Origin of the sequence: Romboutsia sp. 1001216sp1 (assembly GCF_039841805.1) — a bacterium.
Classification (GTDB): domain Bacteria; phylum Bacillota; class Clostridia; order Peptostreptococcales; family Peptostreptococcaceae; genus Romboutsia_C; species Romboutsia_C hominis.
In genome coordinates this window covers 1-57671 of sequence record NZ_JBDPHA010000017.1, presented here as the reverse complement: position 1 = coordinate 57671, position 57671 = coordinate 1, and the positions used below count along the sequence as shown (strand labels likewise).

Here is a 57671-nt window from a genome sequence, read left to right as displayed (position 1 = left end):
TATTAGATGCAGGACAATGTAATGACTCTTACTCATTAGCACTTATTGCATTAAAACTTAAAGAAGTATTTGAATTAGAAGATATAAATGATTTACCAATATCATTTAATATAGCTTGGTATGAACAAAAAGCTGTAATAGTATTATTATCATTATTATACTTAGGAGTTAAAAATATACACTTAGGACCAACATTACCAGCATTCTTATCACCAAATGTAGCTAAAGTTTTAGTTGAAAACTTTGGTATAGGTGGAATAACTAATGTTGAAGATGATTTAAAAATGTTCTTAGGAGAAAAATAGGTTATAAAAGTAATATTAATTATATAAGTTACTACTTATATAATTAATATTACTTAATATAAAAAGTTTCCTATAAAAAAAGGAGATGGATAAAATGAAACTAATTGCTACAAACTTAAATAATATAGAAACAAATAGAGAAATATTAGTTCAAAACGAAACATTCAAAAATATACTTTTTAAATTTGAAAAAGGTAAAGGTTTACCAAATCATACTCATAATGGATATGCTACTGTTCAAGTTATAAGTGGAAGTGTTGATATTGAATTTAAGACAGGAGAAAAATTCGTTTTAAATCCAGGAGACTTTTTACCATTTGATGCAAGGATAGAACATAATGTAATAGCAAGAGAGCTTAGTTCAATTCTTGTTACAATAATATTTTAAAAGCTAGAAGATATAATAGGAGATATAAAATGAAAGCATTTGTAGATAGAGACATATGTATAGGATGTGAAGGTTGTGTAGGTATATGTCCAGATGTATTTAGCATGGATGATGAAGGAAAATCTGTACCAGTAATAACTGATATCCCTGAAAATGAGATAGAATCAGCTAATGATGCAATGGAAAATTGCCCTGTAGGTGCAATAACTATTGAATAAACATTATATTTAATTTATTATACATATATAGTAATACAAAATAAAAAATCCAATAGATAAACTATTGGATTTTTTATTTTGTATTATATTAATATTATTCTGTAATATTTTTTATTGTAAGTATTGCCTTCTTATCTATACCTGAATATTGAAAACCTATAATTTTAATTCCAGCAAATACAATTAATACTATCAAAACTATTCCTATGATTATTTTTCTATCTTTCGATTTCATTTGTTTATCCCCCACTGATTTACAATAATTTCATTTGTATTATATAATAATTGTATATCAATATAATTATATTATATAAAAAAGATATAGGACAAGTATATAATACACTTAATATCCTATATCTATGATACTATATTTAATTTTAATCTCTTTTTTAGTTATGTAAATTTTACTATTTACAAATAAAATTATAATTGTAAATAAAAAAATATACATACTACCTAAAGTTTAACTAATTGTTCTTGAAATTTTGAAGAAACTCCATTTTCATTTTTGCAATTAAAATCACTTAATGTTGAAATCCATAAATCAATTACTGACTCAATTTTACTATTTACAATAGATGAAGGATCTATATCATTGAAACTTAAAATATTAGTTAATAGATATTTTTTTAGTTCATCTCTTTTTAAATAATCATCTACATTTTTGCACTTATCGCAATAATTAGAATATGTATTATAAATTTGACCTAAGTAACATTCTTTATCAGTAAGGTTATTTAATTCTTTTATTGTTTTTAGAGCATTTAAAAGATTTTCTACCTTATTATGAAGAGGAAAATCTAATTCAAGCTCTTCAACCTCATTGAAAAAATTATAAGAGAATTTTATTTCTGTTAGATCTTTTAATAGATTGTCGTTAAAATCCACTTCATTTTCTTTAGCTTTTTGTACAAGCTCTTTTAATCTAATAGAAGTATACTCTATAGTAAAATTACATAATTGTTTTTCTAATGTTTTATTTTTATCTTGCATTTTTATTACTCCTTTTGATATTTAGTATATTTAATATGATACTCTTAAAAAATAGAAAAAACAGTAACTTATGTTACGGATTGGGTGGTATATAATGCAATATAATAAATACATAAATTGATAGTATTAATTTTAAAATTAATGAACAGATTACTAAATAAAGTTAAATAAAACTTAAAAACAATATCTTAATTAATAAAGGAGACAAAATATGAGTAGATTTTTAGCACCAATACACACTTGGTTATTTAATAAAGTAAAATTAAGTCAAGATTTAGAAGAACATATAGTAAGATTACACGCAGATAGATATCAAAAAGATGCATTAAAAATACAAGAAGAAGCAGTTACTTTATATGGAAAATATTTAGTAAATAAGCCATTAGAAGAATTAATAGATGTAGATAATATACATGGGTGGTTACAAGAAAGAATAAAAGAAGTTGAAAGTAGAACTGCATATATAGTGACTAAATATAAAGAGATATATGGAGAAGATAGTGTAGAACTTACAAAAAATGCATATACTCAACAAGCTATAGAATGTGCAAAAAATGAATCTAATAAAATAGATACACCAGAAAATGTATATGTTTCTTTAAATAATTATATATTAGCTGGTATGCCTTGTGATAAAGCAAGCTCTGTAATAGAAAAAAATGAAGAATATATAAAATATCAAGAAAATAAAGATATACACAAATCTAATTATGAACTAGGTAAAGGAGATTTAGAATATCTATATAATCTTAGAGAATTATGGATAAAGTCATTTGTTGAAAATCTAGGTATTAGATATGCTTATGAAAGTAAAGTTAGTGGAAGTATTAGTGATAATAAAATTATAAAGCTATAAATTAAAAAGTAGTTGAAGAATTTTTTGATTTTTCAGCTACTTTTTACATGTAAGGAAATGTTATTATATAAAAAATTACAAATAGCATAAAATATTAACAAAATAATATTATATAAAAAATAGGTGATAAACTATGATAAAAAGAATATTTTGTGCAACTTTAATTTTATTTTTTATTATTAGCACTGTAGTTTACAGCAATGGGCAATTAAAAACAAACAAAAATAATAAAGAAATGCTAGAAAATTTATTAGATGAAGACAATATTTTATGGAGAATTGACAGTGATAATGATGGAATAACAGATGCACTTGAAGAAATAATAGGGAGTAATAAATATAAAAAAGATAGTGATGAAGATGGATTAAATGATAAGATTGAAATTGAATTAAATCTTAATCCAAATAAAAAAGATAGTGATAATAATGGGATAGAAGATAAAGATGAAGATTTTGATGATGATGGTAAAAGCAATGGATATGAATTAAAATATAAAACTAATCCAAAATTAAATGATAAATTTATAACTCCGCGATTTAGAAATAAAAATGTAAAAGTAAATGGTGAGATGTTACTTGAAAGTTGTAAGTTAAGTTATGAAGGTATAGAGAAAATGAAAGTAGGAAAAACAGTAAAAGAAGTATTTGGGAAAAATTATAATCTTTTAAGTGATTTTACTATAATAAGAACTACAGGACATACTAAAGGATTTTCTGCGATAGCTTTAAAAAATGGAGATGCTTTGATAATAGCTTATCAAGCTAGTAAAGATTATAAGGATTGGCTAGGTAATTTTTTAACGCAATTTATGCCTCATCCTCAAAGAAATGCTTGTATAGAATTTCTTACTCCACTTATAAATAAAGAAGATAAAATATATATAACAGGTCATTCACTAGGAGGCCTTTTAACTCAATACGCTATATATGAACTTTACAACAATGGTTATAAAAATATAAAAGGAATAACTTTTAATGCTGCTAATAATATGAACCCTAACCATATAAAAGGTGAATATGGACCCTTAATACTCAAAAAAAGCTTAGTAGGATATTATATATCAGCTTATGTAGATATACTCTCAGAAACAGATGAAAAAATTAAAGATAAAAAAGAATTAATTGAGTTTTTTGATAAATCAATAGAATCAGATGGATTTATAGATATTAATGATAAAAAATGGAGAAGTAGTGATTTTTTTATAAATTATGATAAATTTATAGAAAACTATATAGTCAAAGGAGACCCTTTATATACAATAATAAATGGAGGATATTTAGGTAAATATAATAAAAAAGATTATGGATATAAAAATAAAGAAATTATAAAAAATGAAAAAGATTTCTCCAATGCTCATAGAATTGAAAATTTTGAAAATGATATTGACTTAAAAAAATCAATAGAAATAAATTAAAATATAAAAGCACCTATGTAGCTAAAAACTTACTTAGGTGCTTTTATATTTTAATACAATCATACTACTTTATAATATGAAAAAGCCTGCTGCTATTATAAAGTACACAGAAAGTAATTGGACCCCTTCTAGCCAATTGCTTTCTCCATCGCTAGCAACTCTATTAACAATAAGAACTGCAAAAATAAGAGACACTAATTCAAAAGGGTTAAATACTATGCTCATAGGAGTAAATAGTAAGCTTAAAAATATTAAAACTGGAGCAACAAATAATATTATTTGTAAACTTGAGCCAATTGCAATTTCAACTGATACATCCATTTTATCTTTCATAGCCATAACAATAGCTGTAGAATGTTCTGCTGCATTTCCTATAATAGGTATAAGAATTATACCAACAAAGAATTCACTAAGTCCAAGAGTTTTAGTTAAAGAATCTATACCACTAACTAAAAATTCACTTTCAATAGCTATAAATATAGTAGCTAGAGCAAGCACTATAATAGATTTTTTTAATGTCCATTTAGCGCTACCTTCATCATCACTATGGTTTATAGAATATATATCTTTATGAGTAAAGAATGAGAAAACTAAACTTAATATATATATAGTAAACATAATTATTGCAACTACCACGCTAAGACCTTCATATTTAGTATTTAAAAGGGAAGGATCAATAGTATGTGTAAAAACAGCAGGAATACAAAGTCCTATAACTGCAAATAAAAGCATACTAGATGATACTTCTACAACCTTTTTATTAAAGGTTTGATTTTTATGCTTTATACCACCAAATAGCATGCTAGCTCCTAAAACTAATAATATATTTCCTATAACTGAGCCAGCAATAGAAGATTTTACAACATCAAATAAGCCAGCTTTTAAAGCAAAGAATGAAATTATAAGTTCTGTTGCATTTCCAAAGGTCGCATTTAAAAAACCTCCTATTTTAGGACCTGTATAAAAAGAAATTTCTTCAGTTGCTTCACCCATAAGACCAGCAAGTGGTATTATCGATAAAGCAGCCAAAATAAACATAAGAGTAGGTGGGAAATGCATAAATTCACCTACAAAGCTTATAGGTATGAAAATTAATAAGTATTTTAAAATATTCATATATACCTCCATATATATTTGAAAATGATTAGAATTATAACTATTATACCATTTATTACCTAAATATACATAAATAAAAAGTTATAAAGTTAGGATATACATTTATCACTTAAAATACTCAAATAATTTTTAAATTAAGATAAATAAAAGGCATCTTTATATAGCCAAGTGTTATAACTAGGTTGCATAAAGATGCCTTCAAGATAAGTACATAAAATAGTACTATGCAGTAAATTCTTCTTCAGAAAGTTCTACTAATCTTTTTGTAAGTATATTTCTTTTTATACCGTATTCATTTTCTCTCTCAAATTGTATTTCAAATCCAAGTTTTAAAACTGTATTTAAGCTAAAAATATTTTCTGTAGCTATAGCAGTTATTATAAAGTCTTTACCTCTAAGTAAAGATTCTTCTATTCTAGTTTCCATAAGTGTTCTGTGAAGAGCATTTCCTCGATAAACAGGGTCTACCATCACATATCCAGATACATAGCTAGAATTAATATCTAAATCATCTAGCCCTAGCTCGTAAAGATAATCTAAATAATCTCCACTAGGAGCTTCACAAAGAGCTGAAGCAACTAAAGTTTCTTCAACATAACAACCAATTATAAATCCACCTTTATCTAAAACATCCATCAAATAAAGCTCATCACGAGACTTTAACCAATTTTTATTATCTAGAGCATCACTCACCCTATTGTATAAATTAGTAACATCATTAAAGTTAGTTGCTGTTATATAACATACATCAGCATATAAGTTTTCACATAGTTCTCCATTAAATTTAGATAACTTTACTCTTTTTATCATAATAGACACCATTTGTTCACACAAGTTCGCTAGGCTTATGCAGTTTCTTAAAAAACTTCTCATACTTTCATATGAGAGCAGACTATTTCTTCACCCTCGACATTACTCGTTAGGGGCAACCTACTTCCACTATCAATCGCTTATAGTGTACGAGATAAATCTCTAGTCGTTGAAGGTTTCCCTATTCGGGACTTCCCTGCAAGAACATCCATTGTTTTGGTACTTAGGGTTTAACCATATACCATCCTAAGACTTCTTTCTACTTTCGTTCCTTCACGCTTAAAGCTATTCGCTTTTACGTTGTGGCACTTAGGCTTTAGGAATTACCTGCAATTCAGGTTGTACCATATGCAGATTTCTCTACATACGAGGCTAAGCTTACCTCTTTTCTTATTTTAAAAATACAAATATTATTAGATGGATTTCAATTTAATATTCATTGATAATTTATTATAACATAATACTTAAAAAAGTATATTAAAAATTATATTTTTTTATAAAAAAATTTAAATATTAAATAAAATTTCAAAAATACCATAATAATTCAAATTTCAAAATTGAAATTAAAGTTGAATCAATTTGAAATCATTGCTATATATAGGAATATAAAATATTTAAGAGGAGAAAATAATAAAGACAACAAATTAAGGAGAAAAATATGACTACTAAAATAAACAAAATAACTATTGTACTTATACTAGTTATAATATCACTTTTTAATTTAGGTATGAAAAAAAATGAAATTATAAAAGATCCTAAAATATTTAAAAATATATATATAGAAGATATTAATGTAGAAGACTTAACTACAAGGCAAGCAGAAGATAAAATAAATAAATATTATCATCCTAAAAATATAAATATAAGATACAATCAAAAAACATGGGTAATAAATAAAGATATAATAAAATTAAATTATAATGTAGATAAAGCAGTAAAATTAGCAAAAGATTATACAAGAACTGAGGATAATTTATTAAATCTAAGAAGAATATTTGATTTAGCTATAAAAAAACAACATAAAATAAAGCTAAAAGCATCATATGATGAAGCTAAGCTTAGTGAAATAATAGAATCTATAAAAGAAGAAATAGATAAAAGTGAGATAGATGCTACTGTAAGTATAAGTGAAAGTTCACAAATAAAAACAACTGAGTCAAAAGATGGGTTAGAAGTAGATGTTTCTAAGTTAAAAGAAAAAATATATGAAATGATAAAAGAAAAAGAAATAAAAGATATATATCTTCCTGTTAAAGTAATAAAGCCCAAAATTAATACATCAGATGTAAAAAGTATTAATGCTATATTAGGCCAATATAGTACTAGCTTTAATGATAAAAGTTCAAGAGGAAACAATATATATATAGCAGGAAAGAGTACAAGTGATATAGTTATAATGCCAAATGAAACTTTTTCATATAATTCAGCTACAGGACCTAGAACTTGGTCTAATGGATATAAAAGTGCAAAAGTTATAGTAGGAGGTAAATATGTAAACGGAGAAGGTGGAGGAGTTTGTCAAGTTTCAACTACAATATATAATGCAGCTCTTATATCTAATATGGAAATAGTAGAAGTACACAATCATACTTATCCATCTAGATATGCACCTAGAGGAAAAGATGCAGCAGTATCCTACGGTTATATAGATTTTAAGTTTAAAAATCCATATAGTCATCCAGTTTATATAAAAAATATAATAAAAAATGGAGCTATAACAACTAAAATATATGGATGTGATAAAGATAGAGAGAAGTTATATATAAGGACTGATGAAAAACATGAAGAAGAAAAAATATATGTAAATACTTATAGAGTATATTTAGATAATAACAATCAAAAAGAACGAGAAGAATTAGTAGCTAAAAGCATATATAAAATAAAAAACCAGTAATTATTTTTTACTGGTTTTTTGCATGAAATTAAAATTTTTTTTCATCTTAAAATTTAATTAAGTATACAAAAAAATATACGGTTAATTTATTTAAAATTAAAAAATAAAAAATATTTCTAAATATTGTAATTTTAGTTATAAAATGCAAAAAAAAATGTATAATATAGTAAGAAAACTAATTATAGTGATAATGTTGCGTTTCTTTTATAATATTTAGAAATATAACTATATTTCTAAATATTATAAAAGATAAAATTTTAATGATATATTCTGTTTATATAATAAAAAGCAAGGGTATATAAAAAATACAAATATATAAAAAATGCAATAATTAAAATTAACTAAAAATTAAGATAAATTAAAAATTTTGGAGGTATTGTTGTTATGAGAAAATTTGTATGCACAGTTTGTGGTTATGTTTATGAAGGTGAAAACTTGCCTATATCTTGTCCAGTATGCAATGTAGGAAGTGAAAAGTTTGAAGAAATGAATAGTAAATTAATATGGGCTGATGAACATAGAATAGGTATAGCTAAGGGGATAGATGAAGAAATACTAGAGGGGCTTAGAGCTAATTTTGTTGGAGAATGTACTGAAGTTGGAATGTATATAGCAATGAGCCGTCAAGCAGATAGAGAGGGATATCCGGAAATTGCAGAAGCTTATTTAAGAATAGCTTATGAAGAAGCTGAACATGCAGCAAAATTTGCTGAACTTTTAGGAGAAGTTGTTGTTGCAGATACTAAGTCTAACCTAGAAGCAAGGGTTGAGGCTGAATATGGTGCAACAGATGGAAAATTAAAACTCGCAAAAAAAGCAAAGCAATTAGGCTTAGATGCAATACATGATACAGTTCATGAAATGTGTAAGGATGAAGCAAGACATGGTAAAGCATTTTTAGGATTATTAAAAAGACATTTTAGCAATAAATAGTAAGTAAGGCTATCTTTAAAAGATAGCCTTTTTTACGCTCAAGGAAATTATGATACTTAAAAAACTGTGGATAACTATTGAGGTTTAAGTGTTTGCAGAGCGTAAAAAAGACATTTTGAGCAACGGAGAAAGTCGTTGGAGACATAAAATGTAGCGCCCACGCAGTGGCTTAAGCGAAGCGAATTTTTTATATATAAAAAATTGTATAATTTATAAAAGTGATATAAATAGGCATAATTAAAATGAAATAAAATTTTAATGAAAAATTTAAACAAAAGTTATTTAAAAAAATTTTAAGTCATATTATAAATAATGGAATATAGATTAAAAACTTTTAAGTATCACAAAACTTGTCACAAATAGTTTATAAGAAATAGTAGAACAATAACTATAAATATATATTAAAATTTAGAATCTATATTAATATAAAGAAAATTATAAAAGGAGAGTCTAAATGCATTCACAAACTGAACTAGGAGTAAAACATGTCAATTCTTTATTATTTAAGTATTCAGTACCAGCAATTATAGGAATGCTTGTTAATGCTTTATATAATGTAATAGATAGAATGTTTATAGGAAAAATTCCTGGAGTTGGACCACTTGCTATAACAGGCCTTGGAATAACTATGCCAATAGCTACCATAATACTTGCATTTGGAATGTTAATAGGTATTGGTACAACTACTAACATATCTATAAAACTTGGTCAAAAGAAAAAATATGAAGCAGAAGTACTGCTAGGAAATGCAGTAACATTATCCTTAATAATAGGTATTATATTAACTATAATAGGTATTATATTTAGTGAAGATATTCTTATACTATTTGGTGCTAGTGAAAATACTTTAATATATGCAAAAACTTATATAGATATAATACTTGTAGGAAGTGTAGTTAACTTACTTTCTTTTTCACTATATCATTCTATAAGAGCAGACGGAAATCCTAGGATATCATCAGGAATAATGATTCTAGGGTGCATATTAAATGCAAGTTTAGATTATTTATTTATATTTATTTTTAATTTAGGAATACAAGGAGCGGCTCTAGCTACTATAATAGCGCAATGTGTAACGGCGATACTTACTATTTTGTATTATTTATCTAAAAAATCTAATTTAAAAATAAGGAAAAATAATTTAATATTAAGAAAAGATTTAGTAATTAGCACATTTGCTATAGGTATGTCGCCATTTTTTATGCAGTTAGCTGCAAGCTTAGTTCAAGTTATATCTAATAATGCACTAAGAACTTATGGCGGAGACTTAGCTATTGGTGCAATGACAACAATTTCTTCTATAGCTATGATATTTTTAATGCCTATATTTGGACTTAACCAAGGTGCACAACCTATAATTGGATACAACTATGGAGCTAAAAAATACAATCGAGTCAAAAAAGCATATTTAATGTCTTTAAGCGTAGCAACAATTATATTGTTTATAGGTACATTTTTTATACAAATGTATCCAAAATTTTTTATTGGATTATTCAATAAAGATGAAGAGCTTATGAAAATATCCATACAAGGAATTAGAATATATCTATTTATGATGCCAATCGTTGGTATATCAATAACTGGAAGTAACTTTATACAGTCTATAGGTAAGGCTAAAATTGCTATGCTCTTAAGTTTACTTAGACAAGTAATACTTTTAATACCATTTATATTAATACTCCCACAATTTTTAGGACTTAATGGAGTATGGTTATCTCAAGCTATAGCAGATTTAATATCTACTATACTTACTATAATAGTCCTATATAAAGAATTAAGAAGTTATAAGATATTAAATGATGAAGGAAAAGATATATTAAAAGCTGAGTTAGAAGAATATGCATTAGAAAAAGAAAGTGATAAGGATGAAAAGTAGCTTATATTAGCTACTTTTTTTAATAGAAAGAAAATTATAATTTTTTCATTTTATATATAATTTGAAATATTTAATCTTTTATTGAAATATATGACAAATAGATTAATCTACACAAAAAATCGACTAAAAGTGCTAAAATATTATGATGAAAGTAATATTTATAAAAAGGTGGTGTAAGATGAAAATACTTATTGTGGGGAGGGTTGATTCTCTAATAAAATCAATAGCTCATAGATTCTATAAAGAGGGAAACAAAGTGTTTATTTTAAGTGATGATGAATTAAGAGAACCATATTATAAAAATTATAAACTAGATTCATTAAATTATAAATATGATTATATATTTAAAAATACACACTTTGATAAAGTTATATATATAAATCATAATATTGAAAGTAGTATATTGTTAAATATTTTAGAGTTATCTAAAACTTATGAAACCTCTCAAATTATAATGGTAAATTTAAAGAATAAAAGTAAAGAACATATACTTTGTGAGAATATTTTTAGAGAATTTAAAAGATTATATGATATAAATATGTCTATTTTATACATAGATAGAGTATATGGTGAAGTAAATTTAAAAGAAAAAGAAGATATAGTATTAAACATAATTAAAGATGTAGTAGATAATAAAAATAAGAATTATGATAATAGCTTAAAAAATGGATATATTCACTATTTAGATGTGGCAGAGGCTGTATATTTATTATCTAAATATAATAAAAATAAAGAGTATTATATTTGTGGATATGAATTAGCTAGTGATAAAGACATATATAATTTAGTATTAAGTACTATAAAAAATAAAGATATCTATACATTAGAAAAAATAAATACTAAAGATTTTAAAGAATTTAAAGAAGATACTAACTTTTATATAAAATTTAGTTTAAGTAAAGAGATAATAACTATATACAATAAGTATATAAATGAATCTAATAGTACTGAAAAAATAAAAGAAATTAAAAAAGATAAAAAACAAAATGAATTTATAAAAGTAACTAAGCCCTATGTAGAAAACATAGGTATGTTTTTGATTGTATGCTTTATATCATCATTTTTATCTAGGAATAATTCAATATTTACTATAATAGACTTAAAAATTATATATATAATTGTAATAGGTATGATGCATGGAATGAAGCAATCTGTAATAGCATCTATATTATCTTGTTTATTATTAATATTAAACCAATTATCACAGGGAATATCTATTATATCAATATTTGTACTTAGTCAATCTTTAGTTCAAATGTTAATGTATGTATTGCTAGGAATATATACAGGATATGCTAGTGACTTTAAGAACAATCAAATAAAAGAATTAAAAAGAATAAATGAAGAAAAAAATAGTAAATATGAATTTTTAGAAGATATATACAACTCAACATACGAAGAAAAAAGAGAGTTAGAAGAAAAAGTTATAAGCTCTAAGGATAGTTTTGGTAAGATATATTCTTATGTAAAAGAGCTAGATAGTTTAAAGCCTCAATATATATTAAGATCATCTATAGATATTATGGAAGAGTTTTTAGAAAATAATAATATATCTATATATACTTTAAATAATGATTACTTAAGGCTTAATGTAAAATCTAATAATAAGGATTTTAACCCACTAAAAAGTATCAAAATAAATGATTTATACGAAGCTAAAGATAAACTACTAAATAAAGAAATATATATAAATAAAAACTTAAATCCAAAGTTACCTTCTATGGTAGCACCAATAGTAAAAGACAATAAAATAATAAGTATTATAATGGTAGATAAAATTAAGTTTTCAAAGATGAATTTATACTATCAAAATCTATTTAAAGTTATAGTAAGTTTAATTGAGACATCTATAATAAAAGCTTATAATTACGAAGAAGCAACTATAAAAGAAAGATATATAGACGAAACTATCTTTTTAAGAAAAGAGTATCTAAAAAGTGCCTTAAAAGTATGTGAAATATCTAAGAAAGAGAAGAAATCAGACTATACACTTTTAAAAGTTAATATGTTAAATGATATTAACTATTTATCTAAAGAAATATCTAAGTGCATAAGAAGTACTGATTTAGCTGGAGTATGTAATAATCATGTATACATAATACTTAATAATACTAATAAAGAAGAAAGTAGTATAGTAAAGAATAGATTACTAGGTAAAAATCTAACAGTAAAAATAGTAGATGGAGTAGATGAAGATGATTAAAATATATGTCATTAATTTTTTAATAGGTCTATTTATACTACTACTTATGAAAATTTTTAGAGTGAAAAATGCTTACACCAATTTCTTACTAATTATAGCTATTCCTTTTTTAGGTATTATATATATATTGTTTATTTATTTATTTAAATTTTTTATTAAAAGTGACAATGGACAGTATTTGATAGATAAAGAAAATGAGTATGATAGAAATATAAGTTTGCTTATTAGAGAAGCAGAGCTTAAAAATAAAAAAGATTTAATACCAATAGAAGATGCACTAAATTTAAATGACCATAATATAAAAAGAAATCTAGTTATAGAAATGCTAAAAGAAGATTCATATAAATATTTAGAATTTTTATTAAAAGCACTTAAAGATGAAGATAGTGAGACGTCACACTATGCAGCAACGGCTATAACGCAGCTTAAAAGTAAGCTTACTGTTGCTATACAAGATATGGAAGTTGAGTATTATAAAAACTCTAAGAATAAAGAGGTGAGCAAAGAGTATATAAAAGCGCTCAAAGAATGTATAGATAGTAATTTAATAGACAAAAAAGAAAGAACAAGGTTAACTTATAGCTATAAATTAGCATTAGAAAACTATATAAGAGACATAGAAGATGATGAAAATTACTTAAATGAGCTTATAAAAATATATATAGATATTAAAAACTATGATAAAGCTATAATATATTCTTATAAGTATATGAAAAAATTTGTACAAAGTTATAAACCATATATGTTTTTATTAGAGGTTTACTATACACTTAACGATAAAAAAAATTTTGAAAAAGTTATAAAGTCATTAAGAGAATCTGATATTAAATTAGACAAAGAAGGATTAGACATACTAAGATTTTGGATAGAAGGTGATAATAGTGTTTAGAAAAAGATTTATAATAACTTTTACATCTATAATTTTAGTTTTAGGTTTTTTAATATCTCTTATGAAAAATAACTATATATTTGATAAAATTCAAAATACAAAAACCACAAACTTAGATAAAAAAGTATACACATCAAAAGAATATGAAAGTGTTAGTAAGAAATACACTGAAAAGTTTTTACTACTAAGTGATGAGAGTGAAGAATCTAAAAAGGTTGAAGGAAATTTTAATGAGATTATAAAATCTATGGATAAGTCTATAGTAAATGAAAATATTAAAAATTTTAATGGTGATATAAAGGGATATAAAGCAGTTATAATAAATTCTGAAAGATTACAAGAGTTTAGTTACTTAGATGAACTTATAAATTATGCTAAATCAGGAGGAAACTTAATATTTGCACAAAGGCCATTGATTAGTGATAATATAAAAAGATATTCAAGTGAATTAGGAATAGAAAGTATTAATGAGCTAATAGAAGCAGAGAATATGTATGTTAAATCTAATATACTTATAAAAGGTAAGGGCCTTAAAAGAACTGAAGATACAGAAAATAGCTCTTTAGATGTTAAGTTAAAAAAAGGTGTTAAGGTTCATATAAGTGCTGATAATAATATACCTCTACTTTGGGAGGAAGAGTTAGGTAGTGGTAAAGTAATATTTTCAAATGGACAGTTTTTAGGTGAAAAGTCTAATCGAGGTATATTAACTGGTATACTTTATAGAACTGGAGATGAGTTTATATATCCTATTATAAACTCTAAGGTTTTAGATATAGATGATTTCCCAGCTCCAATGCCTAATGGAAATTCAGATATAATTTATAAATATTATCATGTTAATGATGAAAAATTCTTTGTTAATATATGGTGGCCAGATATTGTTAGAATGTGTGAAAATTATAATGCAGTTCCAACAGGTTTTTTAATATACAATTACGAAGATGTAACAAATAATATAGAAAAGTTTAATGGAGATGTATATTCTAAAAATTTAGTAACTTTAGGTAGAAACTTACTAAAGGTTGGCGGAGAAATAGGTATACATGGATTTAATCATCAGCCACTTACTACTAATAAATACTTAGTAGGTAAAGAACTTGGATATAAGCCATGGAAAAGCTACGATGAAATGTTAAAAGCGCAGAGAGCGTTAAATAAATTTATACATGAGATATACCCAAACTATATAATAAGGGGATATGTACCACCATCTAATATTATAACAGAAGAAGGTATAAAAGCCTTAAAAAAAGGTATACCAAGTATTAATGTTATAGCATCTTTATATGTAGTAAGTAACGATGAACTAGCTTATGAACAAGAGTTTTCAAAAGGAAAAGATGGAATATACAATTTTCCTAGATATAGTTCAGGTTATGATTTTGAAGAATTTGAAAAGTGGATGATATACAATGGCATAACTATAAATGGAGTATTTTCTCACTTTATACATCCAGATGACATATTAGATCCAGAAAGAAATCATGGTATGAGCTGGGAAGAACTTAAAAAGGACTTTGAAAAAATTATGGAGATAGTTTATAAAGACTTTAGATGGTTAGAGGCTGATACTATATCTCAAGGTGTAGAATCCTTAGACACTTATCTAAAAACTAAAAGTGTATTTTCTTATGAAAAAAATAATATAAAAGGATATTCAAAAGATACTTCAAAGAATGATTATTATATACTTAGAAGTGATAAAGAGATAATAAAAACTAAAGGATGTAGTTATAAAAAAATAGATGAAGATATTTACCTTATACATTCAACTAATACTGATTTTAGTATAACAACAGGAGGTAAATAATATGAGGATATGTTTAATCGCAGAAGGAAGCTATCCATATGTAACAGGTGGAGTTTCAAGCTGGATTCAAATGCTAGTTAGTAGTATGAAAGAAATTGAATTTGTAATATATGCAATAAGTGCTAAAAATGATGAAGGTCTTACCTATAAGTATGAAATACCAGATAATGTTGTAGAAATTAAAGATATATACTTAGATATAGACGATAATAAAAAGGTTAAAAGTAAAGTAAAATTTAATCTTACAGATATAGAAAAAGAAGTTATAGGTAAGTTTATAGTAGGTGAATACTTTAACTGGAAAGATTTATTTGACTGCATAAATAGACTTAAAAATGTAAATACAGTGGATATATTAATGAGTGAAGATTTTTTTGATGTAGTAAGCGATATAGCAAGTAAATATTATCCACATATAATATTTAACCATTTCTTTTGGACTATAAGGTCTATGATGATGACTGTATTTGAAGTTCTAAAAAGTGATATACCAAAATGTGATATATATCATAGTGTATCTACTGGATATGCAGGATTAGTGGGAGCTTTAGGGAAATACTACAACAAAGATTCTAAGTTTATATTAACAGAACATGGAATATATACAAGAGAAAGAGAAGAAGAGATAATAAAGGCAGATTGGGTTAAAGGTTACTTTAAAGATAACTGGATAAGGTATTTTTACAATTTATCAAGAGCTGCGTATACTTACAGTGATGAGGTTTATAGTTTATTTGAAAAAAATAAAAAGCTTCAAATAGAACTAGGGTGCGATAGTAATAAGATAAAAGTTGTTCCAAATGGTGTAAAGCTTGATAGATTTAAAAATATAGATACTAAAAAAGATGATGAAAGTATTATATATATAGGTGCTATAGTAAGGGTAGTACCTATAAAGGATGTAAAAACTATAATACAAGCTTTTGTAAACGCAAATGAAGAAATGAAAAATATGAAGCTATATATTATAGGTCCTATGGATGAGGATGAAGACTATACCAAAGAATGTATAGACCTAGTCCAGTCGTTAGGAAATAAAAATATAGTATTTACAGGGAGAGTAGATATATCAAAGTATATAGGTAAAATGGACATGTTACTTCTTGGAAGTATAAGTGAAGGCCAGCCACTATCAGTACTTGAAGGTATGGCAGCTAAAAAGCCTTATATAACTACAGATGTAGGAGCATGTAGGGAACTCTTATATGGAAATAATGATAATATAGGACACTGTGGAGTAGTAGTACCTGTTATGGGTTATTCTCAAATGGCAAATGAAATAGTAAATCTAGCAAAAGATGATAATTTAAGAAAAGAAATGGGCGAAAATGGATATAAAAGAGTATCAACTTTTTATACACAAGATCAATTTATACAAAATTATAGAAAAATTTATGGAGAAATATAAATATGGCAGGAATTGGATTTGAACTTAAAAAGATAATAGATAAAGACGGATACTTTTCTAAAACTAGAACCTATTTTATGTCTTCATTAATAACCATAGGTCCAATGATCATCTCAATATTGTCATTTTTAATTATGCAAGATATATTAAAAAAAGTTGGAGAAACCTACTTAAATATACAATTGTTTAGCTCTATAATAATATATGCCTTTTTCATATCATATATATTATCTAATGGTATAAGTATGTTTATATCAAGATTTGTTTCAGATTGCATATATGAAAAAAAGATAGGATATATATTTGAATCTTTAATAGGAAGTATAATTATATATAGTATAAGTGCATTAATAATAACATCATTATTATTTATAAATTCGACTTTAGATATATATATAAAGTTGGCGACAGTTATGATAACCATAATAATAGGAATAATATGGATAGAAGTGGTATATCTATCAGCTGTAAAAGATTATTTAAAAATAGTTTTAGGGTTTGTAATAGGTATGTTAATTATAACTTTAGGAACAATATTTGGAATAAAGTTTATAAATATGCCTAAGTTATACATAGCACTTTTAGCTACTTTAATAGGGTATATATTTATATCTATAATGTTTATAGGGATAATTTATAGAGCATTTGGATTTGATAGTTTAAAATTATCAAGGTGCATGAAATTTATGGAGAGTTTAGACAAGTATTTTGAACTATTTTTAATAGGAATATTTTTAGCACTAGGTGCATATTCTCATAATCTTATAATTTGGATGACAGATAGCGCCACAGTAGTTGACAATACTTTTAGAGTAGCCTCATTTTATGATGTTCCTAGTTTTTATGCTTTTTTAAGTGTTATACCAGCAGTTGTAATATTTACTGTAAAAGTTGAAACTTTAATATATCCAAAGTATAAAGAATTTTATAACTTTGTAAGAGATACTGGAAGTATCAATGAAATAAAAAGAGCTAAAAAAGAATTGATAGATTGTGTAGTAATGCATATGACTCATATGATAGAGGTACAGTTTATAGGAAGCTTCGCATGCATAGTATTAGGGTTTAAGTTACTTCCATATATGGGCTTTTTAAGTGACTCTATTGAGATATTTGGTATATTAACACTAGGAGCACTAGCATATATATGTATGAACTTTTTAATTATAATGTTACTTTATTTTGATGCAAGAAGTGAAAGTTTAAAAATAGCAACAGTATTTTTAATAACTACAATAGTACTATCAATAATTACTGTATTTATTGGGAAAGACTTTTATGGATATGGATTTTTCTTTTCAAGTATAATATCTATGGTATTTGCTTTTAATGAAATAAATAAATTCTTTAATAGGATAGAATACCATATATTCGCAGACCAACCAATGTTTAATATAAAGAAAAAGGGCATATTTAGTAGTATATATGGTCTATTTAATAAAAACAAAGTAGTATAAATAAAATAACCTATAAAGTGGGTAACATAAAGAATCCACTTTATAGGTTATTTTTATAAATATATATTATCTAAGTTTTAATATATTACTTAACAGTTATTTCTCCTAATTTAAAGTAATTAGGTATTATTTCATTATTATTAGCAAATTTTATGCTAGGTTTATTATTAGATGGATCTAATATAGATAAAGCTATATTATAATTTCCACTAGATATATGTGAAGGTAATTTTATAGACGTAGTAAAGTTTATATTTCCAGGTAACCAAGTTGTGATATCTTCATCAATATTTAAACTAAAAATAATATTATTATTTTTGTCTATTAATGAAATATTTACAGGCCATTTATAATAAAAAGGAGCCACACCTTCATTTTTTATATTAATATTAAGTTTAAGATTATCATTAGGATTTAAGTTATTATTAAATTTTACAGTATCTATAACATATCTATACCCTAAGGTTTTTAGTACTTTATCAAAATTATACTGAAATTTCCCTTTTTTATCAGCAGGACAATTAGGTCCTATATAGGTTATATGAGTATCTTGTATTTGCTTTATAGTATTATCTATAGAAAAATCTTTTAAAAAATTCATTCCAGAGTTACCACTTGCAAATTCACCACCAGAAGGTGCATTTTTCCAAAAATCTTTCATAGAAGGTTGATCAACCTTTGTTAGCCAATCTGTATATCCATCATTTAGCCAAGATATAAATTCTTTTGTAGAATGTTTATTACCAAGCATATCATTAAATAATCCCATATTATTATCTCTAGCTACTTTGAATGGCCTTCTCATTAATAATTTTTTATTATCAAAGTATTTTACATAATGAGAAGCATAAATATTTGCTATTTCTTGTCTAGGAAATGGTATGAAAAAATCATTTGATTGATAAGTATGCCATTCTCCCCAATGACCTATACTACCTAGAGCTACAAATGCTATGTCAGAAGATTTATTGTATCTATTTGATAAAGCTTTTATGGCTTCTTCGTGATACTTGATTAATTTTTTATTTTCATAGTTTGGGCTAAATCCACTACCATAAGATATATTATACCAAGTACCGTCCTTATCAATTTCTTTATACAACCAGTTAGGGATATACATTTTGTTTTCACTGTTAGGTAAGTCCATAACTAGTCTTATTATTATTTTTACACCTTTATTTTTCCAATAATCAAAGTTATATTTTTTTTCTATATAATCAAAATCGTATACTCCTTTTTTAGGTTCTAGTTCGCTAAAATATATATTTGCATAAACTAGTTTGTGTGGTTGAGCGTAATCTGTATATTGTGCATCAGGTGCCCATCCCATAAAAGGATTATTTAAAACTGCATCTGATTTAGGTGGAGTATATGTATTTTTAGTATTAGTTTTACAAGATACAGCAGTAGTTGATATAAGTATAAGTGACAATGATGTTAAAAGTGCTTTTATGCGTAGATTCATAATTTCCTCCAAATATTAGGTTCTATAGTTTATTATACCTAATATTTAATAAATTTAGGAATATAAAAATAAGAGTTAAATAGCTATAAATATAAAATATGTTGAAGTTTGTTAAAAAAAATACTATCATTAAATTAGCAGGATTTATAATACAAAGCCATAAGGGTTTTAATCTATAATAGATTTGTCTTTATGGCTTTTTGTATTAAAATTAATTTTTTATTTATCAGAGGTGGAGTATGGAGAATTTAGAGTATTGGAAAAAGGAATGGATTAAAGTAGGTAAAGAATATATTTTAGACAAAAACACAGAAGATAAGAACATAAAGGTTTGGGATGAGTCCTCAAAAAATTATGATGAAACAATTTGTAATAATAGAGTTAAGGATGTTATAGAAAATTTAAAATTAAAGGGATATATTAATGAAAATAGCGAGGTATTAGATATTGGTTGTGGTACAGGCTCATATTCTATAGAATTAAGTAAAATATGCAAAAAAGTATATGCACTTGATTATTCAGATTGTATGCTTAATGTTCTAAAAGAAAAGATAAAAAGCAATAATATAAATAATATAGAAATTATTAAAGCTAATTGGAATGATATAAACTTAAACAAAGAGAATATGTATAAAAAATTTGACTTAGTAATAAGTAGCTTAAACCCAGGATGTTATAACCCAAATAGTTTATTAAAAATAAATGAAGCTTCAAATAAAAGTTGTTGTTACATAGCAACAGATGGAAAGTCAAAAGATGATGTTTTAGAAAAGGCAGATGAATTCATATTAGGAAAAAGGCTAGAATTTTGTGGAGTAAGTGATATTATATATCCATTTAATATACTATATTTTAGTGGGTATAGACCGAGCATTTTTTATATAGGTACTACTTGGAAATATAAAACAAGTTATGAAGGTTCAGTAAATAAATTAAAAAATAGATATAAAGATTACTTAGATAAGTATGAAATCATAGATAAAATAGAAGAATTTGTTAATAGAGAAATTAAAGATGGTATATTTTATCATGAAAGCAAAGTAACTTTAGGGGTTATTACTTGGGAAGTTATGTAAAAATATAAAAGAAAAATTAAATATCTAAATAATAATTACAAAATTTAGTATAATAGCAAATTTTAATTAGAAATTATAATTTTAGAAAAAAATATATAAAAAAACTAATAATATGTTTATGTTGGTATTTTATGGGTATATATAAACTATCAACAAGAAAGTTGAGCTTACATAAAATATTAGTCAGGAGATGTTAAAAATGACATTTAAATCAGAAGTAAAACATATTGAAGAAGAATTAAAAAAAGATGCTGAATGTTTAAAGTATGAACATGAAAGCAGAAAAGAGTTTAAAGAAGAAAAGCACGAAGCACATAAATTTGCAAAAGAATTAAAGCATCAAATGAAAGAAGAAGATAAAGAAGCAAAAAAAGAAGCAAAAGAAATAATAAGAGAAGTTAAAAAAGAAGAAAAAGAACTAGTAAAAGAAGTAAATAAAGAATTAAAAGATGAGCTATTATAATTAAATGGATAATATATAATGAGCAACTTCATATTGATTGAAGTTGCTCATTTTTTAGTATTAAGAATTATTTACGATAGAAAAATTTTGGACTTTTATTTATATAGTAAATTTATGTTATTTTACTTTTATTAAGTAGATGCATTTTATTAAATATAGATAATTAATAAAAAAATTATAATTTCGTAAAAAAGATAATAAATATAAAGCTTTAAAGGAAATTTATAGAAATATAAAGAATATATATAAAAAGTTTTAGTTATTAATATTAGATAATATGTAAATAATTAAATCATATAAATTTAAGAGGTGATAATATGAGCCATATAAGTGCTAAAAATGCTTATAAAAGCTTAGAGGAAAGATTAAATAAATTTCCGCAAGGGGTACCACCATCTAAAACACTTTATGACATATTAAAGGTACTATTTACAGAAAGGGAAGCAACTTTAGTAGCTCAACTTCCAATAAGGCCCTTTAGAGTAAAAACAGCAGCTAAAATATGGAGTGTAAGTGATAGTGAAGCTTTAAAAATATTAGACTCACTTGCTGCAAAGGCAATACTTTTAGATCTAGAAGATGATAAAGGTAAAAAATATATTCTGCCACCTCCTATGGCAGGTTTTTTTGAGTTTGCACTAATGAGAACAAGAAATGATATAGACCAAAAACTTTTAGGTGAACTTTACTATCAATATATGAATGTAGAAGAAGATTTTATAAAAGATTTATTTTATTCGGCAGAAACTAAATTAGGAAGAGTTTATGTACAGGAAGAAGTTTTAACTAATGATGATGAAATAACTATACTTGATTATGAAAGAGCAACACATATAATAGAAACTGCAAGCCATATAGGGGTTAGTATGTGTTATTGTAGACATAAAATGGAACATGTAGGAAAGGCTTGTGATGCACCTATGGATATATGTATGACCTTTAATAATACTGCAAATTCTTTAATTAAAAATAACTTTGCAAGAAGAATAGATGTATCAGAGTGTAAGGAATTACTTCACCAAGCTTATGAAAGTAATTTAGTACAATGTGGAGAAAATGTACAAAAAGGAGTAAATTTTATATGCAATTGTTGTGGATGTTGCTGTGAAGCATTAGTTGCTGCAAGAGAGTATGGAAGTTTACAACCAGTAGCTACTAGTAGCTTTATACCGTATATAGATTATGATGAGTGTATAAACTGTAAAAAATGTCTAAATACTTGCCCTATATATTCAATAGTAGAAGTAAAAGAATTAGACAAAACTACTATAAAAATAGATGAGGATATATGCTTAGGATGTGGAGTGTGTGCAAGAAGCTGTCCTAAAAAATGTATACATCTAAAAAAGCGAAAAGAAAAAATAATAACTCCAGCATCATCAGCTCACAGAGTAGTACTTATGGCTATTGAAAAAGGACAATTACAAAATTTAATATTTGATAAAGGAGCACTTCATAGTCATAGAGCTATGGCTTCAATACTTTCTAGTATACTTAAGCTATCTCCTATACATAAAGCTATGGCAAGTGATCAGATGAAATCTATATATTTAGATAGATTACTTAGAGTAAAAAAATAAAAATTATACTTAGTAATCTTAAGATTATTACTTAAAATAAAAGAAAAAATAGATATAATTATTATATAAATAAAAGGGTAAGGGGATAAGGTAAATGCAAAAATCAAAAGTATATTTTACTAATTTAAGAACAGACCAAAATACAAGTTTACTTATGAAATTAGAAAATCTTATAAAAAAAGCAGGGATAGAAAATATTGACTTTAATGGAAAATTTAGTGCTATAAAAATTCATTTTGGAGAACCAGGAAATCTTGCATATCTAAGACCAAACTATTCTAAAGTAGTTGTAGATTTAATAAAGAAAAATGGAGGAAAGCCATTTTTAACAGACTGTAATACTTTATATGTAGGAAGAAGAAAAAATGCACTAGAACATTTAGATGCAGCATATGAAAATGGATACAATCCATTTACAACAGGATGTCATATAATAATAGGTGATGGGCTTAAAGGAACAGATGAAGTCAATGTTAAAATAGATAAAGAGTACATAAAAGAGGCAAAAATAGGTCAGGCAATAATGGATGCTGATATAATAATATCTATGAATCACTTTAAAGGTCATGAATCAACAGGATTTGGTGGTGCACTTAAAAATATAGGTATGGGGTGTGGTTCTAGAGCAGGTAAAATGGAAATGCACTGTAGTGGAAAGCCAAAAATAAAAGAAAGAAAATGTGTTACTTGTGGTGCATGCGCAAAAATATGTGCACATGATGCTATAAGTTTTAATGAAAGTAAAAAAGCAGTTATAAATCATGATAAGTGTGTAGGTTGTGGTAGATGTATAGGAAATTGTAATTTTGATGCAGTAGATACTACAACATTTGAAGCTAATGATATATTAAATAAAAAAATTGCAGAATATAGTTATGCAGTACTTAAAGATAGACCACATTTTCATATAAGTTTTGTAATAGATGTAAGTCCAAATTGTGATTGTCATTTTGAAAATGATTTAGCAATAATACCTGATGTTGGTATATTTGCATCATTTGATCCAGTAGCACTTGATATGGCTTGTGTAGATATGGCAAATAAGCAAAGTGTAATAAATGGAAGCTACTTAGATGAGAAAAAGCATCATACACATGATCATTTTATAAATACACACCCTGAAACTAACTGGGAAGTATGTATTGATCATAGTGTTAAGCTTGGAATAGGAAATAAAGAGTATGAATTAATAGAAGTATAAAACAATAAACTAGCTTAAAGTCTATACTAGATCTGAGCTAGTTTTTTTGTTTTATTAATTCTTATATATACAAATATATAAAACAAAGGATAAAATTAAATATTTTAAGATAATTATATAAAAAACTATTTACTCTAACATAATGTTATAGAATAGAATTTCATTAGGAGGTGTAAAAATGTATAAAATAAGTGAGGTATCAAAATTAACAGGCATAAGTGTAAGAATGTTACACCACTATGATAATATAGGAATATTAAGGCCAAGTAGAGAAGTTGAATCTAATTATAGATATTACAGTGAAGATGATATATTAAGACTTTATCAAATACTAGTATTTAAAGAATTAGACTTTAAATTAAGCGAAATAAAAAATATATTAGATGATAAAAATTTTGATATAGAAAATGCCTTAAGGGTACAAAGAAAACTTATAATGAAAAAGAAAGAAAGGCTAGAAAATATAATAGATTCTATTGATGAAACAATAAAAAATTTAGGAGAGAATAATATGAGTAAAAAGGATTTTAACGCTTTTAGTTATGATGATATTAAAAAGCATGAAGAAAAGTACAAAGAAGAGACAGAAAGAAGATATAAAGATAGTGATGCTTATAAAGAAAGTAGGGAAAAGACATCAAAGTATTCAAAAGAAGACTGGGAAAAAATAAGTGAAGAAGCTAATAATATATATATTGAGCTAGCAAATTTAATGGATAAAAATCCAGATGATGAAGAAGTTCAAGTATTAGTACAAAAATGGAGAGATCATATAAGCAATAATTACTATAACTGTACGGTAGAAATATTTAGAGGATTAGCTCTTATGTATGTAGCAGATGAAAGATTTACTAAAAATATAGATAAGTATAAAGAAGGGCTTGCTAAATTTTTAAGTGATGCTATGAATGTTTATTGTGATAATAAAAAGTAGTGATAATTTTAAAATACTAAAAATATTAATAAATAAAATGTTTGTTGACAAATAATGCATAAATATATACTATTTATATTGAAAAAAGAAATATTAAATTTAGAAATTAAGCCATGAAGGTTTACACGAATAATATAAGTGTATCTTCATGGTTTTTGTTTTTGGGGGAGAAAACTTATGAAAACTTGGGAAGAAGTAATCAAATTTCATGGACATGAATATCCAGGGCTAGCTATAGGGTATTTAGCTTCTAAAGGAGCTAAAGAATACTTAGAATTAGAATTTTCAGAGGATGAAGAGATTGTTTGTATAGCTGAAAATGATGCATGTGGATTAGATGCAATACAATTAATGCTTGGATGTACTATAGGTAAGGGGAATTTACTTATAAGACTTAGAGGAAAAAGTGTTTATCATTTTTATAATAGAAAAAATAATAAATCTGTTAGAATGTCATTAAAAAACAAAAGTAAGAACTTATCAAGAGAGGAATATAAAAATCTTTTGATAAATGCTAATCCAAAAGATTTATTTGAATTTAAACCAACTAATATAAAACTTCCAGAAAAGGCTAGATTATTTTTATCTGAGACTTGTGAGGTATGTAAGGAAAAATCATCTGAACAATTTATAAGACTTCAAGAGGGGAAGAAGGTTTGTTTAGATTGTTATAGTGATTATAAAAGATTTTTTTAGATATTACTAAGATGGAAATAATTTATCAAATGGAGGAGATATGCTATGAATCAAGTACAGTTTTTTGATAGTATAGCAAAAGATTGGGACAACATAATCGAAGTAAATGAATTAAAAATAAATACTCTTTTATCTAAGCTAAATATTAAAGATAATCAAAGTATATTAGATGTAGGAACAGGAACTGGCGTATTAATACCTTTTTTAAAAAAATTAAATAAAACTGGATTTATAAAAGGTGTTGATATATCTACTCAAATGCTAGATATAGCAAAAGAAAAGTTTAAGGATATTAAAAATTTATCCTTTGAGGAGTTAGATGTTGAAAACGATAATATAAATGAAAAGTTTGATAAAATAATTTTATATTCAATGTTTCCACATTTACAAAATAAAACGTTAACTATTAAGTCATTAGTAGAAAATAATTTAAAAGAAAATGGGCAACTTATGATAGCTCATTCTAATAGTAGAGAGTTTTTAAATAATATGCATAAAGAAAAAGATGAAACTGTTAAAAATGATAGGCTTATATGTGTTAAAAAACAAAAGTCATTATTTGAAGATGTAGGGTTAAATGTAAGTGAAGCTTTTGAAAATGATGAAATTTATTATTTAATAATAGATAAAAATTAATAATTTAGCTTTTAGGGGGATATTTTTATGAAAACAAAAAAAATAATTTTATCGGGGATATTTATTGCATTTGGAATTATATTACCTATGTTTTTCCATACATTTAATATGGCAGGATCAATATTTTTACCAATGCATATACCAGTTTTAATAGGTGGATTTTTATTAGGACCACTTTATGGAGGATTAGTAGGATTATTGACATCTATATTAAGTGGGTTTATGACAGGTATGCCACCATTAGTTCCAGTTATGCCTATAATGGCTTTTGAATTATGTGCATACGGAGTTATAAGTGGATTTTTATTTGAAAAAACTAATAAAATATATATAAGTCTTATAGGTGCTATGATAGGTGGTAGATTATTTGCTGTTTTGGGGGCATTCATTGTTTCTTTAACTATAGCACCAAAAGTTAGCCCATTTATGTTTGTATTTGGAAATTTAGTTAATGCTATTCCTGGAATGCTTATACAACTAATATTTATTCCAATTTTAATTAAGTTTACAACTAAAAATCCAGAGATAAAGAGAAGTTTAGCTTCTTAAAATTATATAAGATAAAAAAATAGATTTTCAAAATATTAAAAATAAAAGAGTAGGTAAAAATTTACCTACTCTTTTATTTTATAAAATATAAAAATTTATATATATTTATTAGTTTTGAATACTCTCGCTACCAATATTTTTAATTTTACTTTCAGGCATTTCACTAGAAAAATTCCAAGGATCTCTTACGATTAATTTGTTTGCAAATGGTATGAAAGTTGAAAGTAGTGTTGAAACCAATAACAATTGACAGAACCAAACTAAAGGCATAACTTGCATAGGAGATACTTTTCCATTTGTGAAACTAGTTAAAATTAGCATCTGAGCACCATAAGGTAAAAATCCTTGTAAAATAGAAGAAACAGTACTTAAAATAGCAGCGCTTCGTCTAGGATCAACTTTGTATCTATAACAAAGTTTTTTAGCTACAGGTCCATTTATTATAATGGCAACTGTATTATTTGCAACAGCTATATCTGTTAATGCAACTAAAACACCTATACCAATTTCTGCTGATTTTTTATCTTTAATAAATTTTTGAACAGCTACAAGAAGTGCTTCTATACCACCAGCATGAGTTACCATTTCGGCAAGACCACCTGTTAAAAGAGATAACAAGAAGATATCTGTCATATTTGTAAAACCTGTGTAAATACTTTTTACAAAAGTTAATATTGTCAAATCACCATAATACATTCCTATTGCTCCAGCTAAAAATATTCCACCAGTTAAAACTAAAAATACATTCATTCCAGCAACTGCTAATACCAATACAAATAAATAAGGTAAAACTTTAACTAAGTTAAAATCATAAGCTTGAATTGTAGTAGGAACTTCTGGCTTACCAAATACAAATAGTAAAATAATTGTAATAATGGCAGGAACCAAACTTAAATAAAAGTTTATTCTAAACTTATCTTTCATATCACATCCTTGAGTTCTTGTAGAAGCTATTGTAGTATCTGAAATTATAGAAAGGTTATCTCCAAGCATGGCTCCACCTAAAACACAAGCCATTACAAGGGGAAGAGAAGCACCAGTTTTTTCAGCTACTGCAACTGCAATTGGACCAATTGCTGCAATACATCCTACTGAAGTACCTGTAGCAGTAGATATGAAACCAGAAATTAAAAATATACCAATTACGATAAATTGTGAAGGTATGTATGTTAAACCTAAGTTTACTGTTGAATCAACGCCTCCCATTTGTTGGCAGACACTAGCAAAGGCTCCAGCTAATAAATATATTACACACATTATTATAATGTTTGAGTTACCACAACCTTTAACGAAAATATCAAATTTTTCATCAATAGAACCTTTAATTAAGAAAAAAGCTGCTAAGACACCACAACTGACAGCTACTGGGGCTGGGAATTGATAAAAGGCCATTTCTACGCCTTGAGCTTGAAGAATTATACCACTTCCTAAATAAACTGCTATAAAAACTAAAAATGGAATTAAAGCTTTAAAACTCGGTTTGACTTTTTCTTCTTTTCTCATAAGAATTCTCCTTTTGAATTAAAATTGTGACAATTAAGACTTTAAAAAAATTGAACCTAGCTTAATTAAACTAGGTTCAATTTTAAAGCTTAAAGTAAATCTAAGGCTTGTTTTAAATCATCTATTATATCTTCAGGGTCTTCAAGACCTACAGAAATTCTTATTAATCCATCTGAGATTCCAGCTTCAGCTCTTTCCTCAGCTGTATAAGGAGAGTGAGTCATTGAAGCAGGATGTTGTATTAATGTCTCGCAATCACCTAAGCTAACTGCAAGAGTACATAATTCTAAAGAGTTAAGTAATTTTTTACCTGCCTCTAAGCCACCTTTAACTTCAAATGCTATCATACCACCTGGTAAATGCATTTGTTTTTTAGCTAATTCACGTTGAGGGAAGCTTTCAAGTCCAGGATAGTTAACTTTTACTACATTTTTATGTCCTTCTAGGAATTTAGCAACTTCTAGTGCATTTTTACTATGTTTATCCATTCTGATTTGTAAAGTTTTCATACCTCTTAATATTAAGTAAGCATCAAATGCGCTAAGTACAGCACCTGTCATATCTTTAACACCAAATAATCTTACTTGGTTTATAAAGTCTTGTTTACCAACAACAAAACCTGCTATAACGTCTCCATGTCCGTTTAAGTACTTAGTTGCAGAGTGAAGTACAACATCAGCTCCCCATTCTAGAGGTCTTTGTATGTAAGGTGTACAGAAAGTATTATCTACCATAACTATACAATCTTTCTTTTCATGAGCTATTTTAGCAACAGCTTCTATATCTATTAATTTTAAGTCTGGATTTGCTGGAGTTTCTAAATAAACAACTCTAGTATTTTCTTTCATAGCAGCTTTAATTTCTTCTAAATTAGTAGCATCTACAAAAGTTACTTCAACTCCATATCTTGTTAAGCCATGATTTAATAATGCAAATGTACATCCATATAATGTCTTAGACGCAACTACATGGTCTCCTGCTTTTAAGGCTGTCCATAATGCTGAAGATATAGCTCCTATTCCTGATGCAGTAGACATACAAGCCTCTGCGCCTTCTAGTAAAGCTACTTTTTCTTCTAATTGAGCATTAGTTGGATTTCCTAATCTTGAGTATATGTATCCACCTTCTTGAAGTGCAAATCTTCTTCCACCTTGTTCAGCACTATCAAATACAAATGTTGATGTTTGGCATATTGGTGTAGTTAATGCTCCAGATACAGGATCTTTATGATGTCCTCCATGTATCGCTTTTGTAGCAAATCTTTTGTTTTTTAAGTTTTCCATAGTAATTCTCCTCCTAGATTTTCATTAATATAGTAGTGTCTTACTTCATGAAAACGATTGCTGCTGTTTTCTTTTTTAATATAACACTATTGTAATTTATTGGCAAATTAAAAAATAGGTATGAAACTTAAAATAATAAAAATTTTTTAAACTTAATTTAGACAAATTTTGACTTTAGATTATTTAGGCTTAAAAAAAATTTTATATATATAAATTTTACTTTATTTATTTAAAAATTAATATAAATTTTACTTTATTTATTTAAAAATTATTCAAAAATTTAAAAATTATTTAAAAATTTAAAAATAGATATTAAAAATATAACTATGATAAGCACATAAATAGTAAGCTGGAGATATATTAAATTAAAAAAATTATAATAATATCATTTAGAAGCTTAGAAAATATTGATAATTTAATTTATAATAATAATTGGACACAGTGCATAATATTGAGAAATAGGTTTAATTATGAAACATTTAAAACATCTACTCAAATAATAAAAGATGAATTAAATAAGATACACAAATTTATAGATATTCTCCACATATTTATATTTATGGCACTATCAGGTAGAGACTCATAAAAAAAGCTTATGCGGCATGTGTTTCATATTCAATTGAACTCATGCCGCTATTTATTTGTTATTACTAAAAGTAGTTAGTCTTAAAAATATATGAGGGATATTAAAACATGTTTTCTATACCTTTAAGACTAAAGCAATAATAATTAATAAAAACAAACCTATGTTCTATGAAAAGGCAAAAAAATAATTAATTACAGTATTATTGTTATCTTATTACCAAAACTTATTTAATCTTTTTCTAAAATTATTAAGTTTAAGTTCAACAAATCTTTCAGGAACTTTTTCACAACTTGCTATAAATCCATTGTTTCTACCCATATATTTATAATATATATCATCACTTAGTAAAAGCTCAGAAGCTAAGGTATCAGCTTCTATTTCTAGAGTACCAAGTCTAAAATATGTATAAGTAGCTAAAAATAAAGCATTAGTAGTAGGATGAAGTATAGCATGTCCTAGCTCATGAGCATAAACCTCACGACGACATTCATCATTTAAATCAGGATGAATAAGAATGACTTTATCCCCATTAATCATGCCATAACATCCTTTTAATTTATTTATATCTGTATCATTAGGTAAAAAACCTAATTTAATCCCCATTGCATCTATAAGTTCTTTTGGATCAGAAGTATCATAACAGTATGTAATTCTTCTAATTGCCTCTCTTATATGATTTATATTCACTAAAAGTCCTCCCCCTTTATAATCAATATATAAGTTTACTTATCTTAAGCTATATGTTGGTTATATAATTTATGTTAATAATGACTTTATTTAAGTAGGTATGTAGAATTTACATACCTACTTAAAATTAATCATTATCTTTTTCTAGAGCCATTAACATACCAACCTTCATAGCTTTTAGTATGTGATCTATATCTTCTTTAGTAGCAGGCTTACCATAAAGCATTAAACCGTCTTGTTTTAACATTTCCTTAGTATTTTCATATATACTTTCAACGTTTTTGTTCATATCGTCTTTTAAAGTCTTATAATTTCTAATATCTGTTATACCAAGTAAATAGTCAGTAGATACTTCTAAAATCTCTGCTAACTTTGAAAGTGTAGCAGCTTTAGGTTCTCTAAGTCCATTTTCATATCTTGATAGAGTTGCTTCATTTATTTCAGCTTTTTCGCACAATTCCTTTTGATTCATACCTAAATAACGTCTTGCCTTTGTTATTCTTTCTCCGATGCTTTCCATTAATATCACCTCTAAAAATATTATAGTATATATTTACCAGTAAGGAAAGAAAAATTAACAAATGGTAAGATACAAATATATATTACCATAAAGTAATATATATTTACTAAATGGTAAATTAAAGTATAAATTTATACAAATGGTCAAGTTTTTTCTTGACTATGGATATTACTTCCAGTTAATATTAAATTACAGAAAGGCAGTAAAGTTATGGAGGGGATAAAATTGAAATTAAGATTACTTAAATCAAAGAGGGTACTCAAAGGTTTATACCAATATGAGCTAGCAGAGAAGATGGGAATTTCTCATAAGACATACAACTTTAAGGAAAATGGCAAAATAGTGTTTACTGTTGGAGAGATATTAAAAGTAATTGAATGTTTGGATTTAACACTTGATGAAGCTAATGATATTTTTTTCTCTAATAAATTACCAAAGAGCTAAAAAAATTTTAAAATATGCTTATATAGAAAATAAGGGGGATACAAATGAATGATTTAAAGATATTTTCAAATGAAGAATTTGGAGAAATAAATGTAGTAGTAATAAATAAAAAAGAATATTTTGAGGCTATACCAATAGCAAGGGCATTAGGATACTCAAATCAAAGAGATGCAATAATTAGATTATGCAAAAAAGAGGGTGTCGAGTTTTTAGACGTAGGGGTAAAATATGCACCACTTAGTATTGATAATGATATGTTTTTAGTAGATAATTCACTAGATACTATAGAAATTGAAGGAGAAAGTTTAAATTAAGGGGGGGATTTTATATGGCAATATTTAGACATGTAAGAACTGAATTTTGGAAAGATGAAAAAGTATTAGAAGAGATGACACCAGAGGACAAGCTATTTTTCTTATATATTTTAACTAATACAAACACAACACAAATAGGAATATATAAAATACCTAAAAAGCAAATAGCTTTTGAATTGGGGTACTCAGTAGAAAGTATAAATACACTTATAGATAGATTTGAAAATTACTACAAAATTATAAGATATAATCAACAAACACGTGAATTAGCCATAAGACGATGGGGAAAGTACAATTTAGTAAAAGGTGGAAAGCCAATAATAGACTGTGTAAAAAAAGAAGTCAAGGAAGTTAAGGATAAGAGCCTATTAGCTTATATAGCACAACATATAGATAAAGAAGAGATAAAAAGAGAGTTTGAAAATTATATAGACGATACGTGTAACGATTCGTTGGATAGTATATCTACCATAGGTGCGCAAAAAGAAAAAGAAAAAGAAAATAAAAAAGAAAAAGAAAATGAACACTTATCGTATTCTTCATCTTTAAGTAAGTTTAAAAAATTATATGAAGAAAATATAGGACTTATAAACGGTATAGTAGCACAGTGGTTAATAGATATTACAGAAACTATAGATTATGAATTATTTAAAAGAGCTATAGAGATTGCTACAGATAGAGGTAAATGTAACAAAGGATATGTAAATGGAATAATAAATCAATGGAATGATAACAACATAAAAAGTTATAGTGATTTATTAGCATATGAAAAAAGCTTAAAGAACAGGGGAGATAAATATGGAAAGGGTAGTAACAACTATAGAAACAATGAATATGCCACATGGTATGAAGAAGAAGATGAAGATATTTATAGAAAGCCAACGCCAGAAGAAATCGCAGAAGTTGAACGAGAGTTTGGAAGGTTTAGAAACTAAAGTTAGTGAGTATAAATGTGATAAGTGTAGAGATATGACCTTTATTATAGATGAAGGTGTTGCAATTCCTTGTGCATGTAGGCAAGTAAGGATAGCTGAAGATATTTTAATAAAAAGTGGTATAAGTGAAGAGTTTAGAAAAAAGAGATTTAGCAACTTTGTTTATGATATAGAAAAACAAATTATATGTGCTTATAAAGAAGCTTGTAATTATTCAAGAAACTTTAAAGATATTGAAAAGGATAGATGTAACTCTATAATGTTTATAGGACAAGTTGGGTGTGGAAAAACCCATCTTTCCCTGGCTATAGCTAATGAGCTTATGGATGATGGGGTAGGTGTTGTGTATATGAGTTATAGGGAAGTTGTTACTAAACTTAAGCAAAATATTATGGATGAGGCTTATTATAATAGGGTGATGAACAGATATAAAAATGCTAGGGTGCTTTTGATTGATGATTTGTTTAAGGGCAGTATTAGTGATAGTGATGTTAATATTATCTTTGAGATTGTTAATCATAGGTATTTTAATAATTTGCCACTTATTGTTAGTTCGGAGAAGAGTGTTGAGGAACTTATAGGTATTGATGAGGCTATTGGTAGTAGGCTTATTGAAATGAGTAAAAATTATTTAGTAAAGATTAGTGGAAAGAAATTAAATTTTAGAATATATGGAAAATAAAATTATAATTATAGGTTGAAATTTGTTATAATTAGAATTAGGATATATAGACTAAACATAAGGGGAGATTAAAATGAACGAAAAATTAAAGCAAGAAGTAATGGATGAATTTATAAATTTATTTAAAGAACTTGATAAAGGTGAAATGAAAAAAGTGATTGAATTTATAGAAAAATTAATGGTAGGAGAGTTAGCTGATTTAATAGAAAAAGGTAAAAAAGAAGGGATTCTTACAAAAGTAGAGATATTAAATGCTTTTAAAAAAGCTAATCTTAATGAAGTACAAATGAACTACTTATATAATAGAATAGTTGATTTAGGAATAACAATAAGTGAATAATATATAAAACTTAAGGAATATAAAAAAGACAGGCCTCCGTTGCCTGTCTTTTGATTTAGTAAATTATTTTAAAGATAAAAAGTATAAATTGGATTTATTTTAATGGAATATCTAGAGTATATCCTAAAATGGAATAATTATACATTTATTATAAAAATTATTTTATACCTATAATAGTTTTAGATAACTCATTAATACTATCAGATAGAACCTGAAGCTTTCCTTCAATCCTTACAAGTAAATACATACTAAGGGCTATAGGAAAGCCAACAGAAGCTATAAGAGTTTGTAATTCAGAATTCACAAAAACACATCCCTTCATAAATTAAAAGCTATGCTAAAAATAGCATAGCCTTATTAACTATAAAACCAAGTCGTACTCAGTAGTTCCAGTTTCAACAACCTTAGCTTCTACTAAAGATGCAAAGTTTTCCCCAGCTGGTTTAAATATATTTTTAGAAAGTATAGTAGTCATAGCTGTCTTTATCTCTGTTTCAGTTAAATTTTCCCTAGGGTCATCTACTGATATAGAAACCTTTTTTCCAGATGTTGTCATAAAACTCATTAATAATTTCTTTGAAACTTCCATAATACACCTCCATATAATTTAGATTTTAATTAATAAATTTTTAAGCAACGGATATACCTGAAGCGAGAGCGAAGGTATATCGTTGGCGCAGGAGCGAAGCGAATTCTTATTCAGATAATGTAGTATTGTCTATTATAGCTACTTCAAGTAGTGTATTGTTTTGAAGTGATGCTATAACAGCTCCAACAGCATATACATCATCATTTGTTGCTTCTGGATCTACATTAGAGTAAGTTTTACTTTTTATTTTTGTTTTTCCAGTTACATCATCAAGCCCACAGTCAAATCTTATTTTTAATCCTGACGGATTTTTAGTTGCAGTTACTGCCATAAGTATTCCTCCTTTGTTTTTAGTGAAGTTTTATACTTCTTGATAATAAGTATAGGAAAACTTAGTTTTTAAAGACATTAAAGTTTTTTATGAAAATATTTAAATACCCGGGGGCTGAAAATGCGACGTAGGGTATTTTGAGTATGAAAGCACGACGTAGGGGGTACTAGATTATATAAGTGTCATTAAAGCCTTTGGATATTGCTTTATTTTTAAGGTTTATAGCATTAGTTTTATCTTTAAATGCTCCTATACATACTCTATAAAAATTCGAGTTGCTCATTTCATCTATTATTGATTTATCTATAAATGAAAGTAGTGTAGATGATATGGAGTCTGCTATGTCTTTTATATACTTAGTAGAAGCTAAGTTATCTTCTACTGTAGAATTTGATATAAAGTCTATCTCTATTAAAAGAGCAGGCATTTTAGTTTTTCTAAGTACAAAGAAGTCTTTTGATATTTTAACCCCTCGGTTAGGAGTATTTATAGTTTTTGATAGGTTTGAGCATATGGTTTTAGCTAGGGGATATACCTTACTGTTTTTATCATATACCCATACTTCACATCCTTTGGCTGATTTGTTAGTTGATGAGTTCATGTGAAGGCTTATAAAGTAGTCACAGTTACATTTATTTGCATTTTGACTTCTACAGTCTAGAGAGTAGTATTTGTCAGTCTCTCTAGTTGTTATTACTTTTTCAAAAGCTTTTTCTAGATTAGTTTTTATTATCATTCCTATTTTTAATACTGTATTACTTTCTTTTGTTGAGTTAGTTCCTAATGCTCCTGGATCTTTACCTCCATGTCCAAAGTCTAAGTACCATTTCATGTTATTTACCTCCTATGTTTTTACTCAAATTTTATGATTTAAAATAGAAAGGAGTATATGAAAAAACTTAAGAATTAAACTATACTTTAAGTTAGAGTATTTAACTAAGGAGGATTTACCTGAGTCTATTAAAGATTTGGCTGATGTTATTGGGATAGATTCTTTAAAGAAGCTTGTTAAGTTTGCTGATGAGAGTAGTTTGTATATCCCTAATGAAAATAATATTACTAAGTCTATTAAAAATAAGATTATGAAGGAACGCTTTAATGGTAATTATAAAGAGCTGTCTAGAAAGTTTGGTATAAGTGAAGTTCAAGTTAGAAATATTGTGGACGATTTTAAATAATCAATTGTGTTTAGAAATTTAATATGATAATTACTATAAGCCTAGAAATAAAATTTTTAGGCTTATTTAATGATATAATTTTATATGTGATAAGATATATATAAGATTAGTAGTCTAAAAGGGAGATAAATAATATGATAATAAAAATATTATGAGAGAGATAACCAATGTATAGAAAATATTAAAGGAATAGATGAACTAATATATAAAACAAAGCAATCTTATAAAAAGAATATTAAACAAGTAAAAGGTGAAGAAAAGACTATAAAAGTATCAGATACCTTAGCATCAAAAATACTACTTGGTGTGTATGGTATAGTATCAGCATATGATAGGTATTTTATAAAGGGGATTAAAGCTCATGGGTTTAAAGATACATCACCAGGAGAAAAATCACTAGAGAGCTTAGCTGAATTTTATAAAGTGCATCAAAATCAATTTATTGAATGTATTAGTTTATTTAAACAAAATGATAATGTGGTTTACACACCTATGAAGTTAATAGATATGTATTTCTGGCAAGTAGGGTATATGCTAGAAAATGAAGATGAATTTATAGATAGTGAAATAAAGGATATAAAAGAATTTGAAATTAAATATAAAGAGAATTTATACTTACAAAATCCCAATAAGGCAAAATTAGGAACAAAGAATAATTTAAAAGAATGTATAGTAAAGTATATCTATGATAAATTAGAAGAAGCTTCACAAAATAAGATGGAATTTATAGATTTAAAGTGTGGAGATATACAAAAATAAATGAATATAGCTAATAGAGCTCCTTCTGTATGCAATGCTATGATGAGTATAGAAGGTTATAAGTATGATGTTATAAAAGAACTTCGAAAGAAAAGTGGAACAAGTAAAACAGTAAGATATTATTTATAACATATAAGAATAAATAAATCCCTTCCTAATAAAATTTATTAGGAGGGGATTTTATATTGAGTAGGTTTTATAATCAAATAAAGGATGCAACTGTTGAAAAGCAAGTAGAATATGTATATAAAAAAGATATAAATACATATTTTAAAGGAAGTATTATAGAATATCCATATTCTTGCGATGGATATATAGATACGAAGGTTACCTACGATAAAACTAGTAGAATTCTAAGATTAATAATGGAATTTAAACTAGATGAAAAACTTAGTACTAAAATAAATAGATACAAAGTACTAATACAAGTTTTATATTACATAAAAAGGTTTGAATTAAATGGAGAACCTCTCCCAAATGTAATTTTAGCAGGAGACAAAAGAGAAACATTTGTAATACATACTAATGATATAATAGACTATTTAAATGAAGATTTAGATTGGAGTATAGCTCCATCAGAAGCACCTCAGAAAAATCTTGATCTATTAGCCAAAATGGTCAACGAGAATAAAGCAAATCCTTATATATTCAAAATAGATGAAAACTTTAGTTTCAATGATGTAGCACAAAAGATAAAAGATTTAGCACTTAATATAAAAAGATATGTAAACATAACTGAAAAAAATATATATTCAATTTATGACTATTTCATATCAAAAGTAATTAAAAATGAAAGTAAATATGAACCTCATGACTTAGTATATATATTTATAAGTCTAATAATGAATCCTAATGAAAACTTTAAACATCCAGAAAAGCCTAATAAATTGCATTTATCAAATGGAAACGAGATAGATATAAATGGAGATGTATATGATTCCTTCTTTGGTCATTTTCAACGAAGACATAGATTATCTGAAAGAGAAAAATTTTCAAGTATCCAAGATAGATTAATAGAAGATACTATTCGTAGATCTAAAGGTGAATTTTATACACCTACTGCTTGGGTAAATAAATCACATGATATTATATCAGATATACTAGGTAAGGATTGGAAAGAAAATTATGTAGTATGGGATTGTGCATGGGGAACTGGAAATTTAACTAGAGATTATGAATTTAAAGAATTATATTGTTCTACTATAAATAAATCAGATTTAGATGTTGGAAGTAAATATAAGAAATAGTGAAAAATTTCAATACGACTTTTTAAATGATGATGTAGATATACTTAAAGGGCAATTTGAAATTGATATTAGTATGCCTAAGAATTTAATACGTGCATTTGAAAGTAATAAGAAAATACTATTTTTTATTAACCCACCATATGCAACAGCAGGGAACCAAGATAGTACTAGCAAAAAAGGAATTGCAAAAACTAAAATAAATAAATTAATGAAAGAAGATAAAATAGGGAGATGTTCAGAAAATTTATATGCTCAGTTTATGTATAGAATATTAAAAATGAAAAAGTATTTCAAAAATGATATATCTATTGCTATATTTACCAAACCTAATTTTATGACTAGTGAAACATATAACAAATTTAGAAAAGAATTTCTAAACGAGTTTAAGTATAATTATGGAATGTTATTTAATGCTGGTTATTTTTCAGATACATCTAATGCATGGGGAGTATCTTTTTCTATATGGACTTCTGGTGTTACAGATAATAAATATGAATTTAATCATGATATATTAGATATGAATGACAACGGTATTATAGAAAAGAGTGGAATAAAGAAAATATATAATTTAGATAATAAAGTAAAAATGAATGTATGGATAAGAGAAAAATTAAAAAATAAGGGTACTATTGATGTCCCACATTTAAGTAGTGGGATTAAGGTTAAGGATAATGGTAAATACAAAATTGCAAGTAATTATTTAGGGTATTTATTTGTAAAATCAAATAGTATATATACTAATTCTAGGTATGTTGCATTATTTTCAACTATGTTTTCTGATGGTCATGGATTATCTATCACAGAAGATAATTTCATGGACTGTATGAGTTTATTTGCAGCAAGAAGGATTATAAAAGGTAATTGGATAAATGATAAGGATGAATATATTAAGCCTAATTTAGAACATGAAAAATATGATGAATGGAATAATGATGGATTAATATATTCTTTATTTAACACAGCATCAAATCAAAGTTCACTTAGGAAGATTGAGTATAAAAATAACTTATGGGATATAAAAAATGAATTTTTCTTTATGAGTAATAATGAAATGGAATTATTAGCAGATGAATACGATAATGAAGAAGTATATGATGATATAAGGTACCTTGGTAATGAAAGATATGTGTATAATTTATTAAAAGATATAGAATTGTCCAAAGAAGCTAATGATGTTTTAGAAAAAGCTATAGAACTTACTAAAGGCAGTTTTAAATTTAGGAAAATATTCAATTATGAAAGTCCAGAATACAATATAAATACATGGGATGCAGGATGGTACCAAATAAAAGCACTATTAAAGTTATATATGAAGGAAGAGTTAGAAGAATTTAAAAAATTATATAATATATTAGAAGAAAAAATGAAATCTAATATTTATGATATAGGATTTTTAAATTAAATATGTAAGTATGCAACAAAGAATAAAGTCTTATAGAGCAAAATTAAATGATATCAAAAGCCTCTAATTAAACAAGAGGCTTTTCTAATGTCTAAAAATAATATAAAATCCTAATATTAAAAAACATAAGGAAAGAATAAATTACATATTCAAATAAACTAATAACAAACACACAAAAACAAAACCTGCAAAACGAACTATAAAAGTACTAGATAAAAGGTAGGAGCTTAATTTTTATCTAAAACAAAGTAGTATTTAAGTGCATTCAGATGAGAGGTAAGAGGTTAAATTTAGAATCATATTCTAAGATGAAGCATAGTATACGAATTTAAGTTAATATTTTGGTGTACAACATTTCTTTATATATTTATAAAAATTCCATCCATGTGTATAATTATAAGTAATAGAGACTAATTTTGTAAGGAAGTACATAATGAAAGTAGATAAAGAGCAAGTATTAAATGAAATGAAAAATAGATTATCTGAGTTAAGAAATATGCTACAAAATGATAACCTAAAATCACAGAATAAGATAAAAAGAGAAATTGAGCATATAGAGCTATGTATAAAAGAAGGATATATAATACTAGGTGAATATATAAACCATTCTACTAAGATAAAAATGATGTGTGATAAAGGTCATATAGTAGATACTATAGCACCAAGTAGATTTAAGAGTGGTCGCAGGTGTAAGGAATGCTTTAATATACAAAGAAAAGAGATAATGAGAAATTCTAAGAAAAGTATAGAAGCTAGAGAAAAATTCTATAGATTAGCAGAAGAAGTCGAGTATACAATTTTAGGAGACTATGAATCTGATAAACAACCAGTAAAAATGATGTGTAATAAAGGACATATAACAGATACACTGACACCAGGAAGTTTTAGGTCTGGTAGTAGATGTAAAATTTGTTATGAGCTAAACCGAGGAGATATTAAAAAAAATTCAGAAAGAGTAAAAAAAGCTAAAGAAGATTTTTATAAATTAGCAGGAGAAGAAGGGTATACTATTTTAGGCGAATACATTAGAAGTGATAAATCTATATCTATGAAATGCCCTTATGGACATATAACAAATACATTGACTCCGAATAATTTTAAAAGAGGTGCTAGATGTAAATCATGTTATGATATAAATATAAGTGAAATAGCAAGGAATAGAGACTCGAGTATTAAAGCAAAAGAAGAATTCTATATGCTAGTAGAAAATGAAGGATATGAATTAGTAGGAGAATATATCAATAACTCTACACATGTAGAGTTAATATGTCCAAAAGGTCATAAACATTCACCAACACCAAATGATTTTAAATCAGGGTGTAGGTGTGGAACATGTTATGAATTAAATAGAAAAAATATAATAAACAATACACAAAGAGTGTTAGAAGCGAAAGAAGAATTTTATAAATTAGCACAAAAAGAGGGATTTAAAGTATTAGGTGAATATGTAAATACAGAGACAAATATAAAAATGAAATGTCTACAAGGACATATAATTGATACTTTAACACCTCATGGATTTAAAGCAGGAAATAGATGCAAAATCTGTTATGACTTAAATAGAAGTAAGATATATAGAAATATTGAAAAAAATGTAGAAGCAAAAGAAGAGTTTTACCAAATGACAAAAGAAAGAGGATATAGAGTTATAGGTGAATATATTAATAATTCTACGGGGGTAAAAATGGAATGTCCTAAAGGTCATATAACGGATACATTAACTCCAAATAGTTTCAAAAGAGGAAATGAATGTTTGACATGTGGTGAAGAGAATAGAAAAAATTTAATAAAAGAATTCTATGAACTTGCTGAAAGTGAAGGCTTTTCTATTATAGATGAATACATAGATGCTACAACAAAGATTAATATTATGTGCCCAAAGGGACATATATATTCGGCAAGGCCAAATGATTTTAAGTCAGGCTATAGATGCCCTGAGTGTCTAAACAAATATGGTGAAAATAAATGTAGAGATGTATTAGATTTATATAACATAAAGTATGAAAGAGAAAGAACGTTTGAAGGGCTTGTAGGTGTAGGAGGAGGGAATCTAAAATTTGACTTATATTTGCCAGAACTAAATATAGTTATTGAAATTCAAGGGGAAGGACATTTTCCAGGAGAAACTATATTACATAAGGGTAATACAATAGAGCATGATAAAATTAAGAGAAAATGGTGTAAGAATAATAATATTACAATGAAAGAAATACCGTATATAACAAGAGGGAAAGGTAATAGTAGAAAAAAAGCATTGGAGAAAATAGAGATTGAAATAAAAAAGTTTTTAGATAAATTTTATAATTAAAAATAGAAAGAAATATTTAAGATAAACTTACTCATCAACAGAGAGTTATAAGGGAGTAAGCTGTTTCTAAATATAATATAAACAATAATCAAAACAAGGGGCATGAAATGAAACTTAAAAAAGGTATATATGAGCAAGTAATATCTGATAAAATACATAAAGAACTTAAAAATAGAGAAAATGAAATAAATATACATAAAGAAGAAATAGAAAAAGAAGAAGCTAAAGTAATACTTTCTAAATACTTAGAAGAAGTAACTAAAAAAAGTTTAAGTTTAATTAAAAATAAAGATATAGACAAGCAAATTGATATATGTAATCAAATAATAAACTATTTATCTAATCAAGTAGAAGATGAAGAAATAAAAGAAAATAATATCCATAAAAATGGAGAAATATTATTAAGTGTAGAAGAAAAACTAAATAAATCTAAAATAAAAAACAATAACATAAGACCGCTAACACCTATATCACAAAGCTACTTATTTACAAATTCTAACAATGAACCAGACTTAACAAGTGAATTAAAAAGAGAAATATCAAGTAGTGACAGTATAGATATATTAGTATCTTTTATAAGATGGAGCGGACTTAGACTTATAAAAGATGAACTAATAGAACATACCAAAACTAAAAAGCTTAGAATAATAACAACTTCATATATGGGAGCTAGTGAATTTAGAGCCATAAAGTTTTTATCAGAACTTCCAAATACAGAAGTAAAAATATCATATGACATACAAAGAACAAGACTGCATGCTAAAAGTTATATGTTTCATAGAAATACAGGGTTTACAACAGCATACATTGGTTCATCAAATATATCAAAAGATGCAATGACTACAGGCCTTGAATGGAACATGAAGGTAAGTGAAAAGGATTCTAAAAATATAGTAGATAAGTTTAAAGCTACATTTGAAAGTTATTTTAATGATGAAGAATTTAAAACTTTTACAGAAGATGATGAAGAAAAGTTAAAAATAGAACTTAAAAAAGCTAGAGTAAATGATTTAAAAAATAATAATGATGATATAGTAAATATTGATGTTAGACCGTATCACTATCAACAAGAAATACTAGATACCTTAAGTGTTGAAAGAGATGTATTAGGACACAATAAAAACTTAGTAGTAGCAGCAACTGGAGTTGGGAAAACTGTTATATCTGCATTTGATTATAGAAACTTTAAAAATAATAACAAAGGTAAAGTAAATAGATTATTATTTATTGCACATAGAGAAGATATATTATCACAAAGTATGAAAACTTTTAGAACAATACTTAGAGATAGAAACTTTGGAGGATTGTATAGTGGTAATTTTACACCAGATAATATAGATCATGCATTTATGACTATACAAACCTTTAACTCTAAAAGATTTGATGAAAATTTAGATAAAGATTTCTATGATTTTATAATAATTGATGAATTTCACCATGCTAGTGCACCAAGTTATCAAAAGTTATTAGCACATTTCAAGCCAAAAGTTTTATTAGGTCTTACTGCAACACCTGAAAGAATGGATGGTAAAGATGTATTAGAATACTTTGATGGAAGAATAAGTAGTGAAATGAGATTAGGTGAAGCTATAGATAAAAAGTTACTATCTCCTTTTCAATATTTTTGTGTAAGTGATGAACTTGATTTAAGTAAACTTAAATGGTCAAGAGGTGGATATGATAACAAAGAGCTTACTAATTTACTTACAGTAGATAAGCTAAATTCTAAGAAAAGAGCAGATTTAGTAATAAAGAGTTTATATGATTATATATCAGATATAGATGAAGTAGTTGGGCTTGGGTTTTGTGTAAGTATAGAACATGCAAACTTTATGGCAAATTACTTCAGTGAAAAAGGAATACCTTCAGTAGCTATAAGTTCTAAAATGACTAAAGATGAAAGAGATGAAGCTAGATTAGGTCTTGTAAATGGAAAATATAAATTTGCTTTCGTGGTTGATTTATATAATGAAGGAGTGGATATACCTGAGATTAATACTATATTATTTTTAAGACCAACTGAAAGTTTAACTGTATTTTTACAGCAATTAGGTAGAGGGCTTAGACTTAGTGATAACAAGGAATGTTTAACAGTACTTGATTATGTTGGACAAGCACATAAAAATTACAATTTCTATGAAAAGTTTTCTTCAATAGCCAAGAAAAAAGGAAAAGCATTAAAAGAAGAAATAGAAAGTGGATTTATAACATTGCCTAAGGGTTGCCACTTACATATGGAAAAGCAAGCCAAGGAATACATATTAAGAAATATTAATTCATTTATAAATAACAAAACAACTATAACTAATAAGATTAAAACCTTTGAAATAGAAAGTGGTAAAAAGTTAAATTTAATAAACTTTATCGAATTTTATAATATAACTCTAAAGGAAATATATAAAACTAAAAATAGCTTTTATAGACTTTGTGTAAATGCAAAAGTTAAAGATGACTTTGTTGATATAGATGAAAAAAATCTAAGTGGTGGGATGCTAAGACTTATAAATACAGACTCTGTAAAGCTTCTTAGATTTTGGATAGATGTACTTGAAAGCTACAAGATAAAAATTAATAAAGAAGATGAAGATATTAGCTTTACTGAAAGTGAAGAAAAAATGTTACTTATGCTACATTACACTTTATACACTAAATCACCTAAAGAACTAGGAATAGATAATACATATGAGTTTTTGCAAAGGTTATATTTAAATAAAGTAATGTATGAAGAGATAATAGAAGTACTTAAATATAATTTAAGTCATATAAAAGTAAAATCTTTAAGTGATGGACTTTACTATGAAAGTAATTTAGAAGTACATTCAACTTATACTAAAGAACAAATACTAGCAGCACTTGGAAAAAATACAATAGATAAGCAATATCCTTTAAGAGAAGGTGTTTTATATATTGAAGATAAGAAAACTGATATATTTTTAATAACTTTAAATAAGGTCAAAAAGCATTTTTCACCTTCTACTATGTATGAAGATTATGCTATAAATGATGAATTATTTAATTGGCAAAGTCAAAGTAGAACAAGTATTGATTCACCTACAGGACAGAGGTATGTAAACCATAGAGATAGTGGTAATAATATATTATTGTTTGTTAGAGAAAATAAAAGTGAAGAAGGAGTAACTTCTCCTTATACTTATTTAGGAGCAGCAGACATTGTAAGTTATAGTGGTAGTAAACCGATAAGTATTGTGTGGAAGCTAAGAAATAAGTTACCTGCAAGTCTTGCGGTAAAAGCAGAAAAAGCTTTATAAAAGTTATTACTAATACCAAGGAAGGATAGATTATGAAGTTTGAAAAAAGCAGATTCCATATAGATTTTGGACCAGTTTCTTTATTTGAAAGAGTAAATTTTAAGATGAAAGATACACATACATTAAGCTTTACAACACATTGTATGAATAGATGCATTGAAAGGAATATACCCAAAAATATAATAGAGGAAATAAAAAAATTTAATACACAAAATTGGAAGCTAGTTACATCTGAAGTACGAAATGATAAAGGAAAATTTATAAATTCTACATGGGAAAAAGTTATTCATGAAAAGAAGTATTGGATAACAATAGGATTTAATGATGTAGTTCAAACCGTTGTTATAAAAGATGGCAAAGGAACTGATAAAGCAATAAGAAATGGAGAATTATATAACTTCGTAGATAAAGTAAATAAAGAACTTATGCTACAAGAAATATAGTTTTACATAGGAAGGGATTTAGTTATGATATTATGGGTTTTAGTTGTTGTGGGGATTTTAATATTAGTTACAGGGGTTTATTTTCTTGCAATAAATTATAGAGATGGAAAGTACATAAAAGGATATGGATTACTTTCTTATCTAGGTTTTGGAATGATGTTACTTGGAGGAATTTTATTAATGGAACCTATATTTATAAGTTTACCAGGAAATCTTTCCAATACAGCACCATGGGGTATAACTATGTGCACTAGTATCATAGTTGGTCAATTACTGCTAAAACCAACATTTTTAAAAAATAAAAAGTAACCAATAAATAAAAAAGTACATTAAATAAATAATTAAGCATCTAATCTAGGTGATTTTATTATGTTCAATAAAACATATGATTTTATAAATATATTTAATTTAGCCAATGATATATGCTGGCGTATCGATAATATAATTCAAACTGTTCATAAAAATAGAGAAACATTTTTATGAACAGTTTTTTTGAGGTGACCTATTTTAGGTCGTTTTTTATAAAGAAGTTTCTTTTAAAACTATATTTTCATTTCTCTCAATTAGAGTTCTAATAGACCATTCATTTTGGAATAACACTACTGGGTTGCTATTTTTATCCTCAACTAATAATGTATCCATTGGCATTGAAAGCTTACCATATTTGGAAAGATCATTTTCAATCCAACGTACATAGCGATAAGGTAGTGAATTCATTAGCATCTCAACACCATATTCTTGTTTTAGACGATATTCTAAAACTTCAAATTGTAAAACTCCAACTACACCTATAATAAGTTCTTCCATACCAGAATTAGGTTGTTTGAATACCTGTATAGCACCTTCTTCTGATAACTGTGTAATACCCTTTACGAACTGCTTTCTCTTAAGAGCATTTTTTGTAGATACTCTTGCAAAATATTCAGGCGCAAATTGTGGTATACCACTGTATTGTAAATTTGATTGCTTTTCACTTAATGTATCACCAATATTAAATATTCCTGGGTCATGTATACCTATAATGTCACCTGGGTAAGCTGTATCTATTATAACACGGTCTTGTGCTACAAACTGTTGAGGTTGAGAAAGTTTTATCTTTTTCTTTCTTTGTACATGATTTACTGTCATACCTTTTTCAAATTTACCAGAGCAAATTCTAAGGAATGCAATTCTATCTCTATGAGATTTATCCATATTGGCTTGAATTTTAAATATAAATCCTGAGAAGTTATCCGAACTAGGGTCAATATCACCTAAATTACTACTACGAGGAGTTGGTGGTGGTGTTATTTCTAGGAACGATTCTAAGAATGGTTCTACACCAAAGTTAGTAAGGGCACTTCCGAAGAACACAGGAGTTAATTCACCATTTAATATTTTATCTAAGTCAAAATTATCTCCAGCAATATCTAAAAGTTCAATATCTTCTAGTAATTTTGAATGAAGAGCATCACCTAATAAAGTATTAAATTTTTCATCAGATACATCTCCAGTTATAGAATTAGCAATAGATTGTCCATGGTTACCATCATCAAATAATTCAACTTGATTTTTATGACGATTAAACACACCTTTAAATTCTTTACCAGAACCAATTGGCCAGTTTACTGGACAAGAACGAATTCCTAAAACATTTTCAATATCTTCAAGTAGCTCGAATGGATCCTTTCCTTGACGGTCCATTTTATTGATGAAAGTGAATATTGGAATTCCTCTCATTTTACAAACATGGAATAATTTCTTTGTCTGATCCTCAACACCTTTAGCAGAGTCAATAACCATTACTGCACAGTCTGCTGCCATAAGAGTTCTATAAGTGTCTTCACTGAAATCTTGATGCCCAGGAGTATCAAGAATATTTATGCAAAAGTTATTATATTCAAATTGAAGAACACTTGATGCAACTGATATACCTCTTTGTTTTTCAATTTCCATCCAGTCAGATACTGCATGTTTTTGAGATCTTCTTGATTTAACTGATCCTGCTTCACGAATGGCACCACCATATAATAGAAACTTTTCAGTTAATGTAGTCTTTCCTGCATCGGGATGGGAAATGATTGCAAAGGTTCTTCTTCTTTTAACCTCGTCAATCAAGTTTAAATTTTGTTGTGTCATTTTTTATCATCCTTTATTTTAATTTTATGATTATATAAATATAAAAAGTTATACTTAATAGTTTTAAAATGAACATAATTTTCTATGTACTATAAAAAACTACAGTCTTTTTGATATTATAACTTTATTTAAAAACTGTCAATATAGAAAGCAACTAAATGCTACATACTGTAATGATTTCTTTGTGAAAATATTATGAAAATAGTTTTACTATTTTACTGTATAACACAAAGTCCTCTTTAAGATTAAGAGGATTTTTTTATATAAAAACTAGACTATATAATGTAGGATGATGATAAGTTGTAAGAATATTCTTAGTATGGTAATATCTTATTTGAAATTTAATAAAATCTAAATAATAAATGAGGATGAGAAATATATGAAACGAATAAATATACTAGAAGAAATATCAGATGGAAAATTATATGACATTGAAGACACAGTAAAAGCAGATACATGTGGTTGCGATGGATGTAGTGATTGTTGTTGTGATGTTGGAGAACTAGTAGTGCTTACACCTTTTGATATATATGAAATTGTGAATTATTTAGGTGTAGGATTTGATGAATTACTAGGAAACAAAATTAAATTACGTGAAAACAACAAAATTTTATTACCATATTTAAATATGCAAGATGATAATAAGAAAAGATGTAGCTTTTTAAACGAAGAAGGGCGATGTACTATTCATGCTAAACGTCCAAATATTTGTCGTTTATTCCCTCTTGGAAGAGTGTACAAAGATGATGATTTTAAGTACTTTTTACAGGTAGGAAATTGCCCTAAAGAAAATTTAAAAGATGTTAAGGTTAAAAAATGGGTAGGAATTGAAAACTATGATGAAAATAAGAAATTTATTTTAGAGTGGCATAAATTTATTAAGGCATTAACTTTCCGTTTAAAGTTTGTAAGAGATGAGAGTGAAATAAAAGAAATAAATGAAATTTTACTAGATGAATTTTATCGTATTAAGATAGATGAAGGAGAGAATTTTTACTTTGTATTTACAAAAAATTTACCTAATATAAAAAATAGATTAGGTGTTATTTAAAAAGAGTATAGAAAAAATAAAGAAGTATAAATAGCAAAGTAACCATTATATATTAATACTATAGTTTTAAAAATAAGACTAAGTATTGAATAATTAAATAATTTAAAATATAGTCCTATAATAAAATAAGAAATCAAGCTTTTAGCGTTAGTTAGGAGCTTAATTTTTTTAAAATACTTTTAATTATTATTATTGAAAGATAAGTTTTCATCTTTTGATTTTCCTAAAATTATTATAGAACGTATATTAATATGTAGCTAGACATAATTGAATATAATAGTGAAGCATAGAGAATATGATTAAAATAAATATTATGTTGAAATAAGCAGAATAAATAACGTTTATATAGGTATATATAGGTGGTAAAATAATTATAAGTATTACAATCTATATTTATTATATGGAGGGATATTATGCTTAAGTATTTAACTAAAGAAGATTTACCAGAGTCTTTAATTGATATTGAAGAAGTAATAGGACTTGATAATGTTAAGGAACTTATAAAATTAGCTGGTGGAAGTAGTGTTTATATACCTAGTGAAAATAGTGTATTAAAACCTATTAGAAATAAGATAATTAGAAAATCTTTTAATGGTAACTATAAAGAGCTATCGAGAAAGTTTGGTATAAGTGAAGTACAAGTTAGAAATATCATCAATTCAAATATAACATATTAAATACAAAGAGGAACGTTTCGTTCCTCTTTACTTGTAAACTTAAAATATAAAAATTTCCTGGTAGGAATATATAGATTATAATTTATATGTTTCGTATTAAAAATAAAATAATAACATATATATAATTAAATATAAAACTAGGGGGGATAATCTATGGAGTATGCTGATTTAGACTGGAAAAACCTAGGATTTAAATATAGAGAAACAGATTATAGTTATATATCTAGATATATAGCTAATGATTGGGATGAAGGTAAAGTAAAACAAAATATACTAAGTATAGATGAAAAAAAATTAGATGTAGATTATATAAAACAGTATTTCGAAGGACTAAAAGCATATAGAAGTAAAGATGGAGATATATACTTATTTAGACCTTATGAAAATATAGTGAGATTAAATAGAAATTGTGAAAAGCTATTAATCCCAAATATACCAAAAGAAAAGTTTATAAAAGCATTAAAAGATGTAGTGAGAGCTAATGAAAGATTTGTACCACCATATGATAGTAAAGCTAGCTTATATATAAGACCATTTATAAGTGAAATATCAAACCAATCAAACCTTAAAATACCAAAAGAATACATATTTTCTATATATGTAACGCCAGTAGGACCTACACCTATGAATCTTTCAAATATTATAATAACCAAAGATAGGAAAAGAATAGATGAAGTCAGTAATAGCACTAAAAGCTTAAAAGATAAAGAACTTATATATATAAATAAAAATAACAAACTTGCAGACATAAATAATATAAATCTTTTTGTTATAACTAAAAATGATGTGTTTGTAAGTTTAAAATCTTCATCAGGACTACCTAGTATAACTAAAAATTCCCTTATGTATATTGCTAAAAACTATTTAAATATGAAGGTAGAAGAAAGAGATATATATTTAGAAGAAATAGATAACTTTTGTGAAATTGGAACTTGTTCTACTAAATATATGATAAAGCCTATAAAAAGTATTATATATGAAGATAAAGAGTATATAGTGCAAAAGAATAAGATTGGACCTATTACTAATGAACTTTATGATATATTAAGAGGAATACAATATAAAGATATACAAGGACCAAAAGATTGGGTCATTAAAGTTTAATTAGAATACTATTAAACTTTGATGTAGTTTATAAATATTATAATATAAAAATAGGGAGCTAAAAACTAGCTCTCTATTTTTATATAACATGGATGGATTTAGATTATTATTAAAAAATAAGAAGATAAAAGGACAAGCTAAATAGTAATTAATAAAAATAGCTTAAGAATAACTTAAAAAATGCATCATAAAATAATTACTAGTAAAGGTAGATTTTTAACTATAATAAGTAATTTCTACAAGGGGGATTTTTTATGAATGTAAATTTAATAGGTGTACCTACAAATCATGGATGTGACAGAAATGGAGCTCAATACGGGCCTAAAAAGCTTAGAGAAGCTAATATAGTAAACATAATGAAAAAAAATAAACTAAGTATATATGATATGGGAGATATCTATGTAGAAGATATTAGAGAGGAAGATAAGTTTTTAAGCGATAAAAATATAAAGTACTATAATAGCATATATAATGTTAATCTAAATTTAGCACACATGGTATATACATCTTTAAATAATAAAGATTTTCCAATTATAATAGGTGGGGATCATAGTATAGCATTAGGAAGTATATCAGGTGCAAGTTCATACTTTAAAAATTTAGGTGTAGTTTGGATAGATGCACATGGAGACTTTAACACAGAAATAATATCAGAAAGTAAAAATTCTCATGGTATGCCTTTAGCTTTCTTATGTGGTTATGGAGATGAAAGATTAGTAAACCTATATAGGCATAAAACTAAACTACATGAAGAGAATGTATTTCATATAGGTGGAAGAGATATAGATATAGAGGAGAGAAAATTGTTAGACAATACTAAAGTTAGTATGTATGACAAAACTAAAATTAATAAATTAGGAATTGAAAAGATAATACATGAAATAATTGAAAAATGTAAAAAACAAAATGTAGATGCAATCCATATAAGTTTAGATATAGATTTTATGGATAAAGATATAGTTAAAGGAACAGGAACAAGAGTTAGTGATGGATATAGCATAGAGGATACAAAACTTATATTAAAAGAACTTATAAGTAGTGGACTTGTTAAATCTATGGATTTTGTAGAATTTAATCCAATATTAGATGAAAACGATGAAACTCTTAATATATGTACGAACTTATTAGAATATACATCTAACTTAATTAAAAAGTTAAAATAAATAAAATAATTACAGATATATAAGTTATAAATAAGAACGATTTGTAGATAGATGCAATAGTATAGTAAGGGGTGAAGATATGACAAAAGCATATTATTGTCCTTACTGTAAAAACAGACTACAAGTAAAAACTTGTTGAGGTGGAGCCGAATATAGTTGCAGGTTCTGCAATAAGATAATTGAAAATGCTTATGTTTTGACAGAGGAGAAGTTAAGAGAAGAATTAGATAAAAAAGATAAATAAGTGTATAAATAATAAATAAAGCTACCTAATATTAGCTAAATTATAGGTAGCTTTATTTATTGTTTATTTTAAGCTCTAAAACTTCTTTTTAAAGATAAATTGACAATATTATATAAAAATATACCCACAAATAAGTTTATAATACAAGTAGGTAGTACTACTGTTAAAAATAAAGGTAAAAATGGAGCAGGAAGTCCTACGATAGCTTTAGCAGAGATTAAAAATATTGTACCACTAACTAAAGTGCCAAAAGGTAGTATAATCATAGCTAATACACTTTCTTTTTTACTTTTAAGAAATTTATCTAAAAGCTTTATTTTATAAAACATAAACATTAGTAAATATATAAAATTAGCAGTTATAACTTTATCTAATAAATTTGGTATTTGACCACCTGGAAACTTTGTAGTTAAAGCTGTAAATATTCCAGTGACAATTGCAGATATTACACAAGTTTTATAATCATCTTTATTAAGCATCATTACTATAAATAACATAGCGAGTGCAAAATCAGGTTGCATAGGTAAACCTAAAGTAGGGGTGATTTGATGAAGTATTAAACCTATAGCTAAAAGTATTGAATTTGTTGTTATTTTTTTTGTTTTCATAAACGAAAAACCTCCTAAATTTTGATATTTTAATAAAATCTAACCAATGAGTGTTATTATCACAATCAATCTTTCATACCATAGAAATCACCTCCTTAAATGTATTTGTATATAAAATTTTATTTTATAAAATAAAAAAACTCCGTCCTAAATAAATAGGACGAAGTTTTCTCCGCGATGCCACCTAAATTGCAATTTATATACAGTGTGATATCAAATATAAATATATTTAACATAACACTAAATATAAAAATGCCTCTTAAATCAAGTACTAACATACTCTACCTTCTATAACGTGAAGGACACGGTAAATAGTACTCTCTAAATAGATTTCCCTTTACTCCTCAAAGGCCCATTCATTAAGTTTTTTCATGCTAAGATTCCACCGTCCCTAGCTCTCTATAACGAACCTAAACTTAACTACTACCCCTTATCAATGGATTAATATTTATTTATATTATGATATTAATAATTTTAAAATTTGTCAATATGAAAAAATAATTATGTAAAAAAAATAAGTTATATAAGAAATATATTTAATGTAAACCTAAAATAAAAAATAGGTTGACGTAAATGGAAAAGTAAACTACTATATAATTAGTACCAGGTAATAAAAGGAGAATACAAAATGTTATATGAAATGACAAATAAAATAAAAAATGGATATTTAATAAATAGAAAAGAAGCAATAAAACTATTAGACTATGACTTTGAAAGTTTAGGAAAGTTTGCAAATGAAATAAGAGAATATTTTTTACAAAATGAATTTGATATTTGCTCAATAGTTAATGGTAAAAGTGGAAAATGTAGTGAAGACTGTAAGTTCTGTGCACAGTCATCTTATCATACTACAGATATAGAAGTTTACCCATTAAAAGATACAGACTACTTTGTAGAAGATGCAAAATATCATAAAGATAGAGGTATAAAAAGATATTCAATAGTAACATCAGGAAAAAAATTAAGCAATATAGAAATAGATAAAATAGTAAACTCCTATAAGGCTATAAACAAATATGTAGACATAAAAACATGCGCATCACATGGTTTACTTAGTAAAGAAGATTTAAGAAAACTTAAAAAAGCTGGTGTCAAAAGATATCATAATAATTTAGAAACATCAAGAAATTACTTTGACAATATATGCACAACACACACTTATGAGGAAAAAATAAAAACTATAAAAGACGCACAAAGTGTAGGACTAGAAGTTTGTAGTGGAGGTATATTTGGTCTTGGAGAAAGTGAAATAGATAGAATTGATATGGCTTTTGAGATTAGAGATTTAGGGATAAAGTCGATACCACTTAATGCACTAGATTATATAAAAGGAACAAAAATAGATAGTAAATCTATTGAGGAAGAAGACTTTTTAAAGATGGTAGCTATATATAGATTTATAAACCCAAGTGCCCAAATAAGATTAGCAGGTGGTAGAAATTTACTAACAAACTATGGAGAATTAGCTTTTAAATGTGGTGCTAATGCTACTATAAGTGGTGATTTATTGACAACTTGTGGAAATAGCATAGCTGATGATATAAAAATGATAGAAAAATTAGGATTTGAAGTTAGATAATTTAAAAGATTGGATGATAAATATGGGAAAAGGTATATTTGTAATAGGAACTAACACAGACATAGGAAAGACTTTTGTAAGTGGAGCTATAACTTATAAATTAAAAAAACATAATAAAAATGTAATAACATATAAGCCAATACAAAGTGGAGGTATAGAAGAAAATATAAAAATAATACCGCCAGATATTAAATATATAAGAGATATTTGTGACTTAGATATAGATTACAATACTATGAATACTTACTGTTTAAAAACAGAGGTATCACCTCATTTAGCGTGTAATATAGAAAATGTATATATAAATAAAGAAAACATAATAAATCATTATAACAAACTTTTAAAAACATATGATTATGTTGTAGTTGAAGGTGCTGGAGGTATAGTTGTTCCAATAACTAATGATTATTTTTTATATGACCTTATAAAAGACTTAAATATGGATGTAGTAATAGTAGCAAATGCATCTGTTGGAACTATAAACCATAGTGTATTAACCTATGAGTTTTTAAAGTCTAAGAATATAAAATGTAGAGGAATATTTATAAATAATTACAATAATCAGTTTTATGAAGATGACAATATAAAAATGATAGAAAAAATAACCAACCTTAAGGTACTAGGTATTTTAAATAAAATTAAAGAGTTTAATAAAGAAAGTATATGTAAAGAATACGACAAACTTGATTTAGAAAATATACTTTCATTGTTTGAGTAAAAATTGTATTAAACATAGATGATTTTTATAAAAGTAAGGGAGAAAAAGTATGAGTATGAAAAAACTTCAAGAAAAAGATTTAAAATATATATGGCATCCTTGCTCTCAGATGAAGGACTATGAAACTTTTAAACCTATAGTAATAGAAAAAGGTAAAGGAGTATTTTTAGAAGATGTAAATGGAAAAAAATATTTAGATGCAGTTTCATCTTGGTGGGTAAATTTATTTGGTCACTCAAACGAAAGAATAAATAAGGCTTTATACAATCAAGCAAACACTTTAGAACATACCATATTTGCAAATTTTAGCCATAAACCAGCAATAAATCTATGTGAAAAAATTATAAATATAACTCCAGATAGATTAGATAAAGTATTTTTTGGAGACAATGGATCTTCAGCTATAGAGATATCTTTAAAGTTAAGCTTTCAATATCATCAACAAATAGGAAAGTGCAAAAAAACAAAGTTTGTAAAAATTAGTGATGCTTATCATGGAGAAACAACAGGAGCTTTAGCAGTTTCTGATATGGATTTATACAGTAAAATATATAAACCAATGTTAATTGATACTGTAAAAGTAGAAGGACCAGATTGTTTTAGATGTAAGTTTGATAAAAATAGAGACACCTGTAATGCAGAGTGTTTTATAAATATGGAAAATACTATAAAAGAAATTCATGAAGAAGTAAGTGCAATAATAGTAGAACCTATAGTTCAATGTGCGGCAGGAATGAAGATATATTCACCTAAGTATTTAGTTCATCTAAGAAAATTATGCGATAAGTATGATATAAATCTAATAGCTGATGAAATAGCAGTAGGTTTTGGGCGTACTGGTAAAATGTTTGCTTGCGAGCATAGTGATATTTCACCAGATATAATGTGTTTATCAAAAGGACTTACAGCAGGTTATATGCCACTATCATTAGTTTTAATGAGTAACAAAATATATAATGCTTTTTATGATGAATATAATACAATGAAGGCATTTTTACACAGTCATAGTTATTCAGGAAATGCACTAGGATGTAGTGTAGCAGTTGAGACCTTAAAAATATTTGAAGAAGAGAATGTATTAGATAAAAATAAAGATAAAAGTGATTATTTAAGAAAAAAGGTGGAAAGTGTATTAAATGATATACCATATGTTGGTGAGTACAGACAAATAGGTATGATAGGTGCTATAGAATTAGTTAAAAATAAAGATACTAAAGAGCCATTTGAAAGTGAAAAAAGAGTAGGGTACAACATATATCAAAATGCCTTAGAAAAGGGAGTTTTACTTAGAGCTTTAGGAAATATAATATACTTTATGCCACCATATGTTATAAGCAAAGAAGAAATAGACTTTATGGTAGAAGTAGCTAGAGATAGTATAATAAAATACTTTAAGGAAAATCCAGTTATTGATAAGGAGATATAATATGAACAATAAAACTAGAGAAATAACACTAGTAGCATTATTATCAGTAATAATAGCAATATCAGGAACCTTTAAATTACCAGGAATTATACCAGGAACAGAATTTCAAATGTCAGCACCAATTGCTATAGGTATATGTTCTACTTTTGGATTTAAAAGATATATAAGTGCAGGAATAATAGCTAGTATGATAAACCTTATTATGGGAACTCATACAATTTTAAATGTAATAGTAGCTATGATATTTAGAATAGTAGCAGGTTCACTAATAGGTATTTTAGGTAGCAATACAATAGTAGTATCAACAGCAGGTATAGTAGGTACAGCAGTAGGTAGAGTAGTAATGGTAATCATTACAGGTACACCATTTAAAGTATTACTTTTATCGGCACTACCTGGTATGATTTATACATTATTGTCTTCATATTTTGTATATAAAATAATAGAAAAAATAGTAAAAGTAACACCTTATAAGTCATTTATAAAAAAGTATGATAAAAAAGAAAATACAGTAGTAAATATTAAAGAAGAATTAGTATAAACCTATAAAAATAAATTAGAAATTAGTAAATCATAAACTAAAATAGTTTAAAAATATAAAATGCTATATTCAGAATTAATATTTTATCTGAATATAGCATTTTAATTATAACTCTAAAATCATATAAAGGATGATAACAAATGAATTTATATAGTATAAAGATGAGAGGGTCAAAAGAGCATAATCATATATCTGGAGCTGAAAGTATAGTAAGTGAAAAAGATTTACAAAATGCAGTTGGTGTTTTAATAAAAAGAGCATTAACTCATTCAAAAGGAAAAAGTGATTTTATTAATATAAAAATAGAAGAGGTTAAAAAAGAAGAAATAAAATATATAGATCCACTTAATGTTACAACTTTAAATACTAAAAATAAAAAAGAAAGCTATGAGTTTTTATATAATACTTTATTAAAATTAAACATAAATAGTAAAAATGCTATATATATT

At 26.1% G+C, this 57671-nt stretch carries 59 protein-coding genes and 1 other annotated feature (1 of these 60 running past the window's edge); of the genes, 44 read left to right on the top strand and 15 right to left on the bottom strand.

Going from position 1 to position 57671, the window contains the following annotated elements; translation table 11 throughout:
• From hcp to ABHC41_RS13170, 3 genes are all read left to right on the top strand, one after another.
• On the top strand, positions 1 to 305 hold part of the coding region annotated (gene hcp, locus ABHC41_RS13180; RefSeq protein ID WP_195929297.1) for a hydroxylamine reductase (this coding region is incomplete at its 5' end). The annotated region extends 481 nt beyond the left edge of the window; 305 of 786 annotated nt are visible.
• A gap of 94 nt (positions 306 to 399) precedes the next feature.
• Positions 400 to 693 carry a cupin domain-containing protein gene (locus ABHC41_RS13175; RefSeq protein WP_271892729.1) on the top strand — a complete coding sequence of 98 codons (294 nt, stop codon included), beginning with the start codon at positions 400 to 402 and terminating at the stop codon, positions 691 to 693.
• Between the two features lie 29 nt (positions 694 to 722).
• Positions 723 to 911 carry a ferredoxin gene (locus ABHC41_RS13170; protein WP_271892731.1) on the top strand — a complete coding sequence of 63 codons (189 nt, stop codon included), beginning with the start codon at positions 723 to 725 and terminating at the stop codon, positions 909 to 911.
• A gap of 94 nt (positions 912 to 1005) precedes the next feature.
• Here ABHC41_RS13170 and ABHC41_RS13165 read toward each other — a convergent pair whose 3' ends face one another.
• Both ABHC41_RS13165 and ABHC41_RS13160 read right to left on the bottom strand, forming a co-directional pair.
• Positions 1006 to 1146 (bottom strand): hypothetical protein, encoded by a 141-nt coding sequence (locus tag ABHC41_RS13165; protein WP_271892733.1) that lies wholly within the window; start codon positions 1144 to 1146, stop codon positions 1006 to 1008.
• A gap of 221 nt (positions 1147 to 1367) precedes the next feature.
• On the bottom strand, positions 1368 to 1904 hold the full coding sequence (locus ABHC41_RS13160; protein WP_271892735.1) for a hypothetical protein: 537 nt from the start codon (positions 1902 to 1904) through the stop codon (positions 1368 to 1370).
• A gap of 211 nt (positions 1905 to 2115) precedes the next feature.
• Between ABHC41_RS13160 and ABHC41_RS13155 the strand changes: the two genes are divergently transcribed.
• Entirely contained in the window at positions 2116 to 2760 is a 645-nt protein-coding gene (locus ABHC41_RS13155) for a hypothetical protein (RefSeq protein ID WP_195581044.1), read from the top strand.
• 133 nt (positions 2761 to 2893) lie between these two features.
• Positions 2894 to 4174 (top strand): DUF2974 domain-containing protein, encoded by a 1281-nt coding sequence (locus ABHC41_RS13150; RefSeq protein WP_195581045.1) that lies wholly within the window; start codon positions 2894 to 2896, stop codon positions 4172 to 4174.
• Positions 4175 to 4243: 69 nt separating this feature from the next.
• Here ABHC41_RS13150 and cax read toward each other — a convergent pair whose 3' ends face one another.
• Positions 4244 to 5290 (bottom strand): calcium/proton exchanger, encoded by a 1047-nt coding sequence (gene cax, locus ABHC41_RS13145; RefSeq protein WP_092926192.1) that lies wholly within the window; start codon positions 5288 to 5290, stop codon positions 4244 to 4246.
• 222 nt (positions 5291 to 5512) lie between these two features.
• Positions 5513 to 6163, bottom strand: a complete 651-nt coding sequence (locus ABHC41_RS13140; RefSeq protein ID WP_176698686.1) for a GNAT family N-acetyltransferase — start codon at positions 6161 to 6163, stop codon at positions 5513 to 5515.
• A 595-nt stretch (positions 6164 to 6758) separates the two neighbouring features.
• On the opposite strand from ABHC41_RS13140, the gene ABHC41_RS13135 reads away from it, so the two are divergent.
• The 8 genes from ABHC41_RS13135 (at position 6759) to pelG (ending at position 18573) form a co-directional block, all read left to right on the top strand.
• Entirely contained in the window at positions 6759 to 7994 is a 1236-nt protein-coding gene (locus tag ABHC41_RS13135) for a VanW family protein (RefSeq protein WP_092926188.1), read from the top strand.
• A gap of 384 nt (positions 7995 to 8378) precedes the next feature.
• A complete protein-coding gene (locus tag ABHC41_RS13130) occupies positions 8379 to 8927 on the top strand; it encodes a ferritin family protein (protein ID WP_092926186.1) in 549 nt (182 codons plus the stop codon).
• Positions 8928 to 9381: 454 nt separating this feature from the next.
• Positions 9382 to 10803 (top strand): MATE family efflux transporter, encoded by a 1422-nt coding sequence (locus ABHC41_RS13125; protein ID WP_271892741.1) that lies wholly within the window; start codon positions 9382 to 9384, stop codon positions 10801 to 10803.
• A gap of 178 nt (positions 10804 to 10981) precedes the next feature.
• Positions 10982 to 13006, top strand: a complete 2025-nt coding sequence (locus ABHC41_RS13120; RefSeq protein WP_195929236.1) for an NAD(P)-dependent oxidoreductase — start codon at positions 10982 to 10984, stop codon at positions 13004 to 13006.
• A gap of 178 nt (positions 13007 to 13184) precedes the next feature.
• Complete coding sequence (locus tag ABHC41_RS13115) at positions 13185 to 13895, top strand: hypothetical protein (protein ID WP_141664389.1); 711 nt, start codon at positions 13185 to 13187, stop codon at positions 13893 to 13895.
• Complete coding sequence (locus ABHC41_RS13110) at positions 13888 to 15708, top strand: DUF2194 domain-containing protein (protein WP_271892743.1); 1821 nt, start codon at positions 13888 to 13890, stop codon at positions 15706 to 15708. The genes ABHC41_RS13115 and ABHC41_RS13110 overlap by 8 nt, the downstream gene beginning before the upstream one ends.
• Before the next feature lies 1 nt (position 15709).
• A complete protein-coding gene (gene pelF / locus ABHC41_RS13105; RefSeq protein WP_240275905.1) occupies positions 15710 to 17116 on the top strand; it encodes a GT4 family glycosyltransferase PelF in 1407 nt (468 codons plus the stop codon).
• Between the two features lie 2 nt (positions 17117 to 17118).
• The gene (gene pelG / locus ABHC41_RS13100) at positions 17119 to 18573 is read left to right on the top strand and encodes an exopolysaccharide Pel transporter PelG (RefSeq protein ID WP_195581049.1); all 1455 of its coding nucleotides are present in this window, start codon (positions 17119 to 17121) and stop codon (positions 18571 to 18573) included.
• Between the two features lie 85 nt (positions 18574 to 18658).
• Here pelG and ABHC41_RS13095 read toward each other — a convergent pair whose 3' ends face one another.
• Positions 18659 to 20038: a DUF4832 domain-containing protein gene (locus ABHC41_RS13095; protein ID WP_271892747.1), complete on the bottom strand. Its 1380-nt coding sequence runs from the start codon at positions 20036 to 20038 to the stop codon at positions 18659 to 18661.
• 239 nt (positions 20039 to 20277) lie between these two features.
• Between ABHC41_RS13095 and ABHC41_RS13090 the strand changes: the two genes are divergently transcribed.
• From ABHC41_RS13090 to ABHC41_RS13055, 8 genes are all read left to right on the top strand, one after another.
• Complete coding sequence (locus ABHC41_RS13090) at positions 20278 to 21114, top strand: methyltransferase domain-containing protein (RefSeq protein WP_271892749.1); 837 nt, start codon at positions 20278 to 20280, stop codon at positions 21112 to 21114.
• Positions 21115 to 21313: 199 nt separating this feature from the next.
• The gene (locus tag ABHC41_RS13085) at positions 21314 to 21577 is read left to right on the top strand and encodes a hypothetical protein (protein ID WP_092926167.1); all 264 of its coding nucleotides are present in this window, start codon (positions 21314 to 21316) and stop codon (positions 21575 to 21577) included.
• A 317-nt stretch (positions 21578 to 21894) separates the two neighbouring features.
• Positions 21895 to 23157 (top strand): 4Fe-4S dicluster-binding protein, encoded by a 1263-nt coding sequence (locus ABHC41_RS13080; protein WP_195237110.1) that lies wholly within the window; start codon positions 21895 to 21897, stop codon positions 23155 to 23157.
• A gap of 94 nt (positions 23158 to 23251) precedes the next feature.
• Entirely contained in the window at positions 23252 to 24358 is a 1107-nt protein-coding gene (locus ABHC41_RS13075) for a DUF362 domain-containing protein (protein ID WP_240275900.1), read from the top strand.
• A 178-nt stretch (positions 24359 to 24536) separates the two neighbouring features.
• Entirely contained in the window at positions 24537 to 25292 is a 756-nt protein-coding gene (locus ABHC41_RS13070) for a MerR family transcriptional regulator (protein WP_240275899.1), read from the top strand.
• Between the two features lie 177 nt (positions 25293 to 25469).
• Positions 25470 to 25988, top strand: a complete 519-nt coding sequence (locus ABHC41_RS13065; RefSeq protein WP_271892752.1) for an FmdE family protein — start codon at positions 25470 to 25472, stop codon at positions 25986 to 25988.
• 45 nt (positions 25989 to 26033) lie between these two features.
• Complete coding sequence (locus ABHC41_RS13060) at positions 26034 to 26624, top strand: methyltransferase domain-containing protein (RefSeq protein WP_271892753.1); 591 nt, start codon at positions 26034 to 26036, stop codon at positions 26622 to 26624.
• A gap of 27 nt (positions 26625 to 26651) precedes the next feature.
• The gene (locus ABHC41_RS13055) at positions 26652 to 27173 is read left to right on the top strand and encodes an ECF transporter S component (protein ID WP_271892755.1); all 522 of its coding nucleotides are present in this window, start codon (positions 26652 to 26654) and stop codon (positions 27171 to 27173) included.
• A gap of 108 nt (positions 27174 to 27281) precedes the next feature.
• Here the strand turns inward: ABHC41_RS13055 and ABHC41_RS13050 are convergent, their stop codons facing one another.
• From ABHC41_RS13050 to ABHC41_RS13035, 4 genes are all read right to left on the bottom strand, one after another.
• Positions 27282 to 28676 (bottom strand): Na+/H+ antiporter NhaC family protein, encoded by a 1395-nt coding sequence (locus ABHC41_RS13050; protein WP_195938431.1) that lies wholly within the window; start codon positions 28674 to 28676, stop codon positions 27282 to 27284.
• Between the two features lie 89 nt (positions 28677 to 28765).
• Positions 28766 to 29959 carry a methionine gamma-lyase gene (gene megL, locus ABHC41_RS13045; RefSeq protein ID WP_195237117.1) on the bottom strand — a complete coding sequence of 398 codons (1194 nt, stop codon included), beginning with the start codon at positions 29957 to 29959 and terminating at the stop codon, positions 28766 to 28768.
• Positions 29960 to 30758: 799 nt separating this feature from the next.
• Positions 30759 to 31232 carry an ImmA/IrrE family metallo-endopeptidase gene (locus ABHC41_RS13040; protein WP_195581059.1) on the bottom strand — a complete coding sequence of 158 codons (474 nt, stop codon included), beginning with the start codon at positions 31230 to 31232 and terminating at the stop codon, positions 30759 to 30761.
• A gap of 127 nt (positions 31233 to 31359) precedes the next feature.
• Positions 31360 to 31752 (bottom strand): helix-turn-helix transcriptional regulator, encoded by a 393-nt coding sequence (locus tag ABHC41_RS13035; RefSeq protein ID WP_092926145.1) that lies wholly within the window; start codon positions 31750 to 31752, stop codon positions 31360 to 31362.
• A gap of 225 nt (positions 31753 to 31977) precedes the next feature.
• Between ABHC41_RS13035 and ABHC41_RS13030 the strand changes: the two genes are divergently transcribed.
• The 5 genes from ABHC41_RS13030 to ABHC41_RS13010 all read left to right on the top strand — a co-directional run bounded on the left by ABHC41_RS13030 (position 31978) and on the right by ABHC41_RS13010 (position 34467).
• Positions 31978 to 32196, top strand: a complete 219-nt coding sequence (locus tag ABHC41_RS13030; RefSeq protein WP_240275892.1) for a helix-turn-helix transcriptional regulator — start codon at positions 31978 to 31980, stop codon at positions 32194 to 32196.
• 44 nt (positions 32197 to 32240) lie between these two features.
• Complete coding sequence (locus tag ABHC41_RS13025; RefSeq protein ID WP_092926141.1) at positions 32241 to 32510, top strand: BRO family protein; 270 nt, start codon at positions 32241 to 32243, stop codon at positions 32508 to 32510.
• Positions 32511 to 32524: 14 nt separating this feature from the next.
• Complete coding sequence (locus ABHC41_RS13020) at positions 32525 to 33445, top strand: DnaD domain protein (RefSeq protein ID WP_271892759.1); 921 nt, start codon at positions 32525 to 32527, stop codon at positions 33443 to 33445.
• Entirely contained in the window at positions 33426 to 34127 is a 702-nt protein-coding gene (locus ABHC41_RS13015; RefSeq protein WP_271892761.1) for an ATP-binding protein, read from the top strand. Before ABHC41_RS13020 ends, ABHC41_RS13015 begins: the two co-directional genes overlap by 20 nt.
• A 73-nt stretch (positions 34128 to 34200) precedes the next feature.
• The gene (locus ABHC41_RS13010) at positions 34201 to 34467 is read left to right on the top strand and encodes an RNA polymerase sigma factor region1.1 domain-containing protein (RefSeq protein ID WP_271892763.1); all 267 of its coding nucleotides are present in this window, start codon (positions 34201 to 34203) and stop codon (positions 34465 to 34467) included.
• Between the two features lie 157 nt (positions 34468 to 34624).
• Here ABHC41_RS13010 and ABHC41_RS13005 read toward each other — a convergent pair whose 3' ends face one another.
• The 4 genes from ABHC41_RS13005 to ABHC41_RS12990 form a co-directional block, all read right to left on the bottom strand.
• Positions 34625 to 34771: a YvrJ family protein gene (locus tag ABHC41_RS13005; RefSeq protein WP_195581064.1), complete on the bottom strand. Its 147-nt coding sequence runs from the start codon at positions 34769 to 34771 to the stop codon at positions 34625 to 34627.
• Between the two features lie 57 nt (positions 34772 to 34828).
• A complete protein-coding gene (locus tag ABHC41_RS13000; RefSeq protein ID WP_166505297.1) occupies positions 34829 to 35056 on the bottom strand; it encodes a DUF2922 domain-containing protein in 228 nt (75 codons plus the stop codon).
• 106 nt (positions 35057 to 35162) lie between these two features.
• Positions 35163 to 35387, bottom strand: coding sequence for a DUF1659 domain-containing protein (locus tag ABHC41_RS12995; RefSeq protein WP_271892767.1), 225 nt, complete (start codon positions 35385 to 35387; stop codon positions 35163 to 35165).
• 166 nt (positions 35388 to 35553) lie between these two features.
• Positions 35554 to 36219: an N-acetylmuramoyl-L-alanine amidase gene (locus ABHC41_RS12990; protein WP_271892770.1), complete on the bottom strand. Its 666-nt coding sequence runs from the start codon at positions 36217 to 36219 to the stop codon at positions 35554 to 35556.
• A gap of 136 nt (positions 36220 to 36355) precedes the next feature.
• Between ABHC41_RS12990 and ABHC41_RS12985 the strand changes: the two genes are divergently transcribed.
• From ABHC41_RS12985 to ABHC41_RS12945, 9 genes are all read left to right on the top strand, one after another.
• Positions 36356 to 36565, top strand: coding sequence for a Mor transcription activator family protein (locus ABHC41_RS12985; RefSeq protein ID WP_271892772.1), 210 nt, complete (start codon positions 36356 to 36358; stop codon positions 36563 to 36565).
• Between the two features lie 306 nt (positions 36566 to 36871).
• Positions 36872 to 37324: a hypothetical protein gene (locus tag ABHC41_RS12980; protein ID WP_271892774.1), complete on the top strand. Its 453-nt coding sequence runs from the start codon at positions 36872 to 36874 to the stop codon at positions 37322 to 37324.
• Positions 37325 to 37453 carry a hypothetical protein gene (locus ABHC41_RS12975; RefSeq protein WP_271892775.1) on the top strand — a complete coding sequence of 43 codons (129 nt, stop codon included), beginning with the start codon at positions 37325 to 37327 and terminating at the stop codon, positions 37451 to 37453.
• Positions 37454 to 37509: 56 nt separating this feature from the next.
• The gene (locus ABHC41_RS12970; protein WP_271892777.1) at positions 37510 to 38571 is read left to right on the top strand and encodes a hypothetical protein; all 1062 of its coding nucleotides are present in this window, start codon (positions 37510 to 37512) and stop codon (positions 38569 to 38571) included.
• Complete coding sequence (locus ABHC41_RS12965) at positions 38546 to 39973, top strand: hypothetical protein (RefSeq protein WP_271892779.1); 1428 nt, start codon at positions 38546 to 38548, stop codon at positions 39971 to 39973. Before ABHC41_RS12970 ends, ABHC41_RS12965 begins: the two co-directional genes overlap by 26 nt.
• Before the next feature lie 433 nt (positions 39974 to 40406).
• Positions 40407 to 42281 (top strand): hypothetical protein, encoded by a 1875-nt coding sequence (locus tag ABHC41_RS12960; protein WP_271892781.1) that lies wholly within the window; start codon positions 40407 to 40409, stop codon positions 42279 to 42281.
• Between the two features lie 107 nt (positions 42282 to 42388).
• Complete coding sequence (locus tag ABHC41_RS12955) at positions 42389 to 45550, top strand: DEAD/DEAH box helicase (protein ID WP_271892783.1); 3162 nt, start codon at positions 42389 to 42391, stop codon at positions 45548 to 45550.
• A 32-nt stretch (positions 45551 to 45582) separates the two neighbouring features.
• Positions 45583 to 45993 (top strand): hypothetical protein, encoded by a 411-nt coding sequence (locus ABHC41_RS12950; protein WP_271892807.1) that lies wholly within the window; start codon positions 45583 to 45585, stop codon positions 45991 to 45993.
• Between the two features lie 24 nt (positions 45994 to 46017).
• The gene (locus tag ABHC41_RS12945; protein ID WP_271892809.1) at positions 46018 to 46302 is read left to right on the top strand and encodes a hypothetical protein; all 285 of its coding nucleotides are present in this window, start codon (positions 46018 to 46020) and stop codon (positions 46300 to 46302) included.
• Positions 46303 to 46512: 210 nt separating this feature from the next.
• Here the strand turns inward: ABHC41_RS12945 and ABHC41_RS12940 are convergent, their stop codons facing one another.
• Positions 46513 to 48111, bottom strand: a complete 1599-nt coding sequence (locus ABHC41_RS12940) for a peptide chain release factor 3 (RefSeq protein WP_271892811.1) — start codon at positions 48109 to 48111, stop codon at positions 46513 to 46515.
• Positions 48112 to 48490: 379 nt separating this feature from the next.
• On the opposite strand from ABHC41_RS12940, the gene ABHC41_RS12935 reads away from it, so the two are divergent.
• The 4 genes from ABHC41_RS12935 (at position 48491) to rocF (ending at position 52106) form a co-directional block, all read left to right on the top strand.
• The gene (locus ABHC41_RS12935) at positions 48491 to 49162 is read left to right on the top strand and encodes a YkgJ family cysteine cluster protein (protein ID WP_271892813.1); all 672 of its coding nucleotides are present in this window, start codon (positions 48491 to 48493) and stop codon (positions 49160 to 49162) included.
• A 413-nt stretch (positions 49163 to 49575) separates the two neighbouring features.
• Positions 49576 to 49839, top strand: coding sequence for a Mor transcription activator family protein (locus tag ABHC41_RS12930; RefSeq protein ID WP_092926106.1), 264 nt, complete (start codon positions 49576 to 49578; stop codon positions 49837 to 49839).
• 153 nt (positions 49840 to 49992) lie between these two features.
• Positions 49993 to 50943 carry an aminotransferase class IV gene (locus ABHC41_RS12925; protein WP_271892816.1) on the top strand — a complete coding sequence of 317 codons (951 nt, stop codon included), beginning with the start codon at positions 49993 to 49995 and terminating at the stop codon, positions 50941 to 50943.
• 254 nt (positions 50944 to 51197) lie between these two features.
• Complete coding sequence (gene rocF, locus ABHC41_RS12920) at positions 51198 to 52106, top strand: arginase (RefSeq protein ID WP_240275874.1); 909 nt, start codon at positions 51198 to 51200, stop codon at positions 52104 to 52106.
• A gap of 312 nt (positions 52107 to 52418) precedes the next feature.
• On the opposite strand, the gene ABHC41_RS12915 is transcribed toward rocF, so the two are convergent.
• Positions 52419 to 52958: a tryptophan transporter gene (locus tag ABHC41_RS12915; protein ID WP_195929097.1), complete on the bottom strand. Its 540-nt coding sequence runs from the start codon at positions 52956 to 52958 to the stop codon at positions 52419 to 52421.
• A gap of 153 nt (positions 52959 to 53111) precedes the next feature.
• Positions 53112 to 53404 (bottom strand) — a binding site (T-box leader).
• 182 nt (positions 53405 to 53586) lie between these two features.
• On the opposite strand from ABHC41_RS12915, the gene bioB reads away from it, so the two are divergent.
• The 5 genes from bioB to ABHC41_RS12890 all read left to right on the top strand — a co-directional run.
• On the top strand, positions 53587 to 54537 hold the full coding sequence (gene bioB, locus ABHC41_RS12910; RefSeq protein ID WP_240275873.1) for a biotin synthase BioB: 951 nt from the start codon (positions 53587 to 53589) through the stop codon (positions 54535 to 54537).
• Positions 54524 to 55255, top strand: a complete 732-nt coding sequence (bioD, locus tag ABHC41_RS12905; protein ID WP_271892820.1) for a dethiobiotin synthase — start codon at positions 54524 to 54526, stop codon at positions 55253 to 55255. Before bioB ends, bioD begins: the two co-directional genes overlap by 14 nt.
• Positions 55256 to 55304: 49 nt before the next feature.
• Positions 55305 to 56681: an adenosylmethionine--8-amino-7-oxononanoate transaminase gene (bioA, locus tag ABHC41_RS12900; RefSeq protein ID WP_330678009.1), complete on the top strand. Its 1377-nt coding sequence runs from the start codon at positions 55305 to 55307 to the stop codon at positions 56679 to 56681.
• Position 56682: 1 nt separating this feature from the next.
• Positions 56683 to 57222 (top strand): hypothetical protein, encoded by a 540-nt coding sequence (locus tag ABHC41_RS12895; protein WP_271892822.1) that lies wholly within the window; start codon positions 56683 to 56685, stop codon positions 57220 to 57222.
• Between the two features lie 140 nt (positions 57223 to 57362).
• Positions 57363 to 57671 (top strand): 6-carboxyhexanoate--CoA ligase (locus tag ABHC41_RS12890; protein WP_347553580.1); only part of this gene is annotated, 309 nt, incomplete at its 3' end.

Coding starts and splice junctions, on each gene's coding strand:
- ABHC41_RS12925 (WP_271892816.1), top strand. CDS start 49,993: ATGGAGTATGCTGATTTAGACTGGAAAAACCTAGGATTTAAATATAGA.
- ABHC41_RS13070 (WP_240275899.1), top strand. CDS start 24,537: ATGTATAAAATAAGTGAGGTATCAAAATTAACAGGCATAAGTGTAAGA.
- ABHC41_RS13000 (WP_166505297.1), bottom strand. CDS start 35,056: ATGGAAGTTTCAAAGAAATTATTAATGAGTTTTATGACAACATCTGGA.
- ABHC41_RS12950 (WP_271892807.1), top strand. CDS start 45,583: ATGAAGTTTGAAAAAAGCAGATTCCATATAGATTTTGGACCAGTTTCT.
- ABHC41_RS12915 (WP_195929097.1), bottom strand. CDS start 52,958: ATGAAAACAAAAAAAATAACAACAAATTCAATACTTTTAGCTATAGGT.
- ABHC41_RS12895 (WP_271892822.1), top strand. CDS start 56,683: ATGAACAATAAAACTAGAGAAATAACACTAGTAGCATTATTATCAGTA.
- ABHC41_RS12930 (WP_092926106.1), top strand. CDS start 49,576: ATGCTTAAGTATTTAACTAAAGAAGATTTACCAGAGTCTTTAATTGAT.
- ABHC41_RS13085 (WP_092926167.1), top strand. CDS start 21,314: ATGACATTTAAATCAGAAGTAAAACATATTGAAGAAGAATTAAAAAAA.
- ABHC41_RS13130 (WP_092926186.1), top strand. CDS start 8,379: ATGAGAAAATTTGTATGCACAGTTTGTGGTTATGTTTATGAAGGTGAA.
- ABHC41_RS12990 (WP_271892770.1), bottom strand. CDS start 36,219: ATGAAATGGTACTTAGACTTTGGACATGGAGGTAAAGATCCAGGAGCA.
- ABHC41_RS12995 (WP_271892767.1), bottom strand. CDS start 35,387: ATGGCAGTAACTGCAACTAAAAATCCGTCAGGATTAAAAATAAGATTT.
- ABHC41_RS13150 (WP_195581045.1), top strand. CDS start 2,894: ATGATAAAAAGAATATTTTGTGCAACTTTAATTTTATTTTTTATTATT.
- ABHC41_RS13055 (WP_271892755.1), top strand. CDS start 26,652: ATGAAAACAAAAAAAATAATTTTATCGGGGATATTTATTGCATTTGGA.
- ABHC41_RS13140 (WP_176698686.1), bottom strand. CDS start 6,163: ATGAGAAGTTTTTTAAGAAACTGCATAAGCCTAGCGAACTTGTGTGAA.
- ABHC41_RS12945 (WP_271892809.1), top strand. CDS start 46,018: ATGATATTATGGGTTTTAGTTGTTGTGGGGATTTTAATATTAGTTACA.
- ABHC41_RS13165 (WP_271892733.1), bottom strand. CDS start 1,146: ATGAAATCGAAAGATAGAAAAATAATCATAGGAATAGTTTTGATAGTA.
- ABHC41_RS13060 (WP_271892753.1), top strand. CDS start 26,034: ATGAATCAAGTACAGTTTTTTGATAGTATAGCAAAAGATTGGGACAAC.
- ABHC41_RS13170 (WP_271892731.1), top strand. CDS start 723: ATGAAAGCATTTGTAGATAGAGACATATGTATAGGATGTGAAGGTTGT.
- ABHC41_RS13080 (WP_195237110.1), top strand. CDS start 21,895: ATGAGCCATATAAGTGCTAAAAATGCTTATAAAAGCTTAGAGGAAAGA.
- ABHC41_RS13090 (WP_271892749.1), top strand. CDS start 20,278: ATGGAGAATTTAGAGTATTGGAAAAAGGAATGGATTAAAGTAGGTAAA.
- ABHC41_RS13035 (WP_092926145.1), bottom strand. CDS start 31,752: ATGGAAAGCATCGGAGAAAGAATAACAAAGGCAAGACGTTATTTAGGT.
- ABHC41_RS13065 (WP_271892752.1), top strand. CDS start 25,470: ATGAAAACTTGGGAAGAAGTAATCAAATTTCATGGACATGAATATCCA.
- ABHC41_RS12960 (WP_271892781.1), top strand. CDS start 40,407: ATGAAAGTAGATAAAGAGCAAGTATTAAATGAAATGAAAAATAGATTA.
- ABHC41_RS13020 (WP_271892759.1), top strand. CDS start 32,525: ATGGCAATATTTAGACATGTAAGAACTGAATTTTGGAAAGATGAAAAA.
- ABHC41_RS13160 (WP_271892735.1), bottom strand. CDS start 1,904: ATGCAAGATAAAAATAAAACATTAGAAAAACAATTATGTAATTTTACT.
- pelF (WP_240275905.1), top strand. CDS start 15,710: ATGAGGATATGTTTAATCGCAGAAGGAAGCTATCCATATGTAACAGGT.
- megL (WP_195237117.1), bottom strand. CDS start 29,959: ATGGAAAACTTAAAAAACAAAAGATTTGCTACAAAAGCGATACATGGA.
- ABHC41_RS13135 (WP_092926188.1), top strand. CDS start 6,759: ATGACTACTAAAATAAACAAAATAACTATTGTACTTATACTAGTTATA.
- pelG (WP_195581049.1), top strand. CDS start 17,119: ATGGCAGGAATTGGATTTGAACTTAAAAAGATAATAGATAAAGACGGA.
- cax (WP_092926192.1), bottom strand. CDS start 5,290: ATGAATATTTTAAAATACTTATTAATTTTCATACCTATAAGCTTTGTA.
- ABHC41_RS13010 (WP_271892763.1), top strand. CDS start 34,201: ATGAACGAAAAATTAAAGCAAGAAGTAATGGATGAATTTATAAATTTA.
- ABHC41_RS13125 (WP_271892741.1), top strand. CDS start 9,382: ATGCATTCACAAACTGAACTAGGAGTAAAACATGTCAATTCTTTATTA.
- ABHC41_RS13175 (WP_271892729.1), top strand. CDS start 400: ATGAAACTAATTGCTACAAACTTAAATAATATAGAAACAAATAGAGAA.
- ABHC41_RS13050 (WP_195938431.1), bottom strand. CDS start 28,676: ATGAGAAAAGAAGAAAAAGTCAAACCGAGTTTTAAAGCTTTAATTCCA.
- ABHC41_RS13075 (WP_240275900.1), top strand. CDS start 23,252: ATGCAAAAATCAAAAGTATATTTTACTAATTTAAGAACAGACCAAAAT.
- bioB (WP_240275873.1), top strand. CDS start 53,587: ATGTTATATGAAATGACAAATAAAATAAAAAATGGATATTTAATAAAT.
- rocF (WP_240275874.1), top strand. CDS start 51,198: ATGAATGTAAATTTAATAGGTGTACCTACAAATCATGGATGTGACAGA.
- ABHC41_RS13155 (WP_195581044.1), top strand. CDS start 2,116: ATGAGTAGATTTTTAGCACCAATACACACTTGGTTATTTAATAAAGTA.
- ABHC41_RS12955 (WP_271892783.1), top strand. CDS start 42,389: ATGAAACTTAAAAAAGGTATATATGAGCAAGTAATATCTGATAAAATA.
- ABHC41_RS13025 (WP_092926141.1), top strand. CDS start 32,241: ATGAATGATTTAAAGATATTTTCAAATGAAGAATTTGGAGAAATAAAT.
- ABHC41_RS12965 (WP_271892779.1), top strand. CDS start 38,546: ATGTTGGAAGTAAATATAAGAAATAGTGAAAAATTTCAATACGACTTT.
- ABHC41_RS12935 (WP_271892813.1), top strand. CDS start 48,491: ATGAAACGAATAAATATACTAGAAGAAATATCAGATGGAAAATTATAT.
- ABHC41_RS12940 (WP_271892811.1), bottom strand. CDS start 48,111: ATGACACAACAAAATTTAAACTTGATTGACGAGGTTAAAAGAAGAAGA.
- ABHC41_RS12975 (WP_271892775.1), top strand. CDS start 37,325: ATGAATATAGCTAATAGAGCTCCTTCTGTATGCAATGCTATGATGAGT.
- bioA (WP_330678009.1), top strand. CDS start 55,305: ATGAGTATGAAAAAACTTCAAGAAAAAGATTTAAAATATATATGGCAT.
- ABHC41_RS13095 (WP_271892747.1), bottom strand. CDS start 20,038: ATGAATCTACGCATAAAAGCACTTTTAACATCATTGTCACTTATACTT.
- ABHC41_RS13120 (WP_195929236.1), top strand. CDS start 10,982: ATGAAAATACTTATTGTGGGGAGGGTTGATTCTCTAATAAAATCAATA.